Annotated in this window: 49 protein-coding genes (1 of these 49 running past the window's edge); 24 read left to right on the plus strand and 25 right to left on the minus strand. The window is 61.0% G+C overall.

Features of this window, described 5'->3' with window-relative positions:
• Positions 1-190: 190 nt before the first annotated feature.
• The 6 genes from HX814_RS27345 to HX814_RS27370 form a co-directional block, all read right to left on the minus strand.
• Positions 191-1606 (minus strand): efflux transporter outer membrane subunit, encoded by a 1416-nt coding sequence (locus HX814_RS27345; RefSeq protein WP_177009924.1) that lies wholly within the window; start codon positions 1604-1606, stop codon positions 191-193.
• Positions 1603-4782 (minus strand): efflux RND transporter permease subunit, encoded by a 3180-nt coding sequence (locus HX814_RS27350; RefSeq protein WP_003210869.1) that lies wholly within the window; start codon positions 4780-4782, stop codon positions 1603-1605. Before HX814_RS27350 ends, HX814_RS27345 begins: the two co-directional genes overlap by 4 nt.
• 15 nt (positions 4783-4797) lie before the next feature.
• Positions 4798-6039, minus strand: coding sequence for a multidrug efflux RND transporter periplasmic adaptor subunit MexE (mexE, locus tag HX814_RS27355; protein WP_008433857.1), 1242 nt, complete (start codon positions 6037-6039; stop codon positions 4798-4800).
• A 225-nt stretch (positions 6040-6264) separates the two neighbouring features.
• Entirely contained in the window at positions 6265-6675 is a 411-nt protein-coding gene (locus tag HX814_RS27360; RefSeq protein WP_177009925.1) for a DUF3757 domain-containing protein, read from the minus strand.
• Between the two features lie 68 nt (positions 6676-6743).
• On the minus strand, positions 6744-7130 hold the full coding sequence (locus HX814_RS27365) for a cupin domain-containing protein (RefSeq protein WP_177009926.1): 387 nt from the start codon (positions 7128-7130) through the stop codon (positions 6744-6746).
• 32 nt (positions 7131-7162) lie between these two features.
• The gene (locus HX814_RS27370; RefSeq protein ID WP_177009927.1) at positions 7163-8086 is read right to left on the minus strand and encodes a LysR family transcriptional regulator; all 924 of its coding nucleotides are present in this window, start codon (positions 8084-8086) and stop codon (positions 7163-7165) included.
• 101 nt (positions 8087-8187) lie between these two features.
• Here HX814_RS27370 and HX814_RS27375 point away from each other — a divergent pair, with 101 nt between their 5' ends.
• The 8 genes from HX814_RS27375 to HX814_RS27410 all read left to right on the plus strand — a co-directional run bounded on the left by HX814_RS27375 (position 8188) and on the right by HX814_RS27410 (position 16074).
• On the plus strand, positions 8188-9372 hold the full coding sequence (locus HX814_RS27375; RefSeq protein WP_177009928.1) for an MFS transporter: 1185 nt from the start codon (positions 8188-8190) through the stop codon (positions 9370-9372).
• A gap of 30 nt (positions 9373-9402) precedes the next feature.
• The gene (locus tag HX814_RS27380; RefSeq protein ID WP_177009929.1) at positions 9403-10419 is read left to right on the plus strand and encodes a polysaccharide deacetylase family protein; all 1017 of its coding nucleotides are present in this window, start codon (positions 9403-9405) and stop codon (positions 10417-10419) included.
• Positions 10420-10453: 34 nt separating this feature from the next.
• On the plus strand, positions 10454-10984 hold the full coding sequence (locus tag HX814_RS27385; RefSeq protein ID WP_177009930.1) for an ester cyclase: 531 nt from the start codon (positions 10454-10456) through the stop codon (positions 10982-10984).
• 16 nt (positions 10985-11000) lie between these two features.
• Entirely contained in the window at positions 11001-11414 is a 414-nt protein-coding gene (locus tag HX814_RS27390) for a VOC family protein (protein ID WP_177009931.1), read from the plus strand.
• A gap of 188 nt (positions 11415-11602) precedes the next feature.
• Entirely contained in the window at positions 11603-12589 is a 987-nt protein-coding gene (locus HX814_RS27395; RefSeq protein WP_003210861.1) for a sugar ABC transporter substrate-binding protein, read from the plus strand.
• Positions 12589-14124, plus strand: a complete 1536-nt coding sequence (locus HX814_RS27400) for a sugar ABC transporter ATP-binding protein (protein WP_134326677.1) — start codon at positions 12589-12591, stop codon at positions 14122-14124. The genes HX814_RS27395 and HX814_RS27400 overlap by 1 nt, the downstream gene beginning before the upstream one ends.
• Entirely contained in the window at positions 14111-15103 is a 993-nt protein-coding gene (locus tag HX814_RS27405) for an ABC transporter permease (RefSeq protein ID WP_008433847.1), read from the plus strand. The genes HX814_RS27400 and HX814_RS27405 overlap by 14 nt, the downstream gene beginning before the upstream one ends.
• Positions 15100-16074: an ABC transporter permease gene (locus HX814_RS27410; protein ID WP_177009932.1), complete on the plus strand. Its 975-nt coding sequence runs from the start codon at positions 15100-15102 to the stop codon at positions 16072-16074. The genes HX814_RS27405 and HX814_RS27410 overlap by 4 nt, the downstream gene beginning before the upstream one ends.
• Before the next feature lie 30 nt (positions 16075-16104).
• Here the strand turns inward: HX814_RS27410 and HX814_RS27415 are convergent, their stop codons facing one another.
• The 7 genes from HX814_RS27415 to HX814_RS27445 all read right to left on the minus strand — a co-directional run bounded on the left by HX814_RS27415 (position 16105) and on the right by HX814_RS27445 (position 23408).
• Complete coding sequence (locus tag HX814_RS27415; protein ID WP_008433843.1) at positions 16105-16956, minus strand: DUF1989 domain-containing protein; 852 nt, start codon at positions 16954-16956, stop codon at positions 16105-16107.
• A 14-nt stretch (positions 16957-16970) separates the two neighbouring features.
• Positions 16971-17636 (minus strand): GntR family transcriptional regulator, encoded by a 666-nt coding sequence (locus HX814_RS27420; protein WP_003210850.1) that lies wholly within the window; start codon positions 17634-17636, stop codon positions 16971-16973.
• 17 nt (positions 17637-17653) lie between these two features.
• Positions 17654-19162 carry an amino acid ABC transporter permease/ATP-binding protein gene (locus tag HX814_RS27425; protein WP_177009933.1) on the minus strand — a complete coding sequence of 503 codons (1509 nt, stop codon included), beginning with the start codon at positions 19160-19162 and terminating at the stop codon, positions 17654-17656.
• 16 nt (positions 19163-19178) lie between these two features.
• Positions 19179-20024 carry an ABC transporter substrate-binding protein gene (locus tag HX814_RS27430; RefSeq protein ID WP_087694529.1) on the minus strand — a complete coding sequence of 282 codons (846 nt, stop codon included), beginning with the start codon at positions 20022-20024 and terminating at the stop codon, positions 19179-19181.
• A gap of 308 nt (positions 20025-20332) precedes the next feature.
• Positions 20333-21265 carry an LLM class oxidoreductase gene (locus HX814_RS27435; RefSeq protein WP_177009934.1) on the minus strand — a complete coding sequence of 311 codons (933 nt, stop codon included), beginning with the start codon at positions 21263-21265 and terminating at the stop codon, positions 20333-20335.
• 139 nt (positions 21266-21404) lie between these two features.
• Positions 21405-22265 carry a type 1 glutamine amidotransferase domain-containing protein gene (locus tag HX814_RS27440; protein WP_177009935.1) on the minus strand — a complete coding sequence of 287 codons (861 nt, stop codon included), beginning with the start codon at positions 22263-22265 and terminating at the stop codon, positions 21405-21407.
• A 42-nt stretch (positions 22266-22307) separates the two neighbouring features.
• Positions 22308-23408: an alkene reductase gene (locus HX814_RS27445; RefSeq protein ID WP_177009936.1), complete on the minus strand. Its 1101-nt coding sequence runs from the start codon at positions 23406-23408 to the stop codon at positions 22308-22310.
• Positions 23409-23651: 243 nt separating this feature from the next.
• On the opposite strand from HX814_RS27445, the gene HX814_RS27450 reads away from it, so the two are divergent.
• The gene (locus HX814_RS27450; RefSeq protein ID WP_177009937.1) at positions 23652-24554 is read left to right on the plus strand and encodes a LysR family transcriptional regulator; all 903 of its coding nucleotides are present in this window, start codon (positions 23652-23654) and stop codon (positions 24552-24554) included.
• A 13-nt stretch (positions 24555-24567) separates the two neighbouring features.
• Here HX814_RS27450 and HX814_RS27455 read toward each other — a convergent pair whose 3' ends face one another.
• Genes HX814_RS27455 through HX814_RS27470 form a run of 4 tightly spaced genes read right to left on the minus strand, consistent with a single transcriptional unit; the run spans position 24568 to position 26832 of the window.
• The gene (locus tag HX814_RS27455) at positions 24568-24987 is read right to left on the minus strand and encodes an SRPBCC family protein (RefSeq protein WP_177009938.1); all 420 of its coding nucleotides are present in this window, start codon (positions 24985-24987) and stop codon (positions 24568-24570) included.
• 35 nt (positions 24988-25022) lie between these two features.
• Positions 25023-25340, minus strand: a complete 318-nt coding sequence (locus HX814_RS27460; RefSeq protein WP_177009939.1) for a hypothetical protein — start codon at positions 25338-25340, stop codon at positions 25023-25025.
• Entirely contained in the window at positions 25337-26395 is a 1059-nt protein-coding gene (locus tag HX814_RS27465) for an L-dopachrome tautomerase-related protein (protein ID WP_177009940.1), read from the minus strand. The genes HX814_RS27460 and HX814_RS27465 overlap by 4 nt, the downstream gene beginning before the upstream one ends.
• Positions 26392-26832: a cupin domain-containing protein gene (locus tag HX814_RS27470; protein WP_177009941.1), complete on the minus strand. Its 441-nt coding sequence runs from the start codon at positions 26830-26832 to the stop codon at positions 26392-26394. Before HX814_RS27470 ends, HX814_RS27465 begins: the two co-directional genes overlap by 4 nt.
• A gap of 263 nt (positions 26833-27095) precedes the next feature.
• Between HX814_RS27470 and HX814_RS27475 the strand changes: the two genes are divergently transcribed.
• From HX814_RS27475 to HX814_RS27490, 4 genes are all read left to right on the plus strand, one after another.
• The gene (locus HX814_RS27475) at positions 27096-28220 is read left to right on the plus strand and encodes a zinc-dependent alcohol dehydrogenase family protein (RefSeq protein ID WP_177009942.1); all 1125 of its coding nucleotides are present in this window, start codon (positions 27096-27098) and stop codon (positions 28218-28220) included.
• A gap of 425 nt (positions 28221-28645) precedes the next feature.
• Entirely contained in the window at positions 28646-29776 is a 1131-nt protein-coding gene (locus tag HX814_RS27480; protein ID WP_371318537.1) for an efflux RND transporter periplasmic adaptor subunit, read from the plus strand.
• Positions 29773-32958 carry an efflux RND transporter permease subunit gene (locus HX814_RS27485; RefSeq protein ID WP_177009943.1) on the plus strand — a complete coding sequence of 1062 codons (3186 nt, stop codon included), beginning with the start codon at positions 29773-29775 and terminating at the stop codon, positions 32956-32958. Before HX814_RS27480 ends, HX814_RS27485 begins: the two co-directional genes overlap by 4 nt.
• The gene (locus tag HX814_RS27490; RefSeq protein WP_177009944.1) at positions 32951-34333 is read left to right on the plus strand and encodes an efflux transporter outer membrane subunit; all 1383 of its coding nucleotides are present in this window, start codon (positions 32951-32953) and stop codon (positions 34331-34333) included. The genes HX814_RS27485 and HX814_RS27490 overlap by 8 nt, the downstream gene beginning before the upstream one ends.
• A 43-nt stretch (positions 34334-34376) precedes the next feature.
• On the opposite strand, the gene HX814_RS27495 is transcribed toward HX814_RS27490, so the two are convergent.
• The 7 genes from HX814_RS27495 to HX814_RS27525 form a co-directional block, all read right to left on the minus strand.
• On the minus strand, positions 34377-35684 hold the full coding sequence (locus tag HX814_RS27495; protein ID WP_177009945.1) for an MFS transporter: 1308 nt from the start codon (positions 35682-35684) through the stop codon (positions 34377-34379).
• Between the two features lie 133 nt (positions 35685-35817).
• Entirely contained in the window at positions 35818-36798 is a 981-nt protein-coding gene (locus tag HX814_RS27500) for a transketolase family protein (RefSeq protein ID WP_177009946.1), read from the minus strand.
• 2 nt (positions 36799-36800) lie between these two features.
• The gene (locus HX814_RS27505; protein WP_177009947.1) at positions 36801-37688 is read right to left on the minus strand and encodes a transketolase; all 888 of its coding nucleotides are present in this window, start codon (positions 37686-37688) and stop codon (positions 36801-36803) included.
• A gap of 95 nt (positions 37689-37783) precedes the next feature.
• Positions 37784-38875, minus strand: coding sequence for a glycerol dehydrogenase (locus HX814_RS27510; protein ID WP_177009948.1), 1092 nt, complete (start codon positions 38873-38875; stop codon positions 37784-37786).
• 130 nt (positions 38876-39005) lie between these two features.
• The gene (locus HX814_RS27515; RefSeq protein WP_177009949.1) at positions 39006-39698 is read right to left on the minus strand and encodes an SDR family NAD(P)-dependent oxidoreductase; all 693 of its coding nucleotides are present in this window, start codon (positions 39696-39698) and stop codon (positions 39006-39008) included.
• A 31-nt stretch (positions 39699-39729) separates the two neighbouring features.
• Positions 39730-40530 carry a shikimate dehydrogenase gene (locus tag HX814_RS27520; RefSeq protein WP_177009950.1) on the minus strand — a complete coding sequence of 267 codons (801 nt, stop codon included), beginning with the start codon at positions 40528-40530 and terminating at the stop codon, positions 39730-39732.
• A 29-nt stretch (positions 40531-40559) separates the two neighbouring features.
• Positions 40560-42158: a GMC family oxidoreductase gene (locus tag HX814_RS27525; RefSeq protein WP_177009951.1), complete on the minus strand. Its 1599-nt coding sequence runs from the start codon at positions 42156-42158 to the stop codon at positions 40560-40562.
• A 222-nt stretch (positions 42159-42380) separates the two neighbouring features.
• Here HX814_RS27525 and HX814_RS27530 point away from each other — a divergent pair, with 222 nt between their 5' ends.
• The 8 genes from HX814_RS27530 to HX814_RS27565 all read left to right on the plus strand — a co-directional run bounded on the left by HX814_RS27530 (position 42381) and on the right by HX814_RS27565 (position 52582).
• A complete protein-coding gene (locus HX814_RS27530; RefSeq protein ID WP_177009952.1) occupies positions 42381-43532 on the plus strand; it encodes a glycerol dehydrogenase in 1152 nt (383 codons plus the stop codon).
• A 39-nt stretch (positions 43533-43571) separates the two neighbouring features.
• Positions 43572-44744, plus strand: a complete 1173-nt coding sequence (locus HX814_RS27535) for an iron-containing alcohol dehydrogenase (protein ID WP_177009953.1) — start codon at positions 43572-43574, stop codon at positions 44742-44744.
• 177 nt (positions 44745-44921) lie between these two features.
• Positions 44922-46199 carry a carbohydrate porin gene (locus HX814_RS27540; RefSeq protein WP_177009954.1) on the plus strand — a complete coding sequence of 426 codons (1278 nt, stop codon included), beginning with the start codon at positions 44922-44924 and terminating at the stop codon, positions 46197-46199.
• A gap of 144 nt (positions 46200-46343) precedes the next feature.
• Positions 46344-47843, plus strand: a complete 1500-nt coding sequence (locus HX814_RS27545) for an aldehyde dehydrogenase (RefSeq protein ID WP_177009955.1) — start codon at positions 46344-46346, stop codon at positions 47841-47843.
• A gap of 55 nt (positions 47844-47898) precedes the next feature.
• Entirely contained in the window at positions 47899-49140 is a 1242-nt protein-coding gene (locus HX814_RS27550; protein WP_177009956.1) for a sugar ABC transporter substrate-binding protein, read from the plus strand.
• Between the two features lie 94 nt (positions 49141-49234).
• A complete protein-coding gene (locus HX814_RS27555) occupies positions 49235-50737 on the plus strand; it encodes a sugar ABC transporter ATP-binding protein (protein ID WP_256344149.1) in 1503 nt (500 codons plus the stop codon).
• A complete protein-coding gene (locus tag HX814_RS27560; protein WP_177009958.1) occupies positions 50730-51785 on the plus strand; it encodes an ABC transporter permease in 1056 nt (351 codons plus the stop codon). The genes HX814_RS27555 and HX814_RS27560 overlap by 8 nt, the downstream gene beginning before the upstream one ends.
• A gap of 110 nt (positions 51786-51895) precedes the next feature.
• Positions 51896-52582, plus strand: a complete 687-nt coding sequence (locus tag HX814_RS27565; protein WP_371318538.1) for a GntR family transcriptional regulator — start codon at positions 51896-51898, stop codon at positions 52580-52582.
• A gap of 59 nt (positions 52583-52641) precedes the next feature.
• Here the strand turns inward: HX814_RS27565 and HX814_RS27570 are convergent, their stop codons facing one another.
• Positions 52642-53646: a zinc-binding dehydrogenase gene (locus HX814_RS27570; RefSeq protein WP_177009959.1), complete on the minus strand. Its 1005-nt coding sequence runs from the start codon at positions 53644-53646 to the stop codon at positions 52642-52644.
• A 219-nt stretch (positions 53647-53865) separates the two neighbouring features.
• Between HX814_RS27570 and HX814_RS27575 the strand changes: the two genes are divergently transcribed.
• From HX814_RS27575 to HX814_RS27585, 3 genes are all read left to right on the plus strand, one after another.
• Positions 53866-55266: a DHA2 family efflux MFS transporter permease subunit gene (locus tag HX814_RS27575; protein WP_177009960.1), complete on the plus strand. Its 1401-nt coding sequence runs from the start codon at positions 53866-53868 to the stop codon at positions 55264-55266.
• Between the two features lie 118 nt (positions 55267-55384).
• Complete coding sequence (locus HX814_RS27580) at positions 55385-56344, plus strand: AraC family transcriptional regulator (RefSeq protein WP_008433834.1); 960 nt, start codon at positions 55385-55387, stop codon at positions 56342-56344.
• 85 nt (positions 56345-56429) lie between these two features.
• Positions 56430-57671, plus strand: the 5' portion of a protein-coding gene (locus tag HX814_RS27585) for a Rieske 2Fe-2S domain-containing protein (RefSeq protein ID WP_003210841.1). Its footprint extends 135 nt past the window's final position; only the first 1242 of its 1377 coding nucleotides appear in the window; its start codon is at positions 56430-56432; its stop codon lies beyond the right edge, outside the window.

Here is a 57671-nt window from a genome sequence, read left to right on the forward strand (position 1 = left end):
AAGAGCGTTTTGCTTACTTTTGCGCTGTTCAAAAGTGAGCCGCTGTAAGAGCGGAACCAATAGCAGCCCTGACCGAGATAACGGATATACCCACACCACAAACGAGCAAAAAAAAGCCCCGCGACCGAATGACGGCACGGGGCTAAAAATTGGCTGGATGCGACCAACCAAAGGAGCTCTTTAAATCAGATCACTTGGCACTGGCAATGGTGGTACTCGGCTGCCACCCACCCCCCAACGCCTTGTAAATCGCGACAATCCCACGATACAGATCCACCTCGGCCTGAGCCTGCGAATCCTCGGCAGCCAAACGCTCACGTTGCGCGTCCAGCAACACCAGGAAATCCACCGTCCCTTCGCGGTAGCGAATCTCCGCCAGATCCGCAGCCGCCCGGCTCGACTCGCTCTGACGAATCAGCGAAACCAACCGCTGCTGGCGCTTACCGTAATCACTGAAGGCATTCTCCGATTCTTCCAGCGCCAGCAACACCTGCTGCTCATAGCTCGCCAGAGCACCATCCGCCTCAGCATCCGCACCACGCAACCGCGCCCGCACACTGCCCAGGTCAAACGCCGCCCAGGTAATGCTCGGACCCAGCGACCAGGCATTCGCCGCCGCCGACCCAATCTGCGAACCCCGCCCAGCGGTAAACCCGAGGAACCCACTGAGGCTCACCCGCGGAAACAGATCAGCCTTGGCCACCCCAATCCGCGCCGTGGCGGCTGCCAACTTACGCTCGGCACTGAGAATGTCCGGACGACGTTGCAGCAGTTGCCCCGGATCACCAATCGGCAACGCCTTGGCAATCGCCGGCAAATCTTTCGGGCTCAAATCCACGCTCAACTTGTCCGGCCGCTCACCGAGCAGGGTGGCGATACGATTACGCTCGCGAACTTCCTCGGCCTGCAGCTGCGGCACACTGGCTTCTACAGCCGCCAGACGCGCATCGGCCCGCACCACATCGAGCTGATCGCCCACACCGGCGTCCCGCAGGCTGACGGTGATACCGCGCGAATCCTCCTGGTTCTTCAGGTTGGCCACTGCGATTTTTTCGCGCAGTTGCGCGCCCCGCAGTTGACCGTAAGCGTCCACCAGCTCGGCAATCATCGTGACTTGCAGTTGATACAGGTCTGCCTCGGCAACCTGTTGGTCAGCGTCGCTGGCCTCCAGGTTGCGGCGGATGCGCCCGAACAAGTCCACTTCCCAGGCCATGTCCAGGCCCAGGTCATAACGCTCGCTGTTGACACGTTGGGTGGTCTGGCCGGGGATCTGGCCTTTGCCCACATCGCTGCTGACACGGCTGGTGATCACCGGCATCACGTCATTGGCAGCGTCGTCACGAATCGCCCGGGCTGCCCGCAGGCGGGCAAATGCCACCCGCAGGTCACGGTTGCCTTGCAGGGATTGAGTCACCAGCTGGTTAAGGGTCGGGTCCTCGAACTGCTGCCACCAGATGCCTTCGAACTTACCGTGGTCGTATTGCTTGGCGTCGGCGGCGGCCGTTACGTTGGCCGCCTCCAGTGGCTGGGTTTTATAGTCCGGGCCCACGGCACAGGCGCTCAGCGCCAGTACCAGCAAGCTCGGCAAAAATACTTTCACGCTCATTGCTGTGTCTCCAGCTTCAAGGCCTTGGCCGCTTTGCGCGCTTCACCGCGTTCAACAAACCGGCGGATCAGTACATAGAACACTGGCGTCAGCAGCAGACCGAAGAAGGTCACGCCGATCATCCCGGAGAACACCGCCACACCCATGGCATGGCGCATCTCGGCACCGGCACCGCTGGACATCACCAGAGGCACTACACCCATGATGAAGGCGAACGAGGTCATCAGGATCGGCCGCAGACGCAGACGGCAGGCTTCCAGTACCGCAGCGAGCGGATCGAGGCCTTCCTGCTGTTTATCCTTGGCGAACTCGACGATCAGAATCGCGTTCTTACAGGCCAGGCCCACCAGGACGATCAGGCCGATCTGGGTAAAGATGTTGTTGTCGCCGCCAGAGATAATCACCCCGGTGATGGCCGACAGCAGGGTCATCGGTACGATCAGGATCACCGCCAGTGGCAGGCTCCAGCTTTCGTATTGGGCGGCCAGTACCAGGAACGCCAGCAGTACGCAGAGCGGGAACACGAACAGCGCAGTATTGCCCGAGAGGATTTGCTGATAGGTCAGGTCGGTCCACTCGTAGGTCATGCCGTTGGGCAGTTCGTCTTTCAACAGTTTCTCGATCGCCGCCTGGGCCTGGCCGGAGCTGTAGCCCGGTGCGGCGTTGCCGTTGATCTCGGCGGTGATGAAGCCGTTGTAGTGCATCACGCGGTCCGGGCCCGAGGTGTCGCTGACCTTGATGAAGGTCGCCAGGGGAATCATCTCGCCTTTGTTGTTGCGCACTTTCAGCTGGCCGATCTGGTCTTCATCCTGGCGGAACTGTTGCTCAGCCTGCACGTTGACCTGATAGGTGCGCCCGAAGCGGTTGAAGTCGTTGGCATACAACGAGCCCAGGTAGATCTGCAGGGTGTCGAAGATGTCGCTGATCGCCACGCCATGGGTCTTGGCCTTTTCGCGGTCGATGGCAGCATCGACCTGGGGCACGTTGACCGTGTAGCTGGTGAACAGGCCGAACAACTCAGGCACGCCACGGCTCTTGGTAATGATGTTCTGCACTTCTTTGTACAGCTCGTCGTAACCCAGGTTGCCACGGTCTTCGACCTGCAGGCGGAACCCGCCGATCGTACCCAGGCCCTGTACCGGCGGCGGTGGGAAGATCGCCATGTAGGCTTCCTGGATGCTGCTGTACTTGCCATTCAGTGCACCGGCAATCGCACCGGCAGACAAGCTCGGGTCTTTACGCTCATCGAACGGCTTCAAGGTCACGAACACGATGCCGTTGTTCGGGCTGTTGGTAAAACCGTTGATCGACAAGCCGGGGAAGGCGATCGCGCTTTCCACGCCGGGCTGTTTCATGGCGATGTCGGACATGCGCTTGATCACGTCTTCGGTACGGTCCAGGCTCGCGGCGTCCGGCAATTGCGCGAAGGCCACCAGGTATTGCTTGTCCTGGGCCGGTACGAAACCGGTCGGCGTGTGGGCAAAGCCCATCCAGGTCAGGACCATCAGGCCGGCGTACAGGAACAGCGCGATACCACTGCCGCGGATCACCCTGCGTACCGTGCCGACGTAACCATGGCTGGCCTTGTCGAAGAAGCGGTTGAACGGTTTGAACAACCAGCCGCCCAGCATCCTGTCGAGGAACCTGGAGAACCCGTCTTTCGGAGCGTTGTGGCCTTTGAGCAATACCGCTGCCAGTGCGGGCGACAGGGTCAGCGAGTTGAACGCCGAGATCACGGTCGAGATCGCAATGGTCAAGGCGAACTGCTTGTAGAACTGGCCGGTCAAGCCGCTGATAAATGCCGCTGGAATGAACACCGCACACAGTACCAACGCGGTCGCGATGATCGGGCCGGTTACTTCGCTCATGGCCTTTTCAGTGGCCGGGAACGGTTCCAGGCCCAATTCGATGTTCCGTTCGACGTTCTCCACCACCACGATGGCGTCGTCCACCACGATACCGATCGCCAACACCAGCCCGAACAGCGACAGCGCGTTGAGCGAGAAGCCAAACAGGTGCATCACCGCAAAGGTACCGATCAACGATACCGGCACCGCCACCAATGGAATGATCGACGCACGCCAGGTCTGCAGGAACAGGATCACCACCAGCACCACCAGGATCAGTGCTTCGAACAGGGTGTGAACCACGGCCTCGATGGAGCCACGTACGAAGACGGTAGGGTCATAGGCGATGCGGTAATCCATGCCCTCCGGGAAGCTCTGTTTCAGCTCCGCCATCTTGGCGCGCACTTCATTGGAGATGTCGATTGCGTTGGAGCCCGGGCGCTGGAAGATCGGGATCGCCACGGCCGGCTGGTTGTCGATCAACGAGCGCAGGGCGTACTGGCTGGAACCCAGCTCAACCCGTGCAATGTCCTTCAAACGCGTGATTTCGCCGTTGGCGCCGGCACGGATGACGATATTCTCGAACTCTTCCTCAGTGACCAGTCGGCCCTGGGTGTTGACCGACAGCTGGAAGCTGGTGTCATTCGGCGCAGGTTGCGCGCCCAAGGCACCGGCCGCCACCTGGCGGTTCTGTTCGCGAATGGCCGTCACCACGTCGGTGGCGGTCAGGTTGCGCGAGGCGGTCTTGTTCGGGTCCAGCCACACACGCAGGGAGTAATCGCCCATGCCGAACAGCTGCACATCACCCACGCCGCCCAGCCGTGCCAGCTCATCCTTGATATTGAGGATCGCGTAGTTGGACAGGTAGAGCATGTTGTAGCGCTGGTCGGGGGAGGTGATGTGCACCACCATGGTCAGGTCGGGAGAGGCCTTGTCCACGGTAATACCGATGCGCGTCACTTCCTCGGGCAGTTTGGGCTGAGTCCGGGTTACCCGGTTCTGCACCTGCACCTGCGCGTTGTCCAGGTCGGTGCCCAGGGCGAAGGTGATGGTCAGGGTCAGCTTGCCGTCGGCGGTCGATTGCGAGGACATGTACAGCATGTTCTCGACGCCGGTGATGGCTTGCTCCAGGGGCGCGGCCACGGTTTCACCGATGACCTTGGGGTTGGCGCCCGGGAAGTTGGCACGGACCACGACGGTCGGCGGCACCACTTCCGGGTATTCACTGATCGGTAGCTGGAACAGTGAAATCGCGCCGGCGATCAGGATCAACAGCGATAGCACCGCTGCGAAGATCGGCCGCGAAATGAAGAACTTGGAAAAATTCATCTTGAGTCGTATCCCTTAACCGCGTGGAGTCGCTGTACTTGCGAGCTTGGGCGCGGCTTTATCCGGCGCCACTTGCTCCAGGTTGCTGGCTTCAAGCGCTTGTCGTTGTTGTGCCAAGGCGGCGAGGGTTTCCTTGCTGGCCATCGGGATGGTTTCCGGTGCAACCGGCGACCCCGGGCGAACGCGCTGCAAACCCTTGACGATGATCGTGTCGTCCTTGGTCAGGCCGCTGCGCACGATGCGCAAACCTTCGATCTTCGGACCCAGCTCCACCGCGCGGTAGGCAGGCTTGTCGCCGTCCATCACCAGCACGAATTTCTTGCCCAGGTCGGTGCCCACGGCTTCGTCGCTGATCAGCACGGCGGAGTAGGTGCCACTGCCTACCAGCTTCAGGCGCGCATACAGGCCTGGGGTGTATTCGCCCTTGCTGTTATCAAACACGGCGCGACCACGAATGGTGCCGGTGGCCGGGTTGACCTGGTTGTCGACGAAGTTCATCTGGCCCAGGTGCGGGTTGCCGTCTTCATTGGACAGGCCCAGGTACACCGGGGTGGTCGCGCCACGGCGACCCTGGCGCGCGAGCTCGGTGTACTTGAGGTACACACGTTCATCGGCGTCGAAGTAGGCGTAGACCTTGTCGGTGGACACCACGCTGGTCAGCGCGGTGACATCGGCGGTCACCAGGTTGCCGGCGGTGATCTCGGCACGGCTGACGCGGCCGCTGATGGGCGAGCTGACACGGGTGAAGCTCAGGTTCAGCTTGGCCAGGTCCAACTGCGCCTGGATGCCGGCGACAGTCGCATGGGCTTCCTGGGCGGCGGTGGTGCGCGAGTCGGCCAGCTCGGCGGAGATCGCATTGCTCTGGCGCAGGCGTTCGCCGCGCTGGGCTTCGTTATCGCTGCGGGTGGCGGCGGCCTTGGTTTGTGCGAGTTGTGCTTCGAGGCGGCGCACTTCGGCCTGGAATGGGCGTGGGTCGATCTGGAACAACAGGTCGCCTTTCTTGACCAAGGCACCTTCGGTGAAGGCGACCTGATCGATCTGGCCCGACACGCGCGGACGGATCTGCACGGTTTCCGGCGCTTCGAGCCGGCCGGTGAATTCGTCCCACTCATTGACCGGTTGTTCCAGCACCTTGGCCACGCTGACGTGGCTTGGTGGCATGGCGGCTGCCTGTTCGGGCGCTTTGCCGCAGGCGCTCATCACCATCACGGCCAAAATGGCCAAGGGATAGCGCAAATGTTTGAGTGACTGTTCCATGAGGTGCATCCGCCAATGTATTTAAGATGGGCGGATCATGCTCGGCAGGGTGCTATCTCACGAATCGAATGAAACAAAGGTAACTATCATTCGGAATGATATAAGCGTAAAGCGAGCCCTCTAGCATGGGGCTTTCGTTAGGGAGCTATCAATGCTGTTGATGACAAAGGACTGTTGCGCAAGATGCAAGGAACAGCGCGCCGCATAAATTGTCGGGCGTGTCTGCTATTCAAATGTACAGAGCGCCGGGTTGGTTGCCGTGCATTCGTTGCCTGACCATGCGCTGCCCAAAGGCCTGGCATTGACCTGGTTTTTCAGGGTCATGCTTACCGGTTCATGGTTCTGATCCAGGTAGTGGCATGCCACAGACGACTGGCCCTGGCTGCTTTGGATCACCGCTTTTTCGAACTGGACTTGGTGCAGCTCCCTCTGCTCTGTCATCGGGTTTTGCCCGGTCCATTGCCGACCGTCCGGGCCGGACGCGGTGTAGGCGACCACTTCCCCGGTCGGCGTCTTTTTGAACGCGTCTTTAAGGGCATGGGTGGGCGGGCAGGCACCAGTGCCAGCGTAGACGTTGCCCATCAACGCCATCAGGGCAATCACGAGGGCTGAGGTTTTCCTGAGCTGCCTGTTCATCACGCGTGCTCCTGGTCTGGAGTAACTGTGAGGTAAAGACTAGCCCAAACAGGCAACGCCGGAAGGTGCTAAATCCACACGTCGTTGATTGCCGTGCGCTCGCCACCCTCGCTGCCGGTGTTCAGCACGCCGCAGGGTTCGATCAACAGCAACTTCACCTCACCCAATGCGTGCGGCTTGTGCTCGACGCCCTTGGGCACCACGTACATTTCCCCTTGGCCGATGGTCACCGCGCCGTCGCGGAAGTCGATGCGCAGGGTGCCTTCGAGGACGATAAAGGTTTCATCGGTGTCGGCATGGTCGTGCCAGATGAAGTCACCTTCAATCTTCACCACCTTGAACTGGTAGTCGTTCATCTGCGCGACGACCTTGGGCGCCCATTGCTCGCTGAACAGGGCGTATTTCTGGGCGAAGTTGATCGAGGCGTAATTCGTCGAAGCGTGGGAGGCGGGCATTTTAGGTTCCAGGGTTTCAGGACATTGGAGCCTTAAGTTAGGCCTAACGGCTGGCCGGATATTGAATGATCGTGCAGCGACAGCTCATCCACTATCCGCTCGATCAACACCCTGACACGGCGCGGTTGAACCCGTGTCGGCGGATAGATGATGTTCAGCGCGGTACTACCCAAATCATAGTCAGCCAGCAGCTCGACCAATCGCCCGGCCTCAAGGTCGGCGCGCACGTCCCACACCGATTTCAGGCAAATGCCATGGCCCGCCAGGCACCACTGGCGTACCAGCGCACCGTCGTTCGCCACCCGCCGGCCCTGGACCAGCACCCGATGGGCGTGCCCGTGCCGCTTGAAGGTCCATTCCCGCGAAATATTGATGCCGAAGCGCATCACCAGGCACTCGTGGCGCGCCAGATCCTCGGGGTGTCGGGGCGTACCATTGAGCGCCAGGTAGTGGGGTGACGCACACAGCACGCGACGGTTTTCGCCAATCGGCCTGGCATGCAGGGTGCTGTCCGCCAGCTCGCCGTAGCGCACCGCGAAATCGATGCCCTGGCTCACCGGATCGGCGTAGCCGTCGCTCAGGTTCAGGTCAATGCTGATCTCGGGATGCTCCAGCATGAATGCGGCGAGGATCGGTTCGATGTATTGGCGCCCGAGGTCTTCCGGGGCGCTGAGGCGAATCGGCCCGGACAGGGTGTGGGTGCCATGGCGAATGCTGCTGTGCAGCTCGTTGGCCTCTGCCAGCAAGCGGCGGGCGCCTTCCACCAGCAAGCGGCCTTCGTCCGTCAGGTTGATCGCCCGGGTGGTGCGGTTGAGCAGGCTGGCGCCATAGAAACCCTCCAACTGCGCGAGCCTTTCCGAGACAGAGGCGGGTGACAGTCCCAGCTCTCTACCCGCTGCCGACAACCCGCCTTTTTCCACAATCAGCAAAAACAACTCAAGGTTCTTCAGCAGCATTGTTCGGTATTTCCGAAAGTGGTTTTTGATTTCGACTCAATTATCAAGTTAAGCCAAAAGAACTAGTTTTGCATCCATCGTTAACCATCGGAGTGACTGACATGTCATCCAATTCTTCGAAAATGCCCATCCAGGTCTGGGTGCTGACCCTGGCGGCTTTCGCCATCGGCACCGCCGAGTTCGTGATTGCCGGATTACTGACCCAGGTCTCCCACAGCTTGAACATCAGCGAAGGGCAGGCTGGCAGCCTGATTACCGCCTACGCGCTGGCCATCGTGGTCGGAGGCCCGGTGCTGACCATCTGGCTCTCGCGCTACGAAAAACGCACGGTGCTGTGGTTGTTGATGGCGGTGTTCGTCGGCGCCAACGTAATGACTGCCCTCAGCAGCGACTACAGCGTGTTGCTGGTCAGCCGGGCGATTGCCGGGCTGACCCAGGGGCCGTTCTACGGGATCGGCGCGGTGGTCGCGACGCGCCTGGTGGCCAGCGGCATGGAAGGCCGCGCCGTCGGCCAGATGTTTGCCGGGCTGACGTTGGCCAACGTGCTGGGCGTTCCCGCCGGCTCGTGGATTGGCAATCAATATGGCTGGAGCACCGCATTCCTGATAGTCGCCGCGTTGGGCGTGCTCGCGTTGCTGGCAATCATTGTGTCGATCAAGCGCCAGGGCACCGAGCAGTCAGTGTCGTTGATCAACCAGTTGGCGGTGTTCCGTAACCGCAACCTGCTGGCCAGTCTGATGTTCACGGTGCTCGGCTGGGCCGGGTTCATGGCCTTTTATGGCTATATCGCGCCGATCGCCGAACAGGTGGCCGGGTTTGATTCGACGATGCTGACCGCTGTGCTGGTCGTGGTCGGCATTGGCCTGGTAGTCGGCAACAGTCTCGGGGCGCGTACCGCAGACGCCAACTTGCGCTTTTCGCTGATGTTCTGGCCGGCGGCGATGATCGTGACACTGATCGCCGCAGGCCTTGTGGCGCCCTACAAGTGGCCGTTCCTGGTGACCGCGTTCCTCTTCGGTATCGCCTCGTTCGCCAACGTGCCATCCATGCAAATGCGCGTGATGAAGCACGGCGGCAAGGCCCCGGAGCTGGCTGCCACGGCGAATATCTCGGCCTTCAACCTGGCCAACGCCCTGGGCGGCATCATCGGCGGCATCGTGGTGGACAGCCACTGGGGCGCGGCGGCGATTCCGTTTGCGGCTGCGGCGATTCCATTGCTCGGTGTGCTGTTCATTGTTTCCCAGGAAGGCGCGGGTAAAGCCACCCGGCCTGCAGCGATTGCCTGATCCCCTGAATTCAGTATGAGGTGAACCAACATGGACAAAACCGATAACCCGCATCGTCGTACTTTCCTCGCCCAGGCCGGCGCAGGTGCTGCTGTTCTGGCCGCAGGATCGCTGCTCGGCCCGGCCGCTGCCAAAGCCGCGGTGACAGGGCCGGGCAACGCTGCCCCCGCGGCGACTGCCGGCAAGGCAATCGGGCGTTTCTGGCCAGGGGACACCCGGCTGGTGGTGTCCATTTCCATGCAATTCGAGGCAGGCGGCCAACCGCTCAAGGGCACTGACAGTCCGTTTCCCCACGTGGATTTTCCCGACAGTGTTCCGGAGGATGTGGCCACCAATACCTGGTTTGCCTATGGCTACCGTGAAGGTATTCCGCGGATGCTTGATCTCTGGGACCGGCATGGGGTGAAAGTCACCTGCCACATGATCGGCGACGCCGTAAAGCACAACCCAGCGCTGGCCCGGGAGATCGTCGCCCGTGGGCACGAAGCCTCGGGGCATGGCCCGCACTGGAGCTCGCAATTTGCCATGAGCCGGGATGAAGAGCGCACTTTCCTGCGCCAGGCCGCGAGCATGTTGCAGGACGTCACCGGTCAGCCGGTCACCGGCTACAACTGCAACTGGCTGCGGCGCGGGCCCAATACCTTGTCGTTGTTGCAGGAGCTGGGCTACGTCTATCACATTGATGATGTGAGTCGCGATGAGCCGTTTATCGAGCAGGTCAATGGCAAGGACTTTGTCGTGGTCCCGTATACCCTGCGCAACAACGACATCGTGTTGATTGAGGGGCGCAATTACTCGCCCTCGAAATTCCTTCAACAGGTCAAGCTGGAGTTCGACCAGCTCTACCTGGAAGCCGGAAGCCGACGCCGCATGATGGCGATCAGTGCCCACGATCGCATCAGCGGTACGCCGCAAATGGTCAGGGTCTGGGACGAGTTTCTGCGGTACGCCAACAGCCATCCCGGCGTGGCGTTCATGCGCAAGGACGCCATCGCTCAATACACCTTGAAAAGCCCCCTCAGCCTCAGGGAAAGCGAAACCATCTGAGTTCGTTCTCTTCGCCTTTAAAGGATGTGCCCGTATGCAACGTTCCATTCCCCTTATCGCCGCCGGATTCCTGGCCCTGACCCTCTCCGGCGTGGCGTTTGCCACCACCGAACTGGTGACGCCGGGTGTCCTGGTGGTGGACAAGAGCCTGACCGCCGCGCAACTGAAGATCATGGAAACCGTCGCCCGGCGTTACGACACTTTCTGGAATACCGGTGACGAGAGTCTGGCCCGTGAAACGCTGGCGCTCAACTTCATCGATAAAACACCGCCCGCCGGGCGCAAACAAGGGCCGGAGGGACCGCTGCTGGCCTCCCGTGCGTTTCGCGGCGCGGTGCCGGACCTGAGCTGTGAAGTAGAGCAAATGATCATTGCCGGCGACCGCGTGGTGGCACATTTGCATTTTCGCGGGCACTTCACCGGTTCCTTTGGTCAGATCAAGGGCACTGGGCAGGTCGTAGACTTTATTGCCACCGACATTTACCAGATCGGCAAGGGCAAGATCGTCGCCAACTGGCACATCGAAGACAACCTGACGCTGATGAAGCAGTTGGGTGCGCTCTGACGGGAGGGCTCTGCACATGACCGTTCACTACCTTGATCACTTCACGCTCCGCACGGAGCATGTCGACGCGACGGTGAGTTTCTATCGTGACGCCCTCGGCCTGGAGGAGGGCTGGCGCCCGGCATTTCCTTTTCCGGGCAGTTGGCTTTATTCAGCAGATCGCCCGCTGCTGCATATCGCCAGCCTGCAGGGCAGCGCCGCGCAGCTTGAAACGTATCTTGGGGTGCGTGCTGCTGCCGGCGACGGCTCAGGTGCGCTCGATCACATTGCATTGCGCTGCAATGACCTTGAAAGTCACCGGCAACGCCTGCACACGCTAGGGGTGCCTTTTACCGAGCGGGTGGTGCCGGACCTGTTCGAGCACCAATTGTTTGTCGAAGACCCGAACGGGATCAGGGTCGAGCTGATCTTTGCTTACCCGGCGGCCTGAGGTGGCTGGCCGGATTTCTCGGCCAACTGTTGGCTGGGCAACAGCAGTCGGACAGTTGTGGTTTGGGCGGGACACCGCAACGTCATCCAATGTTTTCATCTAATTGATTTTACTCACAATAATTTATGGCATGGGCTCTGCAATGCACACAGGTGAACCCTTTCACCCGTTGCTCAGCGGAGCCCTGTATGCCTTGCACCTTTTTCTCGCGTTCACGTTACATCTTGCTCGGCGCAGCGTTGTTGCTGGGCCACGCCGCCGTGTCCCAGGCCGCCGAGGGCGATGACGCGGTGCCGTCCCTGGCCGGTAAGCGCATTGCCGTGAGCATGACCGGCACCAGTCACTACTTCGATATCAAGGCCTTCCAGGCCCAGGTCGACGAGATCAAGCGCCTCGGCGGCACGCCGATCACCCTGGATGCAGGGCGCAACGACAAGAACCTGGTGACCCAACTGCAAACCGTGGTCACCCAGAAACCCGATGCGGTGATCCAGACCCTCGGCACCCTGAGCGTGATCGACCCGTGGCTCAAGCGCATCAGCAAGGCCGGCATCCCGCTGTTCACCATCGACGCGCCGTCGCAGTACAGCCTCAACAACACCACCTCGGATAACGTCGCCACCGGCAAGGCCCTGGCCGATCAGTTGATCAAGGATGCCGGCGGCAAGGGCAAGATCTTGGTGTTCAACGGCTTCTACGGCGTGCCGGTGTGCGCGATTCGCTACGACCAGTTGAAGCTGGCGCTCAAGGATCACCCGCAACTGGAAATCATCGAGCCGGAGCTGCGGGATGTGATCCCCAACACCGTGCAGGATGCCTATTCCCAGGTGTCCGCGTTGCTCAACAAGTACCCGGCCGGCAGTGTCTCGGCGATCTGGGCGGCATGGGACATTCCGCAACTGGGGGCAAGCAAGGCGTTGATCGACGCCAAGCGCACCGAGATCAAGACCTACGGCGTGGACGGTACGCCGGAGGTACTGGAGCTGCTCGGCCAGGCCAATTCGCCGGTGGGCGCGGTAGTCGCCCAGCAACCGGCGCTGATCGGCAAGACTGCTGTGCAGAACGTGGCCCGCTACCTGGCCGGGCAGCGTGACCTGCCCAAGGAAACCCATGTGCCGACGCTGCTGACCACCGCCGCCAACCTGGCGCAGGTCCAGCAACTGCGGGGTGATTGATGGCCGCGTTGCACTTGCAGCACCTGCGCAAACGCTTCGGCGCCACCCTGGCGCTGGAGGATGCGAGCCTGAAGGTCGAGCGCGGCACCATTCACGGCCTGGTGGGCGAGAACGGTGCCGGCAAGTCGACCTTGATCAAGGTCCTGGCGGGGATCCACAAAGCGGACTCGGGGCAGGTGAGCATTGACGGCCAGCCGTATGCCGCACTGTCGCCGCGCCAGGTGGACGCGCTGGGCGTGCAGTTCATCCATCAGGAGCGGCTGTTGCCGGCGAGTTTTACCGTGGGCGAGGCGTTGTTTTTCGGCCATGAATTACGCCGTGGTCCGTTTGTCGACCGGCGCCGGCAGCAGCGCGAGGCAGAACGTTTGCTGGCGGAATATTTTGAGCTGCAACTGCCCGCCGACGCGTTGGTAGGCGAGCTGAACAGCGCCGAGCGCCAGGTGCTGCAAATCACCCGGGCGTTGATTCGCAAGCCGAAGATCCTGGTGTTCGACGAGCCCAGCGTGGCGCTGGTCAAGCGCGAAGTCGACCAGCTGCTGCGGATCGTCAAGCGCCTGCGGGACCAGGGTTTGTCGATTCTCTACATCTCCCATTACCTGCAGGAAATCGACAGCCTGTGCGATGAAGTGACGGTGTTGCGCAATGGTCGAGATGTGGCCGTGGTTGAGCCACGGCACACCTCCAGCGCGCAGATTGCGCGGTTGATGGTCAACCGCGAGGTCCAGGAGATGTACCCCAAGGCGCAGGTCGAGCTTGGCGAACCATTGCTGCAGGTGCGTGGGCTGAACCTGGCCCGGCGCTACCGGCAGATCGACCTGGAATTGCGTCGGGGCGAGATCGTCGGCCTCACCGGGCTGGTCGGCTCGGGCGCCAAGGACCTGCTCAAGACCCTGTTCGGTGTGGTGCGCGCCGACAGCGGCAGCATTCATCTGGAGGGGCGTTTGTTGCGCCTGCGTTCACCCGGAGAAGCCATTGCCCAAGGGATTGCACTGGTGCCGGAAGAACGCCGCAGCCAGGGGATTTCACCGCTGCTGTCGGTGCTGGAAAACCTCACGCTCGCCGGGCTTGGGCGTTTCAGTCGCTGGGGGTTACTGAGCCAGCGTAAGGAGCAGGCCGAAAGCCTGCGGCTGATCGACGAGTTGGCGATCAAGACGCCGGGCCCGCAGGCTGCCGTCAGCCAGCTCAGCGGCGGCAACCAGCAGAAAGTCGCCCTGGGCAAATGGCTGAGCCGGCGCTCGGCGGTGTACCTGTTGGACGAACCGTGCGTAGGTGTGGACGTCGGCGCGAAGGTCGAGATTTATCGCGTGATCGGGCGGCTGGTGGAAGAGGGCGCAGCGGTGCTGGTGCTGTCTTCGGATTTGCCTGAGCTGCTGGGGATCTGCGACCGCATCCTGGTGCTGCATCGCGGTGAAATAGCCGGGGAGTTCCATGCCGGTGAGGCGGACAGTGATCAACTGTTGGCGTGTGCCACGGGTGCGGTGCAGTCCACAGTGGCTGTGCAGGTGAAACCGGAGGTGGCGCATGTCCCTGCTTGAAGCTGCTACTCCTGGCTTGTCCCAACGGTTATGGGTACTGCTGTTGCGGCGCGGCTCGGTGGGCGTATTCCTCGCGATTTTGCTGGGCTTTGCCGTCGCCGCGCCGAACTTCTTTTCAGTCGGCAATATCGCGAATGTGTTCAGCCAGTCGGCGATCCTCGGCGTACTTGCCTTCGGCCTGACCTGCGTGATTATCGGCGGCGGCTCCAACGTGGTGGCGGGCGGGCTTGATCTGTCGCTGGCGGCCAATTTGGGCTTGTGCGCGGCGGTGTTCAGTCGACTCAACAACGCAGGCCTCGACCTGTGGGTAAGCCTGCTGCTGACCTTGGGTTGCGGCCTGGCGGTGGGCCTGCTCAATGGCCTGGCCGTGGTGGTGCTGCGCTTGCCACCGTTGCTCGCAACGCTGGCAAGCATGAATGTACTGGCCGGGCTGGAGCTGGTCCTCACCGAAAACACCGTGGTCTCGACTGACTCACCGTTGCTCGACCTGCTCAGTGGCGGGACCTGGCTGGGCGTGCCGGCACTCGCCTGGGTGTTGCTGGTGACGGCCTTTGTGTTGACGCTGCTGATCCAGCACACCGCCTATGGGCTGCGCCTGCATGCCGTCGGCGAGTACCCGCACGCTGCCGAGGCCGCCGGGATTCGAGTGCCGGCCTACGTACTCTCCAGTTATTTGCTGTCTGGGCTGTGTGCCGCGGTGGCGGCTTTGTGTTCAGCGGCATTTTTCAGCGGCAGCACCACCGGCTCCGGTGACATGCTGTTGTCGGTGGTCGCCATAGCCTTTCTTGGCGTGGTGTTTTCCCGGCGACTGGTGGCAAGCATCCCCGGCACCTTGCTCGCGACGCTGTTGATCGGCTTTTTGATCAACGGGTTTCAGTTGCTCAACGTATCGAGCTTCTGGGTCAACGGTGTCCAGGGCGTGCTGATTCTGCTGGTGGTCGCCGCTTCCAGCGCATTGAACCGGGGAGAACATTCATGAGTCAGGTATCCATCCTGCAAGCCCATGGCGGCTGGCGTTCGCTGCTGCCCCTGACGTTGCCGCTGGTGTTCGTGGCCATCGTGGTGGTGTTTGCCTGGCAGGCCCCGGGGTTTCTCAGTGGCGGCAACCTGAAAAGCCTGGTGCTGAATAATTTCGTGCTGCTGGCGATTGTTGCGATCGGCATGACCTATGCGGTGGCGGCCGGTGGCATCGATCTGTCGGTAGGCACCGCGCTGGATTTCGCCAGCTTCAGCTTTGTGGTGTTGCTTAACGCCGGGCACGGGCTGGGTGTGGCGATTGCCGGTGCGTTGGCCGCCGGGCTGCTGGTAGGACTGTTCAATGCCGGCTTGATCGCGGGGCTGCGGATCAGCCCGTTCCTGGCCACCCTCGGCACCTTGTTTATCGGCACCAGTGCCCAGCAACTGCTCTCGGACGGCGGCCAGCCAATTTATATCGCCCAGGGTTTCAAGCCGGAACTGGCGAGCTTCAGCCCTTTGGGCGTGCCCTTGCCGCTGTTGATCGTGCTGGTATTGGCCGTGGTCTACGGCCTGTTGCTGGCCCGTGGACGCCTGGGGCGCGAACTGCTGGCCCAGGGTACCCAGCCGCTGCTGGCGTATTACTCGGGGTTGTCGGTGCGGCGCATCGTCACCACCACGGTGCTGGCGGCGGCGCTGGCGTGCGCGGTGGCGGGGATCCTGCTTAGTTCGACGGTGAGCGCCTACGTGCCGCTGTCGGGCAATGCGTTCCTGCTGAATGCGATTGGTGCGGTGTTTATCGGCACCACATTGAACCGCCAGGGCCGGGCGAATATTCCGGGCACATTGCTGGGGGTGCTGTTCATCAACGTCATCGCCAATGGCTTGCTGTTGATCGGCTGGAACTTCTACTGGCAGCAGGTGGCAACCGGCGTGCTGATATTTATCGTGCTGGCCTTCAGTTTCATCAGCCGCAGGATTGCGCAGAACACCTGAGGCGCGGCGCCCCAGGTGTCGGTCTGCCCGTTACTTTTCCCAGTCAGCCTTGGCAATCAACAGGCCATGGTTGCCGTTATAGGCGGCGCGCTCGGGTTGTTTCCAGCCCTCCAGCAGCGCGTCGTCGAGGCGGTAGATTTCCACCCCCAGCGGACGGCAGACCTTCAACGGGTCTTCCGCATCCGGGCCCCACATCGGCAGCGACAGGTCGCCACCGGGGCAGGTGGAGAGGGCACACAGCAGGTCGATTTCGGCGAAGAACTCCAGATAGTCGCCCTGCTTGGCCGGGCAGGCTTTCATGAAGTACATGTCGTCGTGATTCAGGCCGGTGCACTGGAAAATGTTCAGCACGTCGTGCACGTCGAACTCGGTCAGTCCATGGGGCAGCACGGCGCGGGTCAGGTTGGAGTGGCAGTGGTGGTGGAAGTCTTCGCCGGTGAGCATCTTGTTCACGTAAGGGTCGCAGCGCGTGCCCAGCAAGTCGTGCAGGCGCCCGCCGTGTTCGTCGATGCCATAGTCGGCCAGGCTGTCGTCGGTGATAGTGACCATCGGCCGCAAAAACGGCAGGTTCGACCACAGGCGGTCGTAGGTCGTGACGTGCGCGCCTTGCAGCTGGCGGGTGCGTGCCGCCCACATGCGTTCGCGGGGGTCGTTGGCGCTCCACACGTTGAAGTCGCCGACCTGCGGGCCAACCGGCGTGGTCACGCGGAACACATGGCCTGCCGGTACTTTCCAGGCGCGGCCGGTGCGGATCGGTACTTCGAATTGCTCGATCAGGGTGCGCCCGTCCCGGGACTCGCGCACGCGGTCATAGAAGGCTTTGTCGACCTGCAAGGCAGCGCCTTTGCTGACTTGGTAGGCCGCTGGGTAGTCCTTGTACATGGTGGGTCCTCGCTTCAGGGTTTTGGAATGCTGCTCAGGATGTCCAGCAGCAGCGATTCGGAGTCATTGAGGTAGCTGGCCAGGGCTTCGCCGGCGGCTTGTTTGTGGCCGTCAACCAGCAAGTCGTGAATCTGCCGGTCGCGCTCCAGCCAGGGCTTCTGGAAGGTTTCCTCGCTGGGCGCGTTGGAAAACACCAGGCGCATCTGGGCTGCAATATGGGTAAAAAACTCGTCCAGCAACGGGCTGCGCATCAGCCCGACAATGTGTTGGTGAAAGCGCAGGCTGTGGGTGCCGAAGGCTTGCCAGTTCTCGCGGTCCTGGGCCAGTTGCGCGGCCTCGATGGACTCCAGCATCAGGTCGGACTGGTATTCGCGCAGCGGCTTGCTGGCGGCGATGGCCTGCAGCTCCAGGGTGCGTCGCACCTTGAAGATGTCACGCACTTCCTCCACCCCCAGGCGGCGCACGATCACGCCTTTGTTGCGCACGTAGCTGGTCAGGCCTTCGCGGCCCAGGTGGTGCAAGGCTTCACGCACCGTGTTGCGTGAGGCGTTGTAGGCGTTCACCAGTTCGCTTTCCACCAGCGGCATGCCGGGCAGCAGGCGGCCGCCGATGATGTCTTCGCGCAGTTCGATGGCAACCTGGTCGGCCAGCGACAGGCTGGGTTCCTTGGCTTGGCTCACGTCGGGGCTCCTTGGGCTCACGCCAGTTGGACGTCTTTGAGGAACTTGGTCATGCGTTCACTGCGTTGCTCGAGCATGTCACGCGGTGCGGCGTCCTGGATAATCTCGCCGCCTTCCATGAACACCACACGATCGGAAAGCTTGAACGCGAAGTTCATTTCATGGGTGACGATGACCATGGTCATGCCCTCGCGAGCCAATTCCTCGATTACCGCCAGTACGTCGCCCACCAGTTCCGGGTCGAGGGCCGAGGTGGGTTCATCGAACAGCATCACCGAAGGCCGCATCGCCAGGGCGCGGGCAATCGCCACCCGTTGCTGTTGCCCGCCGGATAGCTGGTGCGGGTATTTGCCGGCGTGCTCCAGCATGCCGACCTTGCGCAACAGGGCCAGGCTCAACAGGCGCAGTTCTTCGCCGCTACCATGGGCATGGTAGACCGGCGCGAGCATCACGTTCTCAAGGGCGGTTTTATGCGGGAACAGGTTGAACCCCTGGAACACCATGCCGACATGCACGATGCCGCGCATATGCACCTTGTGCCCCAGCGCGCCTTGCGGCTCCTGGCTGCCACGCAGGAACGGCTGGCCTTGCAGGGTGATTTCGCCACGGTCGAGGCTTTCGAGGCCGTTCATGGTACGAATCAGCGTAGTCTTGCCCGAGCCTGACGGGCCGATGATCGACACCACCTCGCCCCAGCGCACATTCAGTTCGACGCCCTTGAGCACTTCCAGCTCGCCATAGGCCTTGCGCACCCCGCGAGCCTGCAAGGCAAACTCACCGGGCTCGGCCTGGCCGGGGGCACGACGCGTCTCCACTTGGTCGAGCACGGCGGGGGCGATGGCCTTGGGTTTGCGCCGGGTCACGTCCAGGTGGTTCTCCAGCACCCGCAACAACCAACTGAACACCGTCACGATAAACACGTAATAGAACGCCACGGCCAGCATGGTCTCCATCACCAGGAAGTTCTGGGTGTAGAGCTGTTGGCCCACCAGCAGGATTTCCGAAAGCGAAATCACCGACACCAGCGAGGTGAGCTTGACGATGGTGATGTATTCGTTGGCCAGTGTCGGCAACGCAACCCGCAGCGCCTGCGGCACCACAATCAACCGCTGCACGCCGCGATAACCCACGCCCAGCGCCTTGCCGGCTTCGCGCTGCCCCTTGACCACCGCCAGCAGGCCGCCCCGATGGATCTCGGCGATGTAGGCCGCCTCACTCAGCACCAGGGCGATCAGGCCCGCGGAGTAGGGGTTGGACAACACCGCGCTGGTGGACGGAAACACCTGCGGCAGGTTGTAGACGAAGATCAACAGCACCAGCAACGGCAGGCTGCGGAAGAACCAGATGTAGACGCCAGCGGAGTCCCGCAGCCAGCGGCGCTCCGACTGCCGCGCCAGGGCCAGGAAAAACCCCAGCACAATGCCCAGCAGCCAGGTTTCCAGGCTCAGTTCGACCACGGTGCCGACGGCTCGCCAGAAGTCGCCGTTCCATAACAAACCCAGGGTGTAGTGCCAATCGAATTGCATAAAGGTGCTCCGCGTTTCAGTTACCCAGTGCCGCACTGATCTCGGCGGCGTTCGGCTCGGCCAGGTTGTAGCGCGCTAGCAGCTTGCCGTAGCTGCCGTCCTGCTTGATCTGGCTCAGGGCGCCGGTCAGCGCCTGGAGCAGTGCCGGGTTTTCCTTGCGCACGGCCAGGCCGACCACCACCGGGTAGATCAACTCGCTGGAGCTGATCACGGTTTTGCCTTGCAGTTTTTCCACGGTGATCTTGGCGACCGCCGCGTCTTCCATCTGCACGTCCACCGCCTGGGCGAGCAGGGCCTGGGCGGCCTCCGGGGACGTCGGGAACTCACGCGACTCGATCGCCGGCTTGCCCGCAGGGAGGCAGTAGTCCGCCGAAACCTTGTTCAGCTTTGGCACCCACGACGCGCCCTTGATCGACCCGACGCGCTTGCCGCACAGGTCTTCCGGGCGCTGGGGTTTGAAGTCGCCGGCACTGAGCACCATCAGCGAAGAACCGGTCTTCAAGTAGCTGAGGAAATCCACCTGTTTGGCGCGCTCGGGGGTGACGTATAGCGCCGAGGCCACCACGTCGAAACGCCGGGCGTTGACGCCGAGGATCAGGTTGGCGAAACGGGTGTCGAGAAAACGTGGTTTGAGCCCCAGTTGCTTGCCCATCAGTTGCATGAACTCCGGGTCGAAACCGGCCGGGGTCTTTTGCTCAAGGTAGGTGTAAGGCGGGTAGGTGAGGTCGGAGCCGATGGACAGCTCGCCCGGTTTCAGGGTGCCCTTGATTTCGGCAGCCGACAGCAGCGGCGTCACGCACGCCAGGGTGATCGCTAGCCCCAATGTGCGCAGGGTGTTCTTGCCCGTCAGACCTTTTTGCATGTTCGTCGCCTCGGTTGCTGGATGCAGGGAGATTTGGATTGTTCAACAATCCTGCAGTAGTGAGTAAGCGGTTATCGTGCCAAGTAGCGGAAATGAAGGTCTTTTGCTCAGTTTTTACGTGCGCGTGAGCGTTTTTTTGCAGGCGCGCACACCAAATCAGTGCGATTCGTTACCGAGCGCTACGTAGTGGGGCGTAGAGGAATGAAATATTGCGAGGCGAGGACGGGAGGTTTGAACGGGAATAAGGGGTGTAGGCAAATGGCCCGAGTGCTGTCGATACAGGACTCAGGCCGGCAATGAGCAGCGCTTCAGGCTGCGCGGTGGAACACCGGCAACACATACTCGGCAAGCTCTTCAATCACCTCGGCGACGGGGCGTTCGCTGTGGCGCAGATGCAGGCCGATATGTTGCACACCCGACTCACGCAGAGCCTCCAGCTCATCAATCAGCGCGTTACGCCCGCCACGCCCGCCGAAACGCAGCGGCTTCATCGGCGAATGGGGATTGGCTTCAAGGTCCAGGTGCAAAAAGCTGATGTAGGGTTTGTCCGCGCCGACCTCACGCCAGAGCCCCACACGCCGACGATGCTCCTGCGGCGTCCCCGGGTAGGCGAGCCAGCCGTCCATGTGCTCGCCGATCCAGGCGGGTGACTGTTGGCCAAGCCCGGCGACCAGCAGCGGGAACGGCTCGTCACGCTGCGGTAACAACTCGGCACCAGCGGGCAGGCGTCCGGCGCCCTGGCTTTTCAGCAGTTCGACGGCACTGCGAAATTGCGCCCCGCGCTGGTCGTAGTCGACGCCGAACAGCGGGTATTCCATCGGCCTGTCACCACTGGCCACGCCCAACAGCAGGCGGCCGCCGCTGAGCTCGTCGATGCTATTGGCCGCCTTGAGGGTCAACCATGGCTGGCGTAGCGGCAATACCACGGCCGCTGTGCCGAGCATGATGTTGCGGGTGATACCGGCCAGGTAACCCAGGTAGGAAAACGTTTCGAACACCTGGGCCGCATCGCCGAAGTTCGAGTCATAGACCGGCACGTCACGCACCCACAGCGCTCGAAAGCCACGTTCGTCCGCCAATCGAGCCAACTCGGCATGCTGCTTCAGGTCGGGCACGCCAAAGGGGCGTTTTTGTGCGATGCGCGAGCGTTGGCCGCTGGTGGACCAATCGTTGTCCAGCGGCAATTCCAGGCCGATGGAAAAGTTGCCGGGGCCAAGCAAACGTTGAAAATGTGAGTTCATCAGGTCTCCTGCGCCCTGCGTGATGCGGGTGCGCTCTGCGGTTGATTGATGGCAGTATCTGCGCCCTGGGCCAGGAGAAAAATGCATCGGCAAGCACAATAGTCTTGCCGGGAATGCACGACTGGGGCGCAGCTCCAGTTCAGTGTTTTACCGGGCTTGGGGCCTTGAGGCGTTCGACGATCGCCTTGCCTACATCCAGCGCAGAGCCCGGGTTCTGGCCGGTCACCAGTTCGCGATCCACCACCACATGTGAGGCCCATGGTGAGGTGTTGCTGCTGTACACGCCGCCGGATTGTTCCAGTGCCGTTTGCGGGTAGAACTTCATGGCGCCGCCATTCAACAAACCTTTGGCCAGTTCCTCTTCCTGATTGCTGATGACCGTGAATTTGTACCCGGCGTAGGTCCAGGATTGTGGGGAGGCTTTGCCGCTGGTTTCGAGCTGCCGGGTGAAGGCGGTCGGGTCTTGCAACGTCGACAGCAGGGCAATCGGGCCATGGCACACAAGGGCGGTGGTCTTGGCATTGGCATGGAAGTTATTCAGCAGTTTGCCCAGGGCGGCGCTGTGCAGCAGATCTTCCATCGGCGCGTGGCCGCCGGGTACGTAGACGGCATCAAAGTGCGCGTAACCGATCTGCTCGACGCGTGACAGGCTGATCACCGGAGATTGCACTGGCTCGGTGATCTTCAGTTGGTCCAGCAAGGCTTCGTACTGCTCCAGCGCACCAACGTCGTTGTTGAAATACATTTTATCGACGGACGACTTGTCCAGTGTCGGCGCCTTGCCGGTCGGCGTTGCAAAGGTCACTGAATGCCCGGCGTCCAGCAGCAGTTTCACCGGCTGCAACAATTCGTTGAGGTAAAACCCGGTAGCGAAGACTTTCTGGTCCTTGAGGTCGAGGTGGTCGGAATCTGAAAGCACCACCAACACATTGGCGGCCTGGGCATTGAGCGCCGAGGCACACAGGGTCATTGCAAGGGCGAGCTTGGAGAGAGGGCGCATAGGTAGGTCCGTACGGTGAGTTGAGTCAATCAAAGGGCGGGTTCAAGCGATCGAATAATTCGGGTAGTCGGTGTACCCATTGGCGCCGCCGCCATAGCTCAGCGCGCGGTCCGGTTTCAGCAGCGGCCAGTTATTTTCCAGGCGTTGAACCAGGTCAGGGTTGGCGATGAAAGGCTCGCCAAACGCTGCGAGATCGATCAGCCCGTCGCGCAGGAATTGCTCTGCATGCTCCTTGGTCATGCCGCCTGCAAGAACCAGGGTTCCGTGGTAATGGCTACGAAATTTCCTCAGGAAATCCCCTGGAATCGGCGAACTGCCACGGGACAGTTGATCCATGAAGTGGACGTAGGCCAGGCCGCGCCGGGACAGTTGATCTGCGACGTACAGGTATGTCTCTTCGACATCGTCGTACAGCCCCATGTCGAACAGGCCACCAAAGGGTGACAGGCGTATGGCCGTGCGTTTAGCACCAATTCGCTCAATGACGTTGTCGACCACGTCCAGCAAGAAGCGGGCGCGGTTCTCGATGGTATCGCTGCGGTACTCATCAGTGCGGTCATTGACCAACGGGTTGAGGAACTGCTCGATCAGGTAACCGTTGGCGCCATGCAGCTCAATGCCGTCGAAGCCTGCTTCCATTGCATTGGCGGCGGCCTGGGCAAAGTCCTGGATCACCGCTTTGACTTCCTGCGTGCTGAGGGCCCGCGGTGCGGAGACATCGACCGGCCCGGGTTCGCCGCGCTCGGTCACGCCCCAGGCCTGGGAGTTGCGGGCAATTTGCGCGGTCGAGCTGACCGGTGCGATACCGCCCGGTTGAATGCTGACATGGGACACGCGCCCCACATGCCACAGCTGCGTGAAGATAATGCCACCGGCACCGTGCACCGCCTGGGTGACGGTTCGCCAGCCATCGATCTGCGGCTGGGTGTAGATACCGGGAATGGCGAGGAACCCTTCGGCGGAGCGCGAAATGGGCGTGCCCTCGGTAATGATCAGTCCGGCGCTTGCGCGTTGGCTGTAATACAGCGCGGTGAGGTCGGTAGCCACGCCCTCAGGTGCGCGCGCCCGAGTCATGGGTGCCATTGCGATGCGATTGCGCAGCGTCAGCCCGCCGACTCGGCAGGGTTCAAATAGTGAGCTCATAGGGTCCCGTCCTGTGTCCTGTGCTGATGATGCCCAAAACGGTAGGCGCATTGAGGCTGACTGATAACCCGGCCTGACTGAACATGATCTGTGACGCTGTTTCACAGATACGTAACGCATACCCTCACGGCTGATTCGTGGAATTGGTTTCACAAGTCTAATGATCGTAAAACCCGCTATTTCGACGAATTATCCGGTGTCGCTTGTGATATTTTTTCACTAATCAAACAGTGGGAGAGTGATGTGGATAACCGAGCGGGCGAGATGCTGGTGTTTGTGCGGGTGGTCGATGCCGGCAGCTTTTCGCAAGCGGCCCGTCAGATGCTGATGACGCCTTCAACGGTCAGCAAACTGATTGTTCGCCTGGAACTGCGCCTGGGCGTACGCCTGCTGGAGCGCTCGACACGCAAGCTGTCGCTGACCGACGAAGGACGCATCTATTACGAACGCAGTAACGCGTTGCTGGCAGAACTCGATGATGTTGAGCGGGTGTTGGCACAAGGTGCGCAGAAAGCCCGGGGCACTGTGCGCATCAATGCATCGGTGGCATTTGGCACGCTGGCGATTGAACCCAACCTGCCGGCGTTCTGGGAGGCCCACCCGAATATCCAGATCAACCTGTCGTTGTCCGATGACATTGTCGACATGTACCTGGACCGAACCGATATCGCCTTCCGGGTCGGTGTACTGAATGACTCGACGCTGCGCGCCCGCAAGATCGGTGTCGCCCAGCGAAAGATGGTGGCCGCACCGGCTTACCTGGAAAAATTCGGCGTTCCCGTCACCTTCGAAGACCTTTGCGAGCACAACTGTTTGAGCTTCAACTTTCGCCGCTCAAGCCCCGTGTGGCCCATGCATCAGAGCGGCCGCATCGTTGATCGAATCGTCCAGGGCAACCTGCAGGCCAACAATGGCGAGACTGTTCGGCGCATGGCCATCGCCGGGGTCGGGATTGCCCGGTTGGCAGACTTTCACATCGATAACGACCTCACCGCGGGCCGGTTGGTCGAGGTGCTCGCCCAGGCTGGCCATGACTGCGAGGAAGTGCATGCGCTGTACCAGGGCGGGCAGCATGTGCCCCAGCGTATCCGAACCTTCCTCGACTTTATGGTGCCGCGCCTGCAAGCGTTCATGACTCGGGGATGAGCCGCGTGCTGCGTCAGCCCGAGGATTCGACGACGGCTTTCAGGCGTTCCAGCCCAGTGCGGTAGATGGCCTCGAACTCGCCGACAACCTCGGCCTCATTCGCGCTCTGGACGAAAAAGATGCTGGACCAGCACGCCACTGTCCCGCCATTGCCATCGTCCTTCGCCGACATCGTGCCGACATAGCCGGTGACCGGTGCGGGGCCTTCGAGCAGGGCATAGGTGTACTGTTTCTGGTCGTCGTCGAAGGTGAGCAAACGCTCGACGATGGTCGCACCGTCTGCAGTTTTCAGGTGACGCAAGCGCCCACCCTCAGCGAGGGTGCTGCTCTCGATAATATCGAGCCAGCGCGGCAGCCAGTCATACCCGCCGAGGAGCGCCCAGACCTGCTCGGCAGGACGTGCAATGTTGATCAAAATACGGACTTCACTCATGTGTTTACCTGTAGGGAAGAGGGGGATGCATTGGGTCACTGGCGTGGTTTGAACAGCCGCGGCACGCGCGCCAGTATCAAGGTGTGGATGAACAGCAGAACGCCGGCCACCGCCAGGGTTTGCGAAACGTATGGGCTCAAGTACTGGGCCAGCAGCAAACACACCAGCGCGGCCAATTGGGTCAACAACCGCTGGGTCAACCAGGCTCGTGACAGCGTGATGGCCACGATCGCCACGGCGGCATAGAGCCAGATACCCAGGCCTGTACCGCGCTCGCTCAACGGCACGCCCAAGGCACCGGCCGCCATCAACAGCAGTGCAATAACCACTGGCACAACGGTGCTGTTGATCATGCTATTGGGCTCAACCCCATCGGTGCTCCTACCTGCAAACGCAGCACGTGAAACGGTGGTTGGCTGGTGTCCTCACCGGCATTGAGCAACGGATGGCGGTGCAACTGGTTCGCGGTGATGTAGAGCCATTTGCCCTGGGCATCGAGCTCGACTCCGTCCGGCCAGGCGAGCAACTGATCGTCCTGGGCGAGCACGCGGTAGCCGGCAGGGGACGCCAGCCCGATCGCGTTGTTGGCAATATCGGTCACATAGACGTTGCCCTCGGCGTCCACATCAAAGCCGTCGCAATGCGGCTTGTCGCACCAGTATTCAACCGCTTCGCTCAGCGTCGCGCTGTCTGCGGGCTGCGCGAGCACGCCGGTGGCTATCCGATAGACCTTGCGCGCAGACATCGAGCCGAAATACACCCAGCGGCCCAGCGGGTCGATGGCGATCGGATTGAGGCCGTAGCGGTAAGGCACGATTTCGCCTTCCGGCGTGCGCAGGGCAAGGGCTTTGCCGCCGATCATCAGCGGCACATCGCCGGGCATCAGCCCTGGGTAGCACTCCAGCGAGCGCCATGAAAGACCCGTTTGCAGGTCAACCACCACAATCGCCGGATAGTCGCTTTCACCGCTGGGGTTCATCGTCATATCGGCGATGTAAATGCGCTGACGGCGCCAATCGATCACGAAGTCCTGGGTGAAAGAGCTTGGGCGAAGTACGTTCTGCGGCAGCACGATCAGGCGATGCAGTTGCTGTTCCTGATCGTTCCAGGCGATCAGGCGCGGCTGTTGGCCGGGACCGCCCATGTCGAGTATCCAGACAATGCCTTCAGGGTCGGTGCGGATGCCGATCACGGCAGACATCCCGCGACCATCGGCACCCGGTTTACCCGCCCAGGTTGGATTGGGATAGGCTGGATGCTCGCCGTCGTGGCTCACCGCACGCACTGAAATGTCCGGCGCGATGATCGCGGACACCGACACCAGCACGCGTCCGTCCGGCATCACGGTTGGGTTACCCGGGCGCTCGACCGGGAACGTGGCAAAGATTTCCAGGGCAGGGGTGTTCATGACAGCGCCTTGACGAACGATGCGGCGGTGCCGGCGGTCGGGTCGACGAAGATGATGTCGCTGGGGTCGCGCCGTGGCGTGTCGACAGACACCATGAACAGCGGGTGTTCAAGGATCTCCGGCATGCCGTGGATGGTGTAGCGCTTGAAGAACAGCATTTCGCCGGGGCCGACCTCGAACGGTTCACGGTCGCCCATGAAGAACCGGGCACGCCCCGACATCACGATCAGGTACTCGTCGCATGTCGCGTGGTAGTGCGCAGGTGTCGGGTGGTAGACACGAAAGACACGGGCGCTGGCCTCGTCTTCGTCGGTCAGCCTTGAATCCACTAACAGCGTTTCGGCGGTCTCGGGGAACGTCTTGACGATCGCATCGAGATCAAACGAGGCGTGGGGCGCAGCCTCTACCAGTTTTTTTCGGGTGCTTGCTTCGGTCATCTTGAAACCCTCATTCAGGCGTCCTTTGCAGGGGACGCTGCGATGTTGTTTGTGGGCTCAGGATAAGCACTGCACAGAGGGCGGAGAACGCAGCGGGGGTGCACAAGATTTGAGAACTGAATGCACAACTGCACGCGAAGGCTACGCAGGTTTTGCGAATTCAATTCCAAACTGCTGCGCCCGATGATGTGTTTCTGACACCGGCTGCCTGGGGCATAGTGGTGCGTACTCACTACCGAGCCCCGCTGCGCTGGAGACACACGATGCAAGTCAGAGCTGCTGTTTTAAGACACATGAACGTCAAGCCGCCTTACGCCCAGAGCAAGCCGATTGTGATTGAGACCATCGAACTGGCGCCGCCCGGGCCGGGCGAGGTATTGGTGCGTATTCGCGCCGCAGGCCTTTGTCACTCGGACCTTTCGGTGATCAATGGCGACCGTCCCCGGCCGATGCCCATGGCACTGGGGCACGAGGCGGCGGGTGTCATCGAAGCGTTGGGCGACGGGGTCAGTGACCTTGAGCAGGGTGACCATGTGGTCATGGTGTTCATGCCCAGTTGCGGCCATTGCCTGCCTTGCGCCGAAGGGCGTCCGGCCCTGTGCGAGCCGGGCGCGAAAGCCAACGCAGCGGGTACGTTGATCAGTGGCTCTGTGCGTTTGAGCAACCCGTCGGGGCAGGTACATCACCACCTGGGCGTGTCGGCGTTTGCGGAATACGCCGTGGTGTCGCGCAACTCTGTGGTCAAGATCGACCGTGATCTGCCCTTCGTCGAAGCCGCGCTGTTCGGTTGTGCAGTGCTGACCGGCGTAGGGGCGGTGGTCAACACCGCGCAACTGCGGGTGGGTTCCACCGCCGTTGTGATCGGCCTGGGTGGTGTCGGCCTGGCGTCGGTACTGGGCGCACGGGCGGCCGGGGCGAGTAAAATCATCGCCGTCGACCTGTCGCCGGAGAAACTCGCGCTGGCCCTGAAGGTGGGCGCTACGGCGGTGGTCAACGGTGGCGACGCGGATGCCGTCGAGCAGGTGCGGCAACTGACCGGTGGCGGCGCCGACTACGTGTTCGAAATGGCCGGTTCGATTCGCGCGCTGGAGAACGCCATGCAAATGACCAAGCGCGGCGGCATGACCGTCACCGCTGGCCTGCCGCCACCCGGCGCGGCGCTGCCGGTGAATGTGGTGCAGTTGGTGGGCGAGGAACGCACGCTCAAGGGCAGCTACATCGGGACGTGTGTGCCGATTCGCGATATTCCGCGGTTCATCGAGCTTTACCGTGATGGTCGTTTGCCGGTTGATCGGCTATTGAGCGGCCGTCTCAAGCTGGACGATATCAACGAAGGTTTCGACCGCCTGCATGATGGCAGCGCGGTGCGCCAAGTGATTGAGTTTTAAGGCGCACAAACAAGTTCGGGGAGATGGCCGTCAGGTCATCTCCTTTTTTTTGATCTAAATAATGTTGTCCTCTTTAATTGCCGTATTTAATAGTCTTGCCTTAACGACTAAAAAATTGTTGATGCTGCGCCACTTAATTACTAGTGAATACGCTTCACAAGTTATTCGCGTGCCGCGACTGCCTTACGTGCTGTAACTTTTTTATTGCTCGTGCTAGAGCGCCCGCTCTTGCCTTTTGGTCAACATTCTTTTCGCATTCATGCGGTTTATCTTCTCGCGTTGGCACCGGAGAATCCGGGCCTACTTGATCACTGTCCGCAATAGCATAAATAACAAACTTAAAGGCGTTGCCTATTGCTGTGGGCACTTACTCAAAAACTGAAATTTTTAATTCGGCTAATACTTAACTGTGGAGCGTACTAAACGTGAACTTTCATACAACTTCCGTCGTCAGCCTGGCGCTGGTGGCAGCCTTGACTGGCTGTGGGCCGGACAAGGCCGGCAGTGCACCGGCGGTGCCGAGCGTGACGGTCAGCCTGCCGGTCAAGTCGGTGATCACCGACTGGGACAGCTTTACCGGACGCTTCGAGGCCACCGACGCGGTGGACGTGCGCTCGCGGGTCAGCGGCTACCTGGAGAAGGTCGCGTTTCAGGATGGCGCCATCGTCAAGAAAGGCGATTTACTGTTTGTGATCGATTCACGCTCGTTCCAGGCGGCGGTCGTGCAGGCGCAGGGCAAACTGGCCCAGGTGCGCTCGCAGCTGTCCCTTGCCGAACAGGAGTTTGCCCGGGCCAATGTGTTGATCGAATCCAAGACCATCGCCCGCAGCCTCTATGACCAGCGTTTGCAGGCACGTCAGGCTGCCCAGGCGGAAGTCCTCAGCGCCGAAGGTGCGTTGACCAATGCCAGGCTGGATCTGGAGTTCACCCGCATCACCGCGCCCATGAGCGGGCGCATAAGCCGCAAGCTGATCAGTGAGGGCAACCTGGTCGACGGCGGCAACAGCAGCGCCACGTTGCTGACCACCATCGTGTCGCTGGACCCGATTGATATCTACTTCGACATCGATGAGCAGAGCTACCTCAAATACCGTCGCCAGGCCAAGGCGGCGGCGAACCAAAGCCAGGTGCGGATTGCCTTGCCCGGTGAAACCGAGCCGAGCATGACCGGGCGCATGGACTTCATCGACAACCGCCTCGACCCGTCCACCGGCACTTTGCGCCAGCGTGCGCGGGTGAGCAATAAAGACCTGCAGTTGAGCCCGGGGCAATTTGGCCGGGTGCAGTTCTCCAGCCAGGCGGCTTACCCGGCCTTGTTGCTGCCAGACGCCGCAATCAGCGTCGACGCCACCCGCAAAGTCGTCTACATGCTCAACTCGCAGAACAAGGTCGAAATACGCCCGGTCACCCTTGGCAAACTGCACGACGGCCTGCGGGAAATCACCAGTGGCTTGCAGGAGCAGGACCGCGTGATCGTCGATGGCCTGCAACGTGTGCGCGCGGGTGATACTGCGACGGCGCACACTCAGGACGCGGCCAAGGAAGCGCAGTTATGAGCCTGGGTCGTACTTCCATTGAGCAGCCGGTGTTGGCGATTGTGCTGTCAATCGTCTTGATGATCATCGGCGGGTTGGCCTACCTGGTCTTGCCGACGTCCGAATACCCGGACATCGCACCGCCCACGGTAGTCGTCACGGCGACGTACCCCGGTGCCTCGGCGCAGACCGTGGCCGAGACCCTGGCGATTCCCATCGAGCAGGAGGTCAACGGCGTTGAGGACATGCTCTACATGTACAGCCAGGCCACGTCCGACGGCAGCTTGAACCTCACCGTAACCTTCAAGAGCGGTACCGATGTCGACAAGGCGCAGGTACTGGTGCAAAACCGTGTGGCCCTGGCCACACCGCGCTTGCCCGAGCCGGTACAGCGCAGCGGCGTGACGGTGCGCAAGTCATCGCCCACGCAACTGTCGACGATCTTTATTTCTTCGCCCAAGGGCACCTACGACCAACTCTACGTCTCGAACTTCGCGATCCGTAACGTGGCCGATGTGCTCAAGCGTATCGATGGCGTAGGCGACATCAACCCGCTGGGTGCCCGCGAATATTCCATGCGTATCTGGCTCGATCCGGAGCGTGTAGCGGCCTTCAACCTGACGCCGGCAGACGTCATCGCCGCCGTGCGTTCGCAAAACACCCAAGTGGCCGGCGGTGTGATCGCCCAGCCACCGGTGGCATCCCAGGCATTTCAGCCGAACCTGATCTTCGAGGGCCGCCTGAAAGAACCCGCCGACTTCGACAACATTGTGCTCAAGTCGGGGAATGCCGGGCGCCTGGTGCGGCTCAAGGATGTTGCGCGCACCGAAATCGCCGGGCTGGCGTACGTCAACAACACCTACTACTTGCGTAACCCGGCCATCGGCCTGCAAGTGCTGCAGCGTCCGGGCGCCAACGCCCTGGCGACGATGAAAGTGGTCGAAGAGACCATGGCGAAAATCGGCAAGGATTTCCCCGAGGGCATCGAATACAGCATCGGTTACAACCCGACGGCGTTTATTGCCGACAGCATCGGCGAGCTGGGCAAGACCATCTACGAGGCAGTCATCCTCGTGGTGTTGGTGATCATGATCTTCCTGCAAGGCTGGCGGCCTTCGATCATTCCGATCCTGGCGATTCCGGTGTCGTTGGTTGGTACCTTCGCGGTCATGGCGATGCTCGGCTATTCGATCAACAACCTGACGCTGTTCGGGCTGGTGTTGGCGGTGGGGATCGTGGTCGACAACGCGATTGTGGTGGTCGAGAACGTTGAGCGGCATCTGGCGGATGGCAAGAGCCCGCTGGAGGCGACCATCGTGACCATGCAGGAAATCGGCGGCGCGCTGATCGCCATTACCCTGGTGTTGTGTGCGGTGTTTATTCCGACCGCGTTCATCCCGGGTATCTCCGGTGAGTTCTTCCGCCAGTTCGGTATCACGATTGCGGTTGCCACGGCGATCTCGCTGTTCAACTCGGTAACGCTGTCTCCGGCGTTGGCCGCGATGATTTTGCGTCGCCATGCACCTGATGAGGCCCATCAGCAGCCGAAAAAAGGCCCTCTCGGGATGCTCAAGCGGGCAGCCGACGGCTTCAACCGGGGCTTCCTGAAACTGTCTTCGAGCTATGCCGGCAGTGTGCGCGGGCTGGTGGCGAAAACGCCGCTGATGCTTGCTATCTACGCAGTGCTGATTGCCGCGACCGCTTATCTTATGGTGTCGACGCCGAAGGGTTTTATCCCGGTTCAGGACCGTGGCTACCTAGTGGTCATCGTGCAACTGCCGGACGGTGCATCGCTGGAGCGCACCAACCAAATTTCTCGGCAAATCGAAGCGATTGCTCTGGATGTGCCAGGGGTCGATCGGGTTCCGACGTTCTCGGGTTTTTCGATGGTAACCGGTACCAGTTCATCCAACTCGGCAGGCCTGGCACCGGTGTTCCAGCCGTGGTCGGTGCGCAAACTTCACGGGTTGACCTCGGACAAGATCGCCGAAGACCTGCGTGAGCGCCTGAAAACGGTCAGCGGTGCTACGGTGATTGTAGCCACGCCACCGCCGGTCCAGGGCTTGGGCAGCACCGGCGGTTTCTCCATGCGTCTGCAGGACACTGCCGGTTTGGGAACCGAAGCCTTGGCCAAGGCGACCGACGACCTGATCGCTGCCGCCAACGCGACTCAGGGCATGACGGGCGTTTACTCGCCGTTCTCGGCCAGGACGCCGCAAGTGTTCGTCGAACTGGACCGCGAGCGCGCCGAGATGCTCGGGGTGCCTAGTAGCCAGATCAACCAGGCGATTGAAACCTACTTTGGTTCGTCCTACATCAACGACTTCAACCTCGTTGGGCGTACTTATCGAGTGACGGCGCAGGCGGACTTGCCCTACAGGGTTACGCCGGAAGACCTGTCACGGGTCAAGGTGCGCAACGATGCCGGGCAGATGGTGCCGATTGCCAGCGTGACGCGCTTGCATGAGGCGCTGGGTGTGGAGCGATTCCCGCGCTACAACCTGTTCCCCACGGCTGAAATCAACGGCGATACGTTGTCGGGGCTGGGCTCCGAGTTCGGCATCAAGACCATGGAGCGCCTGGCTAATGAGACCTTGCCAGCCGGCATCACGTATCAGTGGACCGACCTTAGCTATCAGCAAACCACTGCCGGCAATATGGGCCTGTTGGTGTTCCCGCTGTGTGTGATCTTCGTTTACCTGGTATTGGCGGCGCAGTACGGCAGTTGGAGCTTGCCCCTGGCGATCCTGATGATCGTGCCGATGTGTCTGCTGGCGGCTGCCGGTGGCGTGCGCCTGATGGGCCAGGACATCAATATCCTGACGCAGATCGGTTTTATCGTACTGGTGGGGCTGGCGGCGAAGAACGCGATTCTGATCGTCGAGGTGGCCAGGCAGCAGGAGAAAGAGGGGCAGGGCATTGTCGATGCGGTCGTCGAGGCCTGTCGTCTGCGCTTGCGTCCGATTCTGATGACCTCCCTGGCCTTCGTCCTGGGCGTGTTGCCGCTGGTGATGTCCGAAGGCGCCGGTTCTGAAATGCGCCAGGCAGTCGGTTCTGCGGTGTTCTTCGGGATGATCGGCGTCACGCTGTTCGGCCTGCTGTTTACCCCGGTGTTCTACGTGATGATCCGCCGCATGGCCGGTGGCGAACGTCAGGCACCCCCTCAAACTCAACATTCTGAACAGGGCGTGGCCCATGAATAACTATCTCAGCGTTCCCGGCCTGCTGCTGGGGGCCGTACTGTTGAGCGCGTGTAGCTCACCGGTGATGCCGCCCGAGAGCAATATGCCGGTCGAGCGTTTCGTCAACGCTCAAACGGCCGTACCTGCGAGCGTGACCGACAATTGGTGGATGCTTTATCAGGACCCGTTGCTAGACCGTCTGGTTGCGCGCGCCCTGGGAGAAAACCTCGACCTGCAAATTGCACTGGCGCGGATCGACGCCGGGCGTGCACTGCGCAACATCGCCGGTGCTTCCGGCAGCCCTCAGCTTGACCTGGGGGCAAGCGTGGCGCGTCAGCGCATCTCGGCGGATCAGGCAGGGTTTACCGACCCGCTGATCACCGAGCCCACCTCGCTGGGATTGAACGCGGCCTGGGAGATCGACCTGTTCGGCCGCATCCGCGAAGGCGTGCGGGCCGCCGACGCCGACCTCAATGCGACAGAAGAGGAGGCGCGGGGTGTGCGCGTGGCGCTGGTTACCGAAGTGGTACAGGCCTATGCCGAGGCGCGCGGGTTGGAGGAGCGGCTGGCGATCGTCAAGCAAAGTGCGGCCAGCCAGGCAGAGACCCTGCAACTGACCGAGCAGTTGTACGCGGCCGGGGACAGTCCGGAGGCGGACGTGCTTCGCGCACGTTCCCAATCTGACTCCACGGCTGCCCAGGTACCGGCGTTGCAACTGAACTGGCAGCGTTCGCTGCACCGCTTGTCGGTGCTGCTGGCCCAGCCCACCGAGACGCTGTATCAGCAGTTCAAGGAGAACCCGGCGAACGTTTCGACAGTGTCGCTGATGGGCACCGGTACCCCTGCGGATTTGCTGCGGCGGCGCCCGGACATCCGTGCCGCCGAAGCTCGCTTGATTGCGGCCTATGCGCGGGTCGGTGTGGCCAAGGCGGATCTGTTGCCGCGCTTGAGCCTGTCGGCGGCGCTGGGGTCTTTGATTGATGGCGTGAGTGCTGCCAACCTGGCCAGCTCGACGTTCTGGCTGGCGGGCTTGAATGCCAGTGTGCCGGTGTTGGACGGTGGTCGTCGGCGTAACGTAGTCGACGTTAGGGATGCCGAAGCGCGCCAGGCGTTGTTGAGTTATCGGCGTACCGTGTTGACGGCAGTTGCCGAGGTGGAGTCGGCCTTGGCGGCTTCCCAGCGCAATACCGAACGCCAGACGTTCCTGGCCAGCGCAGCCAGCCAGGCGAGCTCTGCTGCCGAGCAGATCCAGCGCGCCTGGCAGGCCGGGGAGACGCCATTCCTGGATGTGCTGCAAGCGCAGCGGGTGCAACTGGCGGCGCAGAATGCTTTGTCCCAGGTCAAGACGGCGCAGTGGCAGAACCAGGCCGCGCTGGTAAATGCATTGGGCGGTTAACCCGCAGTGGGAGCGGGCAAGCCCGCTCCCACTGCTGATGCATTCAGATCTTGTCGATCGGTACGCCGTGGTTGTTCTTCCACATCAACACCACGGCACTGGCAATGATCGCGACCACGATCAAATAAATGTTGAAGATCCAGCCAATGTTTTCCGAGTACAGCCAGGTTGTCAGGTAAGAGGCTGTACCCCCGAACACAGCTACACCCAGCGAAATACACACCCCAAACATACGCGTGCGATAGCGGGTCGGTATCTGCTCGGAGATCGACGCCGGTTTGCACCCGGTGATAAACGCCACCAACAGCAGGCCGGCCGTCTGCGCCACCATCAAGGTCCAGGGTTCGCTGGAAATCAAACCCCACAACGGGAACAGTGTGGCGGCAATTCCCAGCAGCGAAATCAGCGCTGAAAGCTTGCGGCCCCACAGGTCGGATATCCATCCGGACACCGGCAGGAACAGCAGGTAGATGACCTGCGCAATGCAGCTCATGGTGAACGCGCTGCGTGGGTCCATGCCCTTGACGCTGATGGCGTAGATCGAGGCGGAAGTGACCCAGGTGTAGTAGGTCAGCGTGGCACCGGCCTCATACAGGAACAGGCGAATGCCGTGCTGGATGATTTTGCCCCGGCTCCAGGCTGGCGCTGTCGACTCACCGCCTGCACTTGGCGAGTGCTCGCTTTCCATCATGTTGCGACGCAGCCACAAGGCGAACACGGCCAGCAGGCCACCGGTGGCGAAGGGGATGCGCCAGCCCCATTCCTGCATTTCACCCACCGACAACAACGAGGTCAGCAATGCCATGTAGAACGTTGCCAGCAATGAGCCGCAGCCCACCGCGATAAACACTGTGCTCGACCACAGCCCACGACGTTTGGGCGGTGCGATCTCAGCGATGTAGGCGTAGGAGGTGGTGGTTTCCCCACCATGGGCAAACCCTTGTACCAGCCGGGCCAGCAGCAGGAGCCCGGAAGCCCAACTGCCAATCGACTCATAAGAGGGAATAAACGCGATCAGCAGGCTCGCGCCGGCCATCAACAACATGGTGCTGAGCAACACCACGCGTCGTCCCAGTTTGTCGGCAAGAATGCCGAAAAAGATCCCGCCAATTGGCCTTAACAGGAACCCTGCGGCAAAAACCGCGAGGGTGTTGAGCAGCGCAGATGTCGCGTTGCTTTTATCGAAGAGTGCGGCGGCGATATACACCGAGGCAACGGTATAGATCGTCCAGTCAAACCACTCCAGCAAGTTGCCGACGCCGGTGGCCATCAACGACTTTCTGCGCAGCGAGGTACGAGTTTTGGCCTGTCCGGTTGAGTAATCGGACAGGGTCTCGGTGATGTTATTCATTGTTGGCTCCGAGATGTTTCATAAACCACGGGTCGTGGCAGGTGACGAGGGGGTGCGAGAGGCTCCCTTAAATAACGAGGTTTGCGGCAAGCGGTGGGAGCGCGAGCAGGCGCGCTCCCACAGGGAGGCGGTATCAGGCGTTGAGGTGTGCCAGCGCCACTTCCTCGATACCGGCGGCGTCCAGCTTGTAATGCTGGTACAGGTGGGTTGGCGGCGCGATCAGGCTGTATTCGTCGTAGATGCCGTGGCGCTTGAGCTTCACGCCGACGCCTTCGTCCGACAGCACTTCAGCCACCGCAGCGCCCAGGCCACCGAGCACGTTGTGCTCCTCGACGGTCATCATGCGTTTGCTGCGTGCAGCCGCCCGCAGGATGGCGTCGCGGTCGATCGGCTTGATCGACGCCATATCGATCACGCCCACGGAGCGGCCTTCAGCGTTCATTTTGCGGGCGGCGGCCAGCGCGGCGTGTAGGGTGATGCCGCAGGCAATGATGGTCAGCTCTTCACCTTCGATGTGCTCGTAGGCCTTGCCGAATTCAAAGACAACCCCGTCTTCGTAAACGATCGGGTCGCGACCGCGGCCGATGCGGAAATACACCGGTTTGTCATAGGTGGCCGAAGCTTTGATCGCGGCGACCAGTTGCGGGCCGTCAGCCGGTGACACCACCGCGAGGTCAGCGATCGAGCGCATGGTGGCGATGTCTTCGGTGGCGTGGTGCGAGGTGCCGTAGAAGCCCAGGGAAATACCCGTGTGGTGGCCTATCAGGCGCACCGGCTGCGCCGAGTAAGCAACGTCCATGCGGATCTGTTCGCAGCACAGCAGGCCGAGGAACGAGGCAAAGGTCGCCACGAACGGCATCACGCCACAGGTGGCCAGGCCCGCAGCGGCGGTCACCATGTTTTGCTCGGAGATACCAAATTGCAGGTAGCGCTCGGGGTACTCGGCGGCAAATTTGTTCAGGCCGTTGGAGTACTGCAAATCTGCCGAGCCGGCCATCACCGGGTAGCCGGCCTTGGTCAGCTCAATCAGCGCGTCGGACAAATACGACAGGCCCGGGTTGACGGCGTTGAGGCCACGGTACTGCCAGGAATTGGGGGAAAGAGGGGCATTCATGTTCAGATCTCCATGGCTTCAATTTCAGCGATAGCGCGTTTGGCGTCTTCCGGGTCGAGGTAACCCAGGTGCCAGCCGGGTTCGGTTTCCATGTAGGAAACGCCTTTACCCTTGACGGTCTTGGCGATGATGCACACCGGCTTGTCGCGGGTTTCATCGGCTTTTACCCGGCGCAGGGTTTCGGTCACTTCGGCAATGTTGTGGCCGTCGATGACGTGCACTTCCCAACCAAAGGCGCGCCATTTTTCGTCCAGCGGTTCGATGCCGATCACGTCGTCCACCGAGCCGTCGAGCTGGAAGCCATTGCGGTCGACAATCGCGATCAGGTGTTTGGCCTTGTGATGGGCGGCGCTCATTGCGGCTTCCCAGACCTGGCCTTCCTGCATTTCGCCGTCTCCAAGCATGACGAACACGTCATAGACTTCGCCGGTGAAGCGCTGCGCCAGGCACATGCCCAGGCCGCCGGAGAGGGCATGGCCGATGGAACCGGAAGAGAAGTCGATGCCGGGCACTTTGCGCATGTCAGGGTGATCGCCCAGAGGGCTGCCCAGGCGGGTGTATTCATCGAGCCATTCCTTGGGGAATACGCCGAGGTCCGCCAGAATCGGGAACTGCCCTACAGCGGCGTGGCCCTTGCCCATCAGGAAGCGGTCACGCCCAGGCCATTTGGGTTCGTCGGGGCGGATAGTCATCACGTCGTAGTACAGCGCCGAGAATAATTCAGCGGCGGAAAACACCGAGGTGTAGTGGCCGGTCTTGGCGATTTCAATCAGCCGGATAGTTTCCAGGCGAACAAACTTCGCACGTTCTTTCAACGTGATAATGGTCTCGGTAGAAGGCACAAAGTTGCTGGCTTTCCACTGTTCGAGTGTTTTGCGGGGTGTAGACATCTCTACCTCCAATCACAGGCATGAAATTATTGAAGTTGAACCTCAGTGGCGGGTATTGAACTTCAACCGGGTGGTGTTGCGTTCAAGGGGAGAACTTAGTGGCTCAAGCCTTCCAGCGCGCGCATCGCGCCGATCAAGTCGTTGCACGTCAATGCAGCACCTGACACCGACGCAAAGTTGCGCGCGTGCGGGGCTTTCAAGGTGGGCTCGGCGATGTGCATCAGTACCGAATCATCAACACTGATAACGCCCAGCTCAGCCAAGTTGCGCGGCAAACCGATACGTTGATAGAACCTCAACATATCGCCCATCAGTTCGGCATCGCGGTCTTCCAGTACCAGTTGCACCAACAAGCCGTACGCCACTTGCCAGCCATGCACTTGTTGTTGGGCGCCGGGGATTTTCGACAGGCCGCGCGTCATGGCGTGGGCGATGGACAGGCCACCGCTTTCGAAGCCCAGGCCACTCATCAACAGCACCGCTTCGATCAAGTGATCGAACTCGAGTGTCACCTCACCGGTACCGGCCTGGGCCAGCGCCGGTTCGGCGTATTGACGGATCACCTGGTAGCACTCACGCGCCAGAACCAGGCCGGAAAGTGCCGGGCGCGCGCCAAACATGTTCACGCCGCCGGATTTGAAGCATTGCTCGGCTTCGAACTTCTTGGTCAGCGCATCGGCGATGCCGGCCAATAGAAACTGACGCGGTGCCTGGGCGATCAGCGAGGTGTCCACCAGCACATAGCGTGGGCTGATCAGCAGGTGGCCGACCTCACTCAACTGATGGTGGGCGTCGTAGACCACATAGTTTTTCGAGGTGGGCGCGTCGTTGGAGGCTACGGTGGGCATGGTGATCAGCGCGCGGCCCGAGGTGTGGGCGAGGGCTTTGCCGGCGTCGATGCATTTACCGCCGCCGACGGCCAGGATCATGTCGAACCCGACTTGCGAGGCCGCCATTCGCAGCCCGGCAATCCCCTCGGCGGTGATTTCGCCATCGAAGGTGATGTAGTGCAACTCGACGCCGGATTGCCCGCAGGTGGCATCGAGTCGCTGGCGGATCAGGCCCAGCACATAACTGTCGATGACCACCAAGGCCCTGCGTCCGCAGTGCGCAAGGTAGGTGCCCGCTTGTGCGAGCACTTCAGTGCCCTGGACGTACCGTCCGGGCGAGCCGAAAACCAGATTCATTCAGCACCTCTCACTTCACTGCTTATTCTTATTGAAGGCTCGGCGGCAGGTCGCCGAGCGCTCGGTCTTGTTGTGATGCATGATATATCATGTTTCTAGGCGGTCAAGCACTCAATCAATCCATTGAAACTCAGGCGATGGAATACCCGCCGTCTACCGGCAACGTGGTGCCGGTGACATAGCGTGCGTTGTCCGACACCAGGAAGGCGATCACATTGGCCACGTCTTGCGGTGCGCCCCAGCTTTTCATCGGGATGCGCGCCATGATGCCTTCCGAGCGGACCGGGTCTTCAAACGCCCGCCGCGACAGGTTGGTCAGGATCCAGCCCGGAGCCACCGCGTTGGCCCGCACACCGTCGGTGGCCCAGGCCACTGCCATGCAACGCGTCAGCTCCGAAATGGCGGCTTTACTGGATGCATAGGCGGGGGTTTTGGCCGAGCCGAAAATGCCCCACATCGAGGCGAAGTTGACTACCGCGCCGCGGGCGGCCTTGAGGCCTGGCAGTGCGGCGTTGGTCATGCGCAACACGGCCGTCAGGTTCACATCCAGGACCCGACTGAAGCCTTCCTGCTCCCACTCACGGGTGTGATCGATAATCCCGGCCGCGTTGACGATGGCGTCGACCCGCTGGAACTGCTCGAAGTAGCTATTCACCGCCGCGTCATTGGTCACATCCAGTTCCTGGTAATGGATACCGTCGATGCGCTGCTCGGGTTCGCCGAGGCCGATCGTGAATACGTCATAGCCGTCAGCGAGCAGACGTTGTGCAGTGGCCAGGCCTATGCCGGAACCGCCTCCGGTGACGATTGCAGTCTTTTTCATGGTTGTTCCTTACAGGTTGGAAGAGGGCGTGTTAAACGCCGCATTTTGAAAACAGAAACTCGGCCAGCAGGTCGATCTGGCCGGTGATCATGTGCGCGCCTTTATGGATGACGCAGCCGCGCGCGGCGGCCGCGCTGAGCAGCGGGGTGATGTCAGGGTTCATAACAACTTCGCCTACCACCGTGCCGGGGGCGAGGGTGTCGACGGGCAACGGCAGCGGGTCCTGGGCTTTAAGGCCTAGGGCTGTGCCGTTAATCACCACATCAAAACCGGTGGCGTCGGCGGGGCCCGCACTGACCTGCCGATGCGGGAAAATCTGCCGCAACTCGGCGGCCAGTTCTTCGGCCTTGACCGGCGTGCGGTTGCTGATCACCAACTGTTGAATGTCTTCCGCGAGCAAGGCATGGGCGATGCCGGTCGCTGCGCCACCGGCGCCCAACAGCAGCACCCGTTTGTTGGTAAGGTCGTGGCCCTGTTTTTTCAGGCCACCGACAAAGCCATCACCGTCGAACATGCGGCCGCTGAAACGCCCGTCCGGCAAGCGTTTTGCGACGTTGCACACGTTGAGCAGGCGGGCAGTGCCCTTGAGTTCATCGCACAATTTTGCGACCTCCAGTTTGTGCGGAACAGTGACGATCACCCCCGCCAGGTTTTCAATCCCGCGCAAGCCTTCCCAGGCGGTGGCCAGGTTTTCCGGCGCGACTTCCCAGGGCACCAGCACGCCGTCGTAACCAAGCTTCTCGAGCAGCGGATTGAAAAACTCAGGCGTGCGCAGGTGTTTGGCGGGGTAGGTCAGATGGACCACGACCCGTGTTTTACCGCTGATAGGCATTGCGATGTTCCTCTGTTCTGGTCTGTGGGCTAGAAGCGAGCGGCGGCCAATGCGACGCGTCCCAGAATCATGTCCGCGGCTTTTTCACCGATCATGATGGACGGGGCATTGGTATTGCCGGAGATCAGGTTGGGCATGATCGAGGCATCGGCCACCCGCAGATTGCGCAGGCCGCGCACGCGCAATTCGGGGTCGACCACGGCCATTTCGTCGTCGCCCATCTTGCAGGTGCCCACCGGGTGGTAAACGGTCTTGGCCCGCTGGTTGATGTACGTCAGCAAGGCTGCATCGCTGCGTACGCTTACGCCAGGGAAAACCTCTTCGTCGGTGTAATTGCGCATCGCCGGCTGGGCGAGGATTTCACGTGACAGGTTCAACCCCTTGATGGCGACACGACGATCTTCCGGGTGGTCGAAGTAGCGTGGGTCAATGCGCGGCGGTGTGTCGGCCTTGTTGTCGGTCAGGCGAATTTCGCCACGGCTCATCGGGCGCAGTACGCAGGTATTGATGGTGCCGCCGGGCTTTTTGATCACCTCCTGGTCAAGATCGAAAAACACGATTGGCACAAAGTGCATCTGCGCGTTTGGCCGCTCCTGCGGGTGATCGGTGTTGACGAATGCACAGGCTTCGGTGACGTTCGAGCTGACCGGGCCGCTGCCGAACATCAGGTACTGCAAGCCATTCTTGACGGTGTTGAACGCGTTGTCCTGGCCGTAGTAACCGTACTTGCCATGGCAGTAGGCGATGGTGCCGACCTCGGCGTGGTCTTGCAGGTTCTGCCCGACACCGGGCAGCGAATGGCGCAGTGGGATGCCATGGCGTTCCAGCTCATCGCTCGGCCCGATACCGGACAGCATCAACAATTTGGGTGACTGAATGGCGCCGGCGCTGAGGATCACTTCCTTGGTGCAACGAGCCTCTATCACCTGGCCTTTGTGGAGGTATTCGACGCCCACGGCCTGGTCGCGCTCAATCAGCACGCGCTGCACGGTGGCGTCGGTGATAACGGTCAGGCGGTCGGACTTTTCAGCCGCGCGCAGATAAGCCACTGCCGCACTGCAACGGCGATTGTTGCGCGCGGTGATCTGGTTGAAGCCGACGCCGTTCTGGCGCTCTCCGTTGAAGTCCGGCGTGAAGGGAATCCCGGCCTGCTGCGCGGCACGCACAAAGCCCCGGGACAGTTCGCATACCTGCTTGAGATCTGAGACACCCAGCGGGCCGCCAGTGGCGTGGTAGCCATTATCGAAGCGCTCATTGTCTTCAGCGCGCATGAAGTAGGGCAGTACGTCGCGAAAGGACCAGCCGTTGCAGCCGCCCGCTGCCCAGTCGTCGTAATCCTCGTGTTGCCCGCGGATGTAGATCAACGCATTCACCGAACTTCCACCGCCCAATACACGGCCCTGGGGAAGAATGCGTTTGCGCCCGTCCATGGTCGTTTGTGGTTGGGTTTCGTGGCGTGAAAGCAGGGGGCTGGACAGCAACCGGGTGAAGCCGGCCGGAATGTGGATCAGCGGGTGGGTGTCGCGCGGCCCGGCCTCAATGAGCAAAACCGAGGCGCCAGCTTCGATCAATCGACCGGTCAACGCGCAGCCCGCAGAGCCGCCTCCAATGACAACGTAATCGTGCATGTGTGTCTCCGTGCAAGGCCATTCTTATTTTCATGCATCATATATCTTCGATCCCCCCAGGCGTCAACCCGAGTAATTTGCTGTTCGCAAACGGGGTAAAAAATCCTTGGTGGCTGAAATTAAATATGATATATCATCCATCCGCTGCGGGCTGAACCTCGCGCAACCGTCCTCAAAGCAATAACAAAAAGCCTCCACGAAGAGGCCAGGATGAAGGTTGATATGACACAGATATTTGCTGCACCCGGCCGCTACATTCAGGGCTATAAAGAGCTCGATCGTCTTCACCGACATGTCGCCTGGTTTGGCCGCAGGTTATTGGTGGTGACCACCCAGGGGCGTCACGACAGCCTGAAGCAAACGCTGAGTACCAGCTTCGAGGCTGAGCAGATCCAATTGCACTACGCGATTTTCAGTGGCGAAGTCACCCGCCAGGAAATCCAGCGACTTGCCGCAAGCATGCACACCCATGCATGCGACGGCGTGATTGGCGTGGGTGGAGGCAAAGTCCTGGACGCCGCCAAGGCCGTGGCAAATCAAGCCCGGGTGCCGCTGTGTATCGTGCCCACGATTGTTTCCAACGACGCGCCCACCAGTTCGCTTTCGGTGCTCTACACCGAACAAGGCGCGTTTGACGATGTGCTGTTTTATGAACGCAGCCCCGACGTAGTGGTGGTGGATACCTGGATCATCGCGCAGGCCCCGGTGCGCCTGTTGGTGGCCGGGATGGGCGATGCGCTGTCGACTTACTTTGAAGCCCGCACCTGCGTTGAATCCTACCGGGATAACTTTCTTGGCAACGCCGGTGCCGGGATGAAGCAGGGCGGCACCGGCGCCAAAGCCACATTGACCTCAATGGCTATCGCCGAGCTGTGCTACCGCGTGCTGCTCGAAGACGGGCTGCAAGCCAAGCGCGCCGCTGAAAACCGCTGCGTGACCAAAGCCTTCAATCGTGTAGTGGAAGCCAATGCCTTGATGAGCGGCATTGGTTTTGAGAGCAATGGCGTGGCCACCGCCCACGCAGTGTATTGCGGGTTCAGCGAACTGGGCTGCCGCGCGACGATGTACCACGGCGAATACGTGGCCTTCGGCACCTTGGTGATGCTGGTGCTGGAAGGCAAATCCAGTGGTGAACTGGATGCGGTATTGAGGTTCTGCCTGAGCATCGGTTTGCCGGTCACCTTCGAAGACCTCGGCCTGGCCGACATCACTCCACACGAACTCGACTGCGTGGCGCGCACCGCCGCCGACCCGAACCAGACCAGCAAGGTCGAGCCGTTCGAGGTCACCTTCGATGAAATGAAAGCCGCGCTGATCTCGGCCAGCGACCTTGGCGAACTCTATAAAAAGGGCGACTCGTTGCGGGCGGGCTGAACCCGTTTGCAACGCATGCCCACAACAAAAGGTGAACTGATGAAAGCATTTCAGGCAAATCTTCCGGTCACGCTCGATTTTGAAGTCGGGTCGATCAAGCGCATGGGTGAAAAGGTCCAGCCGTTCGGCAAGCACGTGTTTCTGATGGTGGACCCGTTTCTTCAGGGCAGTGACCTGGTTGCGCAAATTACCGGCAGTTTCGCCGAGCACGGCATCGCGTTTATCGAGTTCTACGACATCGTGCCCAACCCCCGGCATACCACGATCGATCGCGCGGTGGCGCTGGTGCGCGAAGCGGGCTGCGACGTGGTGGTCGCGGTAGGCGGCGGCAGTGCAATCGACTCGGCCAAAGCCGTTGCACTGGTTGCCGTGCACGGCGGTAATTGCTGGGACTACACCGAGCGCCTGGGCGAGGCCGTCACTCGGCCGCAAAGCCGCGGGCTGCCGCTGCTGGTGGTCCCGACCACCTCCGGGACCGGTACCGAAGCAACGCCGTTTGCGGTGATCAACAACCCCGAACTGGGCCTTAAGTGCGCCATCGTCAACCCGTTCATCTACCCGGATGTTGCGCTGGTGGACCCGCAGGTGCTGGTTTCCAAACCGCCGAAGCTGACCGCGTTGACGGCGGTCGATACCTTCTGCCATGCGCTTGAGGCGTACATCAGTATTCACTGCACGCCCTGGGTGGAGATGGTGGCCCTGGAGTCGATCCGTTTGTTTGCCGCGAACGCCCGGCGTTGCATCGAGCAGGGCGATGACCTTGAAGCGCGCGCGCGAATGGCCTTTGCCTCGACCCTGGGAGGCATGGCCATTGCGAGCGCGGGTGTCACCGTTTCCCATGCCTTGGGCCAACCGCTGGGGGCAATGACCGATGCACCTCATGGCGGCACCGTCGCGGCCAGCACACCGTATGTGATTGGCTGGACGCTGCCGGTGTGCGCAGACAAGTTCGCCCGCGTGGCCGAGATTCTCGACCCGTCGACGCTCAGCCTGTCGCAGCTGGAACGGGCGCAGCGCCTGCCTGGCATTCTGCAAAAGCTGTTCACGTCGCTGGGCGTCACCGACACATTCCGCAGCTATGGCCTGCAGGAACATCAAATCGACGATTTTGCTCACACCGTATGGACCAGTTTCAACCAGGACCTGGCCTGTCATCCGAAGAAGATCAACAGTAAAGAGGAGGTCGCCGACATCATAAGAATGTGTTTTTAACCTGCGGGTGCAGTCACCGCTGATCGACTGTTGATCGGCGGGGCATCCAGCTTCAAGGGAAGTTCTGAAGACGTTGTTTCACCAACCCGTTAGTTGGGTTGGTGGGGTTTTGCATGCTCGAAAAACACTATTAGCGATAAAAAACCAACAATAAAAATAGTTTCGGGAAATATAAAAATGAAAAAAATCACAGTGGCCGGAGTCGGGTTGTTGAGTGCTTGCGTATTCTCCAGCGCCCACGCGCAGGGCTATTCGCCGAACAACTTTCTGTTGGGTGACTGGAATGGCGAGCGCACCCGTTTGCATGATCAGGGTGTGGATTTCCAGCTGACCTACGTCAACGAACTGGCCTACAACACCCAGGGTGGGGAGGAGCACAAAGGGACGTACAGCGATCAGTTGATGGCCGACACTCAATTCGATTTGCAGAAGCTCTTTGGCTGGAAGGGCGCGTCGTTTCGCATGACTCTCAGCAACCGTAACGGTGAAAGCCTGACGTCCGAGGCCAAAACCAATACGTTGCTGGCGGCTCAGGAAATCTATGGATATGGCAGCGTCACGCGGCTAGTGCAGTTCTACTACCAGCAAGCGCTGATGGATGACCGGCTGGTGGTCAAACTCGGCCGCTTGCCCATGAGCGGCGATGTATTCCCGTTTTCCTGCAAGTTCCAGAACCTGACCTTTTGCGGCGCGGTGCCCGGTTACATCACGCCTAACTGGTTCACCTGGCCGGTCAGCCAGTGGGGCACGGCGGTGTCGGCCAAGCTGACAGATGAACTGGCCTTGAACACGTCGCTGTATCAGGTTAACCCTCGGTTTACCGAAAATTCACAAGGGCTGAATTTTGGCAGCCCGTCGGGCACGACGGGTTATCTGGCCGTGGGCGAACTGGCCTGGACGCCGACCTTGAACGGCATGCCCGGCACCTATCGGGTCGGCATCTGGCGCAACACCGGCGACTTCAATGACGTCTACCGCGACGTCAACCATCAACCGATCGGCCTCACCGGCAACGCGCCCGAACAGCACGAATCAGCCAGCGGTTACTACGCCATGGCCGAGCAACGGGTCTACCAGGACTTGGATAACCGCGCCCGTGGCGTGACGGTGTTTGCCAATTTCATTCAATCGGGTCGAGACGTGTCCTACGTGGAAAAGGTCTGGCACGCCGGCGCATTTGTCAGCGGGCCTTTCGCCGGGCGCCCTCAGGATGAGCTCGGCTTGGCGATCGGTCGGCTGGAAGTGAATGAAAAGTCCGCACAACGCATTCGTCAGCAAAGCGGCTACACCCAAACCGCCCCTGACACGGAATACCCGATGGAGTTGTACTACGGCATTGCGGTCACGCCAGCCCTGACCCTGCGGCCAAACGTGCAATACACCAGCAACCCTGGCGGCTTGAGCGGCGATAAAAGCGTGGTGGTCTTCGGGCTCAAAACTGAAGTCAGTTTCTGACGGATTGCACGGCGTTAAAGAACAGGACTTGTGAATAAAACACCCTGAATACGGACACTTCCACGCTTGCGATTTAGATAATGCATGATATATCTTCAGTCGTCGCGTAGGCCCAAAACAAGATTGAACAGGAGACGCAACAGCATGAACACTCTCGTTGATATCGCTGCGGTACAGCAGCGTGTCGCCAGCCTGAAATTGCCCGGGCAAGCCTTCATCAATGGCCGTTTTGTCGATGCCTTGAGCGGTGAAACCTTTGCCAATATTTCCCCGCGTAACGGCCAGGTACTGAACTACGTAGCGTCCTGCCAGGCCGAAGATGTCGACCTTGCCGTCAAGGTTGCGCGCCAGGCGTTCGACAATGGCGTGTGGTCGCAATTGGCGCCGAAGGAACGCAAGAAAGTCATGCTGCGCTTTGCTGCGTTGTTCGAGCAGCACATGCTCGAACTTGCGCTGCTTGAGACGCTGGACATGGGCAAGCCAGTGTCTGAAAGCGCCGGTTTCGACGTGCATGCGGTGCTTGAATGTCTGCAGTGGTATGCCGAGTGCTGCGACAAGGTCTACGACGAAATCGCACCGTCCGGCCCGGGCGCCCTGGGCATGATTACCCGCGAGGCCATCGGTGTCGTTGCCGCCGTAACACCGTGGAACTTCCCGATGCTGATGGCGATGTGGAAAGTCGCACCGGCCCTGGCGATGGGTAACTCGGTAATTCTCAAGCCCGCCGAACAATCGCCACTGACCGCGTTGCGGATTGCCGAACTGGCCGCACAGGCGGGCATCCCGCCGGGTGTGTTCAACGTGCTGCCGGGCTTTGGTCCTACCGCCGGCCGCGCCCTGGGCTTGCACATGGACGTCGACACGCTGGTCTTCACCGGGTCCGGAGAGGTGGGCAAATTGTTCCTGCAGTATTCGGGACAGTCGAACATGAAACGGGTGTGGCTGGAGTGCGGTGGCAAGACCCCGAATATTATTCTCAATGACTGCCGTGACCTGGAAAAGGCCGCGACCACTGCCGCCAAATCGATGTTTTTCAACCAGGGCGAAGTATGCGTTGCGCCGTCGCGGCTGATTGTCGAGGAGGGGATTCGCGACGAGTTTGTTGCCCAGGTGCTGAAGGTGGCCCGCACGATCGCCATCGGTGACCCGCTCGACCCGGCGACGCAGTTGGGCGCCATGGTCGACAAGGCCCAGATGGATCGCGTGCTGGGTTACATCAGGAAAGGCTCGGAGGAGGGTGCCCGCATCATCCTTGGCGGCGAACGTTCCAGCGGCGCGTTGGCCGACGGGTTTTTCATCCCTCCGACGATTTTTGATCACGTGACCAACGACATGACCATCGCCCGGGAAGAAATTTTCGGCCCGGTGCTGTCGGTCATTACTGCCAGGGATCACCTGGACGCGGTACGCATCGCCAATGACTCGCCCTACGGTCTGGCTGCCAGCCTGTGGACCAGCGACCTGTCGCGGGCCCACTCGATCATTCGCTCGCTGCGTGCGGGCAGTGTCTGGGTCAACTGTTTCGACGGCGGCGACATCACCATGCCGTTTGGTGGCTACAAGCAATCGGGCAACGGCCGCGACCGGTCGCTGCACGCGCTGGACAAATACTCGGAGCTCAAATCCGCCTGGATCGAGTTCTAGAGCCGACTGCAAGGCCCGTCACACCGTTCACATCAGCGCATTGGAGAATAATAATATGAAGCTGTCCGTTGCTCGTTCGATCACCACGTTTACCTTGGCAACGCTTATCGGCACCCAGGTCTGGGCCGCCAACAAACATGAAATCTATAGCTTGATACCCAACACGGCATTGTCTGGGGTGATTGACCCTGACATGCCGGACCGCACCTCGATCAACAAAGCCTTGCCGCTAAAAAAAAAGGGCGAGCGCCTGCGCATCGGCTGGACTGAGATCACCCTGGGCAACCCCTGGTTTGTCTCGATGATCGACGACTCGAAAACCATCGCGAAAAAGTACAACTACGATATCGAGTTGCAAGTAGCAGACAGTGATGTCGCCAAGCAGAGCGCCCAGGTCGATAACTTCATTACCCTGGGTGTCGATCTTATCGTGATCGACCCTACCGATGTCCTCGGTTCGGTGTCGGACGTCGAGCGTGCCGTGGCTGCAGGGATTCCAGTGATTACCGTGGGTACCGCCCCGGATGCCAGGGCGCCGGTGATCACCACCAGCACCGGAAATCCCTATGGCAGTGGCTTTGAAGCGGGCCGTTATGTGGCCTCCAAATCCGATCCGGCCAAAGTCATCAATGCCGCGATGGTGATTGGTGTGATGGGCAACTCCACCTCCGAAAGTCGCCTCAATGGGATGATCTCCGGCCTGGTTTATGCCCGCTCGCAAGAGCGCAAGTTGGGTTTGTCCAAAGAAGACGCGATGCTCAAGGGCTTCAAGTTGTTCCAGCAAGTGAAGGCCAAAGGCAGCTTCAGCTGGCCCGAAGGTGGCTTCAACGTGCTGGCGTGGGGGCGTGGTGACTGGACCGAAGAAGGGGGCCTGGCCGCCACCGAAGACATCCTCGCGTCCCAAGGCGACAAGCTCAACCTGGTGTTGGCTGAAAACGACTTCATCGCGATCGGTGCAATCAACGCCCTGGAAAACGCCGGCAAGAAAAACAGCGTGATGGTTGCGTCCGCCGCCGGCAGTTTCCGGGTGGCGCTGGACTTGATCAAGCAAGGAAAATTGCTGGTGAGCGCCACCAACAGTGGCTCGGAAACCGGCGTGGCGGCGATCGAGTTGATCCACCAGATGCTGGACAAGGGCCTGGACGCGAACAACCTGCCGCTGGCGTCTTACTTCCCTGTCACGCTGATCACGCCCGACAACGTCGACACCTATATCAAGGCCGACAGCCTGCCACCGTCCACCGACAACGTTCCGCCGTTCCGCTCGATCGAGCAGATCAAGGCCGCGATGAAATGATTTTGCGGGGTTGAACCGGCCTGTTGCTGCTGCCTTTGACGGCGGTGACAGGTCGATCTGCGACAGTTTATAGACGGTGAAGACAATGAATGCGATGCACAAACCAGCCGTAGAGATGCAAGACATCTCGAAGAAATTCGGTGGTATCAGCGCCCTGAGCAATGCCAGTTTTTCGGCACGTGCGGGTGAAATCCATGCACTGATGGGGGAAAACGGCGCGGGCAAGTCAACTTTGATGAAAATCCTGGCCGGGGCCTATGTGCGTGACGCCGGCGGCGTCAGCCTGAACGGTGAGCACGTCGATATCCGTAAACCTGCGGATGCGCTCAAGCTGGGCATTTCGATTATCTACCAGGAGTTTGCCCTGGCCCCGCACCTGTCGGTGGCCGAGAACATCTGCATCGACGACCTGGGCAAGAGCAAGGGCTTTGTGCAGTGGGCCGCCATGCGCAAAAAAGCACGGGCGATTCTGAATGAGCTGGGGTTCAGCGATATTGATGTTCGCCAGCCGGTCGGCAGCTTGCCGGTGGCGTACCAGCAGGCGGTCGAGATCTGCAAGGCACTGTCACGCAACTCATCGGTGCTGGTGTTTGACGAGCCGACGGCGGTCCTGACCTCCCATGAGGCCGAAAAGCTGTTCAGGATCCTGGATGAGTTGCGTCGCAAAGGCGCTTGCATCGTGTACGTCTCGCACCGCATGGATGAAATCTTCCGGATCTGCGATCGCGCCACGGTGCTCAAGGACGGCAAGACCGTCGGCACGATGGAGTTGGCCGACATTACCGAGCGCGGGCTGATCAAGATGATGATCGGCCGGGAACTCAGCGATTTGTTCCCGCCGCGCAATAGCCAGGTCGGCGAAGTACTGCTCAAGGTCGAAAACCTGTGTGCCGGGCGGCTGGTGCGTGATGTGAGCTTTGAGGTGCGTGCCGGCGAAGTGCTGGGCTTTTGCGGACTGGTCGGCGCGGGGCGCACGGAAACCATGCGAGCGATTTTCGGTGCCGACAAAAAAACTGCCGGCACCCTGCGACTCAATGGGCAAGAGATCTACAACCGCACACCACGGGAGGCGATTGCCAATGGCATCGGCCTGTTGCCCGAAGACCGGAAACATCAGGGCGTGCTGCTGGAAATGTCCATCAGGGTCAATGGCGCGCTTCGCCCCGACAGCCCCTATACCGGGCGCATGGGCTGGATCGCCAACACCCGAGAGACCCGTGGCATCGAAGCCTTGCGCCAGCAACTGGCGGTCAAGACCCACTCGATAGAGCAGTTGGTGGGTGACCTTTCAGGCGGCAATCAGCAGAAAGTCGCGCTGATGAAATGGGTGGACGCAGGATGTCGCGTGTTGATCCTCGACGAACCGACTCGCGGTGTGGATGTGGGGGCAAAAACTGAAATCTACCGGGTGATCAATGACCTCGCCGAGCAGGGTGTGGCGATCATCATGGTGTCTTCGGAAATGATTGAAATCATTGGCATGTGTGATCGCGTGCTGGTGATGCGCGAAGGCGTGGTCGCCGGCGAACTGGCGGGTGAACGCATTAAAGAACAAGAAATGATTTGCCTGGCGATGGGAGTCGAGCACCATGAGTAACCCCAATTCCAAGCTGGCCCCGGCCGAGCTTGTGCAGCAAAACAGCCGGCCCGATGACGGCAAGGCAAACCGGCGCTCGTTGCAGCGCTTGTTCCTGGAGCACAACGCGCTGGTGATGCTGGTGCTGCTGGCGATTGTTGCCAGCGTGCTTTCCGCAGACTTCTTCACGTATCAGAACATCGGCAACCTGCTGCGCCAGCTGACCCCGTTGTTATTGGTCAGCATCGGCATGTTGATTGTGATCCTGACGGCGGGCATCGACCTGTCCGTTGCTTCGGTGGCTGCCGTGGGCGGCATCGTTGTGGCGATGACCCTCAACGTCATACCGGTCGATGGCAGCCTGGGTTTGCTGTTGGCCGTCGGGGTGGCGGTGGCCTCCGGGGTATTGATGGGGTTGGTGACCGGTACGTTTATCGCGTATTTCCGCATGGCGCCGTTTATCGCGACCCTGGCCATGATGACGGTTGCCCGTGGCCTGGCATTCATTCTGTCGAATGGCCAGCCGCAACGGCTGGACGACAAGCTGGTCAGCGCTCAACTGCTGCGCGATTTCGGTCGACTGGCCGACGGTGTGCTCGGTGTGCCGTGGCCCGTATGGCTGGCGGCGCTGGTGACGGTGGTGTTCGCGTTAATCCTGCGCTACAACGCCTACGGCCGCCTGACGATTGCCAGCGGCAGCAACGAAACCGCGGTACGCCTGGCAGGCATTCCGGTGGAGCGCTACAAACTGGCAGCCTACGGGATTTGCGGTGGCCTTGCGGCACTGGCCGGGGTGGTGATCGCTTCGCGTTCTGGGGTCGCGACGCCTAGCGCCGGGATGGCCCTGGAGCTGGACGCAATCGCCGCCTGCGTCATCGGCGGTGCGTTGCTGACCGGGGGCAAGGGCACGATTTTCTACACGCTGGTGGGCGTACTGGTGTTGGGGTTGATCGGCAATATCATGAACCTGTTGAGTGTGCCGGCCTATCCGCAGCAGATCATTAAGGGCGCAATCATCGTGATAGCCGTGTTGTTGCAGGGCGTGGGTCGTCGTGATTCACGGATTTAAGGGATTCGCCTGCCGGAGTGGCAGGCGTAATTTGATGATGTATCATGCGTTATCCGCGCCCCGGGCCAGCTTTTGCTCGGCGGCGCACCATCATCGTTCATGGAGATCGAGTGACAGTGACCGTGCATAAGCCCATTGATAAAGGCAACTTGAGCGAACGCGTGTATTCCATCATCCGCACCGCGTTGATGGACGGACAATATCAACCCGGCGATCGCCTGCGCATCAGCACGCTGGCGGAGGAGTTCGGTGTATCGATCACGCCTGTGCGCGAAGCGATCTTTCGCCTGGTCAGCGACCATGCGTTGGATATGAAGGCGGCGACCTCAATCTACGTGCCGGAACTGACGGTCAGCCAACTGCGTGAAATCCAGCTGATCCGCCACCTGCTGGAAGGCGAGGCGGCCGGCGTAGCGGCCCAGCGCATTACCAAGCCCGAACTGGAAAAGCTCGAAGGTATCCAGGATGCGTTCCAGAAAGCGGTGTCCGTCGACTACAAACAGGCGGCGCTGCTGAACCGGGAGTTTCACTTTGGATTGATCTCTGCGGCGCGTATGCCCGTAGTATCGAAGACCCTGGAAAACATGTGGGTCATCATGGGGCCGCTGCTCAGCAGATTTCACGCCGAGGTGCCCAAGCGGGAATTGGGCAGTGCCCAGCATAAGCACTTCGAAGTCCTGGAAGGCTTGCGCACCCGTGATTCGGCCAAAGCCAAAGGCGCGTTGCAGGCCGATATCGCCTGGGGCGAGTTGATGATTGACTGGCTTGAGAAAAAGGAAAACCTGGCGGAGGCATAATCCTCAGTAGTCAGGTTGTCGCCCGGGTTCCGGTCAGGGGAACCCAGGCGTTTTGGTTTTTACCGGGGGGTGTCGGAGGGGCTCAAGTGGGCAATCCATTTGCCACCGTCGGCGCCTTGCTTGAGCGCCCGCAACGCTTGCGGCAGCTCATGGAAGTCGAAGGCTTGGCGCTTGGGCGCCACCAGGCTGGCGTCCAGCAAACCGCCGAGTAGCCGTTCGCCATTTCGCCGCAGCACCTGTCGATCGTGCTGGCTGGCGTGGGCATGAAAGCTGTTGAGCGCCACTTCATGCAAGGAAATAGCGGTGCTGAACGCGGGCAATGGCGCCGCTTCCTGACGATCCTGAATGCACACCAGGTGACCGTTGTAACCCAGCAACGGCGCGAGGCTCGCCGCATGTTCGCCGCTGACCGTGTCAAACACAGCGTACAGGCGACGCTCGCCCAGGACGGCCTCTAGCTCTTGCTGCCACTTCGCGTCGCGGTAGTCGAAAACCCCCACGGCGCCCAGTGCTTTCAAGCGTGAATGGTGAGCGGTGGAAGCGGTGGCCCATACTCGAAACCCGCGCTGTGCCGCCAGTTGCACCAGCAACAAACCTACGGCGCCCCCAGCGCCCACCACCAATACATCGCGGGAACTGGCCGCGGGCACTTTGTCGAGGGCCTGCCACGCGGTCAGACCTGGGCAAGGCAAGGACGCCGCGGCGCCATCGTCGAGTGCCGCTGGCACCACCAGCACAGTTGCGGCATCCAGCAGGCAAAACTCGGCGAAACTGCCGTCGCGATCCAGCGATTGGTGGTAGGCCACACGGGTACCAGGCTTGATCTGCACACCGGTGCCGGCCGCGACGACGACGCCCATGCCATCCACGCCCGGCACGTGGCCGGTTTTCCATGCCGGGTGACCCCACTCGATGATTTTCCAGTCGACGGGGTTCAACGCCACGGCGTGGTTGGCCACCAGGACTTCGCCCGGGCCAGGTTGCACGAGAAGTTTGCGGATCAGTTGTAAACCGTCGATGCCTTTGCCAGCGGTCCAGGACCAGGCGGCGAAATCAGCGTGCATTGTGAGTCCTCATGAACGTCGTTGCGTGGTCATGGATGCGCCACACGTTAGACCGGTAGTATCCCTTCAGCCTTGCGTGAGCAAAACGTCGATTGCGGAAAAGGTCTTGTGATCAGAAATCACCAATGCACTGAATATACTGGCGCCCGTGCCGTGAGGCCGCGCATTAAAAACCCGCTTATTGATAAAGTGCCGATTCGAAACCATGAGTGAACAGCAATGACGTCGACCTCCCAACGCCGCTCAACCCTGATTGCCTTGTTGGTCGCCGTCACCTTCTTCATGGAGAACCTCGATGCCACCGTGATCGCGACCGCGTTGCCGGACATCGCCAAAACCTTCGGCGTGGGCGCGGTGGACGTGAACATCGGTATGAGCGCCTACATGGTCGCCGTCGCGGTGTTCATTCCCATCAGCGGCTGGCTGGCCGACCGCTTTGGCTCGCGGCGGGTATTCGGTTGGGCAATCGTGCTGTTCAGCCTGTCGTCACTGCTGTGCGGGTGGAGCGACAGCCTGCAGACCTTCGTCGCCGCGCGCGTGTTGCAGGGCATCAGCGGCGCGATGATGGTGCCGGTGGGGCGCCTGGCGGTGCTGCGGGCTACCGAGAAAAAAGACCTGGTGCGGGCGATTTCATTCATCACCTGGCCCGGCCTGGTGGCGCCGATACTCGGGCCGCCTGTGGGCGGGTTTATCGTTACCCACGCGTCCTGGCCGTGGATTTTCTACCTCAACCTGCCGCTGGGCCTGCTGGCGCTGATTGCCACGCTGGTACTGATCCCCAAACACGACGAGGTCACGTCCCGCTCATTCGATTTCAGCGGCTTCCTGCTGGTGGGTGTCGCCAGCGCGGCGCTGTTGTACGGCGTGGAACTGCTCGGGCAAAGCCGTGGCAGCTTGTTGCAGGGCCTGTTACTCAGCGCTGCAGGCGTAATGCTCGGCGCCTTTGCCTGGCGCCATATGCGCCGGCATGCCCAACCATTGCTGGCGCTGGGTGTGGTGAGTGTGCGCACGTTCAGTGTGTGCCTGTGCGGCGGGTCGATTTTCCGGGTGGCCATCAGCACCTTGCCGTTCCTGCTGCCGCTGATGTTTCAACTGGCGTTCGGCCTTTCTGCATTCGATGCGGGGTTGCTGGTGCTCGCGGTATTTGCCGGCAACCTGGCGATGAAGCCGTTCACCACGGCGGTGATGCAGCGCTGGGGCTTTCGCTCGGTGCTGATGATCAACGGCATCCTTGGCGTGCTCGCGATTGCGGCCTGTGCGCTGCTGGACGAGCGCATGAGCTGGACGCTGATCCTGTTCATTCTGTTCGTGGGTGGCCTGTCACGCTCCATGCAGTTCACCTTGTTCAATACCCTGGGGTTCGCCGATATACCCAAGGCGCAGATGAGCGACGCCTCAACCTTGTTCAGCATGTTCTTCCAGTTGAGCATGGCCATGGGCGTTGCGATTGGCGCGCTGTTGTTACGTTTTGCCATGAATTTTCACGGCAATACCGGGCAGGCCGCCACCGCCGATTTCCAGCTGACGTTTCTTCTAGTGGCGGTGATCGCCGGCGTGGCGCTGCTGGATAACCTGCGGCTGCCGCCCCAGGCCGGTGAGTCGGTTTTGCAGCGAAAGTGAACCCACGATACCTTCGGGGTATGACGCAACACCTATTGAATATTGGACGGTTTGCGTCCCCCGCATCACTCTGCGGTGAAGTACATACGCAGGGCCCATAACAATAAAAGGCGCAACCATGACCGTGCTATTGAGTGAGCGCAGCCAGATTTTCGACCGTGCAGATGCCTATGCCGTGTCCGACTACGTCAACCAGCATGTCGGCAGCCACTGCATCCGCCTACCGCCCAAGGGCCGCCCGCAGGCGAGCATCAGCCACCGGACCTTTTCCAGCCTGGACCTGTGCCGCATCAGCTACGGCGCGCCGGTGCGGGTGACCTCGGTGGCGCTGGAAACCATCTATCACCTGCAGATCCTGCTGCACGGCCACTGCCGCTCGAGCTCCCGTGGCGAAGAACAGGTGTTGGGCCCCGGCGAAGTGCTGCTGATCAACCCGGATGACCCGGTAGACCTGACCTATTCCGCCGACTGCGAAAAATTCATCGTCAAGGTGCCCGTGCGCCTGCTGGAAAACGCCTGCCTTGAGCAGCACTGGACGTTGCCGCAGCCGGGCATCCGTTTTGCGGCGCCGCGCCACGCACTTGCCGAAATGGGTGGGTTCCTGCAATTGCTGGGGCTGATCTGCCATGAGGCCGAAAACGCCGCCGAACCCGAAGTGCAGGGCCTGTACGAGCGCATTGTGGCGAACAAGCTGTTGGCGCTGCTGGCCAGCAACGTCCTGCGGGTGATTCCGCGACCGGATCAGGGTGGGGGCTTTGAAGCCGTGCGTCAGTTCATCGAGGAGCACCTGGCCGACGACATCAGCGTCGAACAACTGATGGCCATCGCCAGGGTCAGCGAGCGTTCGTTGTATACCTTGTTTGAACGCCAGGTCGGCCTGTCACCCCGTGACTACATGCGCCAGCGCAAGCTGGAGCGGGTGCACGCCATGCTGCAACTGGCCACGGCGCGCAGCGTGACGGAGGTGGCGCTGGATCATGGGTTTGTGCATTTGGGGCGGTTCTCCGAGGCCTATCGCAAACGCTTTGGCGAGCTGCCCTCGCAAACGTGGAAGCGCCGGCTCGCGCCAGGCGGATAACGAATTGCAGTCAGCGGATATTGAGGGGTAGGGCAAGCACATAAGGTGGGGGGGCCTGATACAAGAACAACCGAGGGCCTACCCCATGATCAGCACATTCGACCGACTCGCCCGACAATTGCGCGACTCCGTCCAGGAAGATCCCGCCACTGGGGTGTTCCGCTGCCGCCGCGACATCTTCACCGACCCCGACCTGTTTGCCCTGGAAATGAAGCACATTTTCGAAGGCGGTTGGGTCTACCTGGCACACGAAAGCCAGGTGCCGGAGATCAACGACTACTTCACCACCTGGATCGGCCGCCAGCCCGTGGTCATCACCCGTGACAAACACGGCACGCTGCACGGCCTGGTCAACGCCTGCGCCCACCGTGGCGCGATGCTCTGCCGCCGTAAACAAGGCAACAAAGGCTCGTTTACCTGCCCGTTCCACGGCTGGACCTTCAGCAACGCCGGCAAGCTGCTCAAAGTGAAGGACGCCAAGACCGGCGCCTACCCCGACAGCTTCGACTGTGACGGCTCCCACGACTTGAAACGCCTTGGTCGCTTCGAAAACTATCGCGGCTTCCTGTTCGGCAGCCTCAGCGAGACGGTGCCGGAGCTGAGCGACTACCTGGGTGAGACCCGGGTGATCATCGACCAGATGGTCGACCAGGCCCCGCTGGGGCTGGAGGTGCTGCGGGGCAGTTCGTCATATGTGTATGACGGCAACTGGAAGCTGCAGATCGAAAACGGCGCCGACGGTTATCACGTCAGCTCCGTGCACTGGAACTACTCGGCGACCATGGGCCGGCGCAATTACGAAGCCGAAGGCACGCGCACCGTGGATGCCAATGGCTGGTCGAAAAGCCTGGGCGGCGTGTACGCCTACGAGCATGGCCATATCCTGCTGTGGACGCGCCTGCTCAACCCCGAAGTGCGTCCGGTGCATGCCCATCGCGAGGCGCTGGCCGAGCGCCTGGGCCAGGAACGCGCCGATTTTATCGTCGACCAAACCCGCAACCTGTGCCTCTACCCGAATGTGTACCTGATGGACCAGTTCTCCACGCAGATCCGCGTGGTACGGCCAATCGCGGTCGACAAGACCGAAGTCACGATCTATTGCATGGCACCCAAGGGCGAAAGTGCCGAGGAACGCACCACGCGCATCCGCCAGTACGAAGATTTCTTCAACGTCAGCGGCATGGGTACACCGGACGATCTGGAAGAATTCCGCGCCTGCCAGACCGGCTACCAGGGCGCGACCACCTTGTGGAATGACCTCAGTCGCGGCGCCAAACAGTGGGTCGAAGGCCCTGACGAAAACGCCCGGGCCATGGGCATGAATCCG

Source organism: Pseudomonas sp. C8002 (assembly GCF_013385765.1).
GTDB lineage: Bacteria > Pseudomonadota > Gammaproteobacteria > Pseudomonadales > Pseudomonadaceae > Aquipseudomonas.

Bases quoted from the DNA above. Each gene is read 5' to 3' on its own strand.
- HX814_RS27345 (WP_177009924.1), bottom strand. From the start codon at position 1,606: ATGAGCGTGAAAGTATTTTTGCCGAGCTTGCTGGTACTGGCGCTGAGC.
- HX814_RS27350 (WP_003210869.1), bottom strand. From the start codon at position 4,782: ATGAATTTTTCCAAGTTCTTCATTTCGCGGCCGATCTTCGCAGCGGTG.
- mexE (WP_008433857.1), bottom strand. From the start codon at position 6,039: ATGGAACAGTCACTCAAACATTTGCGCTATCCCTTGGCCATTTTGGCC.
- HX814_RS27360 (WP_177009925.1), bottom strand. From the start codon at position 6,675: ATGAACAGGCAGCTCAGGAAAACCTCAGCCCTCGTGATTGCCCTGATG.
- HX814_RS27365 (WP_177009926.1), bottom strand. From the start codon at position 7,130: ATGCCCGCCTCCCACGCTTCGACGAATTACGCCTCGATCAACTTCGCC.
- HX814_RS27370 (WP_177009927.1), bottom strand. From the start codon at position 8,086: ATGCTGCTGAAGAACCTTGAGTTGTTTTTGCTGATTGTGGAAAAAGGC.
- HX814_RS27375 (WP_177009928.1), top strand. From the start codon at position 8,188: ATGTCATCCAATTCTTCGAAAATGCCCATCCAGGTCTGGGTGCTGACC.
- HX814_RS27380 (WP_177009929.1), top strand. From the start codon at position 9,403: ATGGACAAAACCGATAACCCGCATCGTCGTACTTTCCTCGCCCAGGCC.
- HX814_RS27385 (WP_177009930.1), top strand. From the start codon at position 10,454: ATGCAACGTTCCATTCCCCTTATCGCCGCCGGATTCCTGGCCCTGACC.
- HX814_RS27390 (WP_177009931.1), top strand. From the start codon at position 11,001: ATGACCGTTCACTACCTTGATCACTTCACGCTCCGCACGGAGCATGTC.
- HX814_RS27395 (WP_003210861.1), top strand. From the start codon at position 11,603: ATGCCTTGCACCTTTTTCTCGCGTTCACGTTACATCTTGCTCGGCGCA.
- HX814_RS27400 (WP_134326677.1), top strand. From the start codon at position 12,589: ATGGCCGCGTTGCACTTGCAGCACCTGCGCAAACGCTTCGGCGCCACC.
- HX814_RS27405 (WP_008433847.1), top strand. From the start codon at position 14,111: ATGTCCCTGCTTGAAGCTGCTACTCCTGGCTTGTCCCAACGGTTATGG.
- HX814_RS27410 (WP_177009932.1), top strand. From the start codon at position 15,100: ATGAGTCAGGTATCCATCCTGCAAGCCCATGGCGGCTGGCGTTCGCTG.
- HX814_RS27415 (WP_008433843.1), bottom strand. From the start codon at position 16,956: ATGTACAAGGACTACCCAGCGGCCTACCAAGTCAGCAAAGGCGCTGCC.
- HX814_RS27425 (WP_177009933.1), bottom strand. From the start codon at position 19,162: ATGCAATTCGATTGGCACTACACCCTGGGTTTGTTATGGAACGGCGAC.
- HX814_RS27430 (WP_087694529.1), bottom strand. From the start codon at position 20,024: ATGCAAAAAGGTCTGACGGGCAAGAACACCCTGCGCACATTGGGGCTA.
- HX814_RS27435 (WP_177009934.1), bottom strand. From the start codon at position 21,265: ATGAACTCACATTTTCAACGTTTGCTTGGCCCCGGCAACTTTTCCATC.
- HX814_RS27440 (WP_177009935.1), bottom strand. From the start codon at position 22,265: ATGCGCCCTCTCTCCAAGCTCGCCCTTGCAATGACCCTGTGTGCCTCG.
- HX814_RS27445 (WP_177009936.1), bottom strand. From the start codon at position 23,408: ATGAGCTCACTATTTGAACCCTGCCGAGTCGGCGGGCTGACGCTGCGC.
- HX814_RS27455 (WP_177009938.1), bottom strand. From the start codon at position 24,987: ATGAGTGAAGTCCGTATTTTGATCAACATTGCACGTCCTGCCGAGCAG.
- HX814_RS27460 (WP_177009939.1), bottom strand. From the start codon at position 25,340: ATGATCAACAGCACCGTTGTGCCAGTGGTTATTGCACTGCTGTTGATG.
- HX814_RS27465 (WP_177009940.1), bottom strand. From the start codon at position 26,395: ATGAACACCCCTGCCCTGGAAATCTTTGCCACGTTCCCGGTCGAGCGC.
- HX814_RS27470 (WP_177009941.1), bottom strand. From the start codon at position 26,832: ATGACCGAAGCAAGCACCCGAAAAAAACTGGTAGAGGCTGCGCCCCAC.
- HX814_RS27475 (WP_177009942.1), top strand. From the start codon at position 27,096: ATGCAAGTCAGAGCTGCTGTTTTAAGACACATGAACGTCAAGCCGCCT.
- HX814_RS27485 (WP_177009943.1), top strand. From the start codon at position 29,773: ATGAGCCTGGGTCGTACTTCCATTGAGCAGCCGGTGTTGGCGATTGTG.
- HX814_RS27490 (WP_177009944.1), top strand. From the start codon at position 32,951: ATGAATAACTATCTCAGCGTTCCCGGCCTGCTGCTGGGGGCCGTACTG.
- HX814_RS27495 (WP_177009945.1), bottom strand. From the start codon at position 35,684: ATGAATAACATCACCGAGACCCTGTCCGATTACTCAACCGGACAGGCC.
- HX814_RS27500 (WP_177009946.1), bottom strand. From the start codon at position 36,798: ATGAATGCCCCTCTTTCCCCCAATTCCTGGCAGTACCGTGGCCTCAAC.
- HX814_RS27505 (WP_177009947.1), bottom strand. From the start codon at position 37,688: ATGTCTACACCCCGCAAAACACTCGAACAGTGGAAAGCCAGCAACTTT.
- HX814_RS27510 (WP_177009948.1), bottom strand. From the start codon at position 38,875: ATGAATCTGGTTTTCGGCTCGCCCGGACGGTACGTCCAGGGCACTGAA.
- HX814_RS27515 (WP_177009949.1), bottom strand. From the start codon at position 39,698: ATGAAAAAGACTGCAATCGTCACCGGAGGCGGTTCCGGCATAGGCCTG.
- HX814_RS27520 (WP_177009950.1), bottom strand. From the start codon at position 40,530: ATGCCTATCAGCGGTAAAACACGGGTCGTGGTCCATCTGACCTACCCC.
- HX814_RS27525 (WP_177009951.1), bottom strand. From the start codon at position 42,158: ATGCACGATTACGTTGTCATTGGAGGCGGCTCTGCGGGCTGCGCGTTG.
- HX814_RS27530 (WP_177009952.1), top strand. From the start codon at position 42,381: ATGACACAGATATTTGCTGCACCCGGCCGCTACATTCAGGGCTATAAA.
- HX814_RS27535 (WP_177009953.1), top strand. From the start codon at position 43,572: ATGAAAGCATTTCAGGCAAATCTTCCGGTCACGCTCGATTTTGAAGTC.
- HX814_RS27540 (WP_177009954.1), top strand. From the start codon at position 44,922: ATGAAAAAAATCACAGTGGCCGGAGTCGGGTTGTTGAGTGCTTGCGTA.
- HX814_RS27545 (WP_177009955.1), top strand. From the start codon at position 46,344: ATGAACACTCTCGTTGATATCGCTGCGGTACAGCAGCGTGTCGCCAGC.
- HX814_RS27550 (WP_177009956.1), top strand. From the start codon at position 47,899: ATGAAGCTGTCCGTTGCTCGTTCGATCACCACGTTTACCTTGGCAACG.
- HX814_RS27555 (WP_256344149.1), top strand. From the start codon at position 49,235: ATGCACAAACCAGCCGTAGAGATGCAAGACATCTCGAAGAAATTCGGT.
- HX814_RS27560 (WP_177009958.1), top strand. From the start codon at position 50,730: ATGAGTAACCCCAATTCCAAGCTGGCCCCGGCCGAGCTTGTGCAGCAA.
- HX814_RS27570 (WP_177009959.1), bottom strand. From the start codon at position 53,646: ATGCACGCTGATTTCGCCGCCTGGTCCTGGACCGCTGGCAAAGGCATC.
- HX814_RS27575 (WP_177009960.1), top strand. From the start codon at position 53,866: ATGACGTCGACCTCCCAACGCCGCTCAACCCTGATTGCCTTGTTGGTC.
- HX814_RS27580 (WP_008433834.1), top strand. From the start codon at position 55,385: ATGACCGTGCTATTGAGTGAGCGCAGCCAGATTTTCGACCGTGCAGAT.